The 52,586-nt window shown below is 62.6% G+C and carries 64 protein-coding genes, 1 tRNA gene and 1 pseudogene (1 of these 66 running past the window's edge); 31 read left to right on the top strand and 35 right to left on the bottom strand.

What is annotated here, in order from left to right; genetic code table 11:
• The 4 genes in view from pstB to pstS are tightly spaced (at most 59 nt apart) and all read right to left on the bottom strand, a layout consistent with a single transcriptional unit that may run on beyond the window.
• Positions 1-132: the 5' portion of a phosphate ABC transporter ATP-binding protein PstB gene (gene pstB / locus NKG60_RS22485; protein WP_292655560.1), read on the bottom strand. The gene continues 672 nt to the left of window position 1, outside the view; 132 of the gene's 804 nt are visible here — the first part of the coding sequence; the start codon lies at positions 130-132; its stop codon lies beyond the left edge, outside the window.
• Positions 129-980 carry a phosphate ABC transporter permease PstA gene (gene pstA, locus NKG60_RS22480; protein ID WP_023678532.1) on the bottom strand — a complete coding sequence of 284 codons (852 nt, stop codon included), beginning with the start codon at positions 978-980 and terminating at the stop codon, positions 129-131. Before pstA ends, pstB begins: the two co-directional genes overlap by 4 nt.
• A gap of 3 nt (positions 981-983) precedes the next feature.
• On the bottom strand, positions 984-1,973 hold the full coding sequence (gene pstC / locus NKG60_RS22475; protein WP_352634128.1) for a phosphate ABC transporter permease subunit PstC: 990 nt from the start codon (positions 1,971-1,973) through the stop codon (positions 984-986).
• A 59-nt stretch (positions 1,974-2,032) separates the two neighbouring features.
• On the bottom strand, positions 2,033-3,094 hold the full coding sequence (gene pstS / locus NKG60_RS22470) for a phosphate ABC transporter substrate-binding protein PstS (protein WP_352666352.1): 1,062 nt from the start codon (positions 3,092-3,094) through the stop codon (positions 2,033-2,035).
• A gap of 654 nt (positions 3,095-3,748) precedes the next feature.
• Here pstS and NKG60_RS22465 point away from each other — a divergent pair.
• On the top strand, positions 3,749-4,096 hold the full coding sequence (locus NKG60_RS22465; protein ID WP_352666351.1) for a hypothetical protein: 348 nt from the start codon (positions 3,749-3,751) through the stop codon (positions 4,094-4,096).
• 87 nt (positions 4,097-4,183) lie between these two features.
• On the opposite strand, the gene NKG60_RS22460 is transcribed toward NKG60_RS22465, so the two are convergent.
• Positions 4,184-5,155 (bottom strand): DUF2865 domain-containing protein, encoded by a 972-nt coding sequence (locus NKG60_RS22460; protein WP_352666349.1) that lies wholly within the window; start codon positions 5,153-5,155, stop codon positions 4,184-4,186.
• Positions 5,156-5,490: 335 nt separating this feature from the next.
• Between NKG60_RS22460 and NKG60_RS22455 the strand changes: the two genes are divergently transcribed.
• Positions 5,491-5,706 (top strand): hypothetical protein, encoded by a 216-nt coding sequence (locus NKG60_RS22455; protein WP_352468942.1) that lies wholly within the window; start codon positions 5,491-5,493, stop codon positions 5,704-5,706.
• 131 nt (positions 5,707-5,837) lie between these two features.
• Here the strand turns inward: NKG60_RS22455 and tolA are convergent, their stop codons facing one another.
• The 5 genes from tolA to NKG60_RS22430 all read right to left on the bottom strand — a co-directional run bounded on the left by tolA (position 5,838) and on the right by NKG60_RS22430 (position 8,876).
• Positions 5,838-6,224 (bottom strand): cell envelope integrity protein TolA, encoded by a 387-nt coding sequence (gene tolA / locus NKG60_RS22450; protein ID WP_352714585.1) that lies wholly within the window; start codon positions 6,222-6,224, stop codon positions 5,838-5,840.
• Between the two features lie 58 nt (positions 6,225-6,282).
• Positions 6,283-6,432, bottom strand: a complete 150-nt coding sequence (locus NKG60_RS22445) for a hypothetical protein (RefSeq protein ID WP_352666347.1) — start codon at positions 6,430-6,432, stop codon at positions 6,283-6,285.
• Between the two features lie 173 nt (positions 6,433-6,605).
• Positions 6,606-7,484 (bottom strand): glutathione S-transferase family protein, encoded by an 879-nt coding sequence (locus NKG60_RS22440; RefSeq protein WP_352666345.1) that lies wholly within the window; start codon positions 7,482-7,484, stop codon positions 6,606-6,608.
• 26 nt (positions 7,485-7,510) lie between these two features.
• Positions 7,511-8,092 (bottom strand): VOC family protein, encoded by a 582-nt coding sequence (locus tag NKG60_RS22435; RefSeq protein ID WP_352666343.1) that lies wholly within the window; start codon positions 8,090-8,092, stop codon positions 7,511-7,513.
• Between the two features lie 343 nt (positions 8,093-8,435).
• Complete coding sequence (locus tag NKG60_RS22430) at positions 8,436-8,876, bottom strand: SRPBCC family protein (RefSeq protein ID WP_352666341.1); 441 nt, start codon at positions 8,874-8,876, stop codon at positions 8,436-8,438.
• A gap of 116 nt (positions 8,877-8,992) precedes the next feature.
• On the opposite strand from NKG60_RS22430, the gene NKG60_RS22425 reads away from it, so the two are divergent.
• Entirely contained in the window at positions 8,993-10,057 is a 1,065-nt protein-coding gene (locus NKG60_RS22425) for an adenylate/guanylate cyclase domain-containing protein (RefSeq protein WP_352867097.1), read from the top strand.
• A gap of 460 nt (positions 10,058-10,517) precedes the next feature.
• Here the strand turns inward: NKG60_RS22425 and NKG60_RS22420 are convergent.
• From NKG60_RS22420 to NKG60_RS22410, 3 genes are all read right to left on the bottom strand, one after another.
• A tRNA-Glu gene (locus tag NKG60_RS22420) sits at positions 10,518-10,592 on the bottom strand.
• Positions 10,593-10,682: 90 nt separating this feature from the next.
• Complete coding sequence (locus NKG60_RS22415) at positions 10,683-11,090, bottom strand: VOC family protein (protein WP_352666290.1); 408 nt, start codon at positions 11,088-11,090, stop codon at positions 10,683-10,685.
• Complete coding sequence (locus NKG60_RS22410) at positions 11,087-11,470, bottom strand: fimbrial protein (RefSeq protein ID WP_352666288.1); 384 nt, start codon at positions 11,468-11,470, stop codon at positions 11,087-11,089. Before NKG60_RS22410 ends, NKG60_RS22415 begins: the two co-directional genes overlap by 4 nt.
• 26 nt (positions 11,471-11,496) lie before the next feature.
• Between NKG60_RS22410 and NKG60_RS22405 the strand changes: the two genes are divergently transcribed.
• The 3 genes from NKG60_RS22405 to NKG60_RS22395 all read left to right on the top strand — a co-directional run bounded on the left by NKG60_RS22405 (position 11,497) and on the right by NKG60_RS22395 (position 14,496).
• Positions 11,497-12,537 carry an RluA family pseudouridine synthase gene (locus tag NKG60_RS22405; protein WP_352666286.1) on the top strand — a complete coding sequence of 347 codons (1,041 nt, stop codon included), beginning with the start codon at positions 11,497-11,499 and terminating at the stop codon, positions 12,535-12,537.
• 187 nt (positions 12,538-12,724) lie between these two features.
• Positions 12,725-13,636, top strand: a complete 912-nt coding sequence (gene rpoH / locus NKG60_RS22400; RefSeq protein WP_023720954.1) for an RNA polymerase sigma factor RpoH — start codon at positions 12,725-12,727, stop codon at positions 13,634-13,636.
• 452 nt (positions 13,637-14,088) lie between these two features.
• Positions 14,089-14,496, top strand: coding sequence for a hypothetical protein (locus tag NKG60_RS22395; RefSeq protein WP_352666285.1), 408 nt, complete (start codon positions 14,089-14,091; stop codon positions 14,494-14,496).
• Positions 14,497-14,682: 186 nt separating this feature from the next.
• Here the strand turns inward: NKG60_RS22395 and NKG60_RS22390 are convergent, their stop codons facing one another.
• The 4 genes from NKG60_RS22390 to NKG60_RS22375 all read right to left on the bottom strand — a co-directional run bounded on the left by NKG60_RS22390 (position 14,683) and on the right by NKG60_RS22375 (position 17,182).
• Positions 14,683-15,555: an MBL fold metallo-hydrolase gene (locus NKG60_RS22390; protein WP_352867091.1), complete on the bottom strand. Its 873-nt coding sequence runs from the start codon at positions 15,553-15,555 to the stop codon at positions 14,683-14,685.
• A gap of 150 nt (positions 15,556-15,705) precedes the next feature.
• Complete coding sequence (locus NKG60_RS22385) at positions 15,706-16,365, bottom strand: peroxiredoxin (RefSeq protein ID WP_352666282.1); 660 nt, start codon at positions 16,363-16,365, stop codon at positions 15,706-15,708.
• Between the two features lie 174 nt (positions 16,366-16,539).
• On the bottom strand, positions 16,540-16,905 hold the full coding sequence (locus NKG60_RS22380) for a cell division protein ZapA (protein ID WP_292655609.1): 366 nt from the start codon (positions 16,903-16,905) through the stop codon (positions 16,540-16,542).
• 4 nt (positions 16,906-16,909) lie between these two features.
• Entirely contained in the window at positions 16,910-17,182 is a 273-nt protein-coding gene (locus NKG60_RS22375; RefSeq protein ID WP_006200774.1) for a DUF4164 domain-containing protein, read from the bottom strand.
• Between the two features lie 260 nt (positions 17,183-17,442).
• Here NKG60_RS22375 and tkt point away from each other — a divergent pair, with 260 nt between their 5' ends.
• From tkt to NKG60_RS22360, 3 genes are all read left to right on the top strand, one after another.
• Complete coding sequence (gene tkt / locus NKG60_RS22370) at positions 17,443-19,434, top strand: transketolase (RefSeq protein WP_352666281.1); 1,992 nt, start codon at positions 17,443-17,445, stop codon at positions 19,432-19,434.
• A 158-nt stretch (positions 19,435-19,592) separates the two neighbouring features.
• On the top strand, positions 19,593-20,603 hold the full coding sequence (gene gap, locus NKG60_RS22365) for a type I glyceraldehyde-3-phosphate dehydrogenase (RefSeq protein WP_352465773.1): 1,011 nt from the start codon (positions 19,593-19,595) through the stop codon (positions 20,601-20,603).
• A 216-nt stretch (positions 20,604-20,819) separates the two neighbouring features.
• Positions 20,820-22,709, top strand: coding sequence for a potassium/proton antiporter (locus tag NKG60_RS22360; protein ID WP_352666279.1), 1,890 nt, complete (start codon positions 20,820-20,822; stop codon positions 22,707-22,709).
• A 168-nt stretch (positions 22,710-22,877) separates the two neighbouring features.
• Here NKG60_RS22360 and NKG60_RS22355 read toward each other — a convergent pair whose 3' ends face one another.
• A complete protein-coding gene (locus NKG60_RS22355; protein WP_473600023.1) occupies positions 22,878-23,777 on the bottom strand; it encodes a polyprenyl synthetase family protein in 900 nt (299 codons plus the stop codon).
• A 97-nt stretch (positions 23,778-23,874) separates the two neighbouring features.
• Here NKG60_RS22355 and NKG60_RS22350 point away from each other — a divergent pair, with 97 nt between their 5' ends.
• The 3 genes from NKG60_RS22350 (at position 23,875) to NKG60_RS22340 (ending at position 25,556) form a co-directional block, all read left to right on the top strand.
• Complete coding sequence (locus tag NKG60_RS22350) at positions 23,875-24,633, top strand: biosynthetic peptidoglycan transglycosylase (RefSeq protein ID WP_352540340.1); 759 nt, start codon at positions 23,875-23,877, stop codon at positions 24,631-24,633.
• A 139-nt stretch (positions 24,634-24,772) separates the two neighbouring features.
• Positions 24,773-24,955, top strand: coding sequence for a 50S ribosomal protein L32 (gene rpmF / locus NKG60_RS22345; RefSeq protein ID WP_006203806.1), 183 nt, complete (start codon positions 24,773-24,775; stop codon positions 24,953-24,955).
• Between the two features lie 199 nt (positions 24,956-25,154).
• Positions 25,155-25,556 (top strand): hypothetical protein, encoded by a 402-nt coding sequence (locus NKG60_RS22340; protein ID WP_023720966.1) that lies wholly within the window; start codon positions 25,155-25,157, stop codon positions 25,554-25,556.
• 10 nt (positions 25,557-25,566) lie between these two features.
• Here NKG60_RS22340 and NKG60_RS22335 read toward each other — a convergent pair whose 3' ends face one another.
• The 3 genes from NKG60_RS22335 to NKG60_RS22325 all read right to left on the bottom strand — a co-directional run bounded on the left by NKG60_RS22335 (position 25,567) and on the right by NKG60_RS22325 (position 26,924).
• A complete protein-coding gene (locus tag NKG60_RS22335; protein ID WP_352666278.1) occupies positions 25,567-25,998 on the bottom strand; it encodes a GlcG/HbpS family heme-binding protein in 432 nt (143 codons plus the stop codon).
• Between the two features lie 94 nt (positions 25,999-26,092).
• Positions 26,093-26,323 (bottom strand): hypothetical protein, encoded by a 231-nt coding sequence (locus NKG60_RS22330; protein ID WP_023678501.1) that lies wholly within the window; start codon positions 26,321-26,323, stop codon positions 26,093-26,095.
• A gap of 76 nt (positions 26,324-26,399) precedes the next feature.
• The gene (locus tag NKG60_RS22325; RefSeq protein ID WP_352666276.1) at positions 26,400-26,924 is read right to left on the bottom strand and encodes a winged helix-turn-helix transcriptional regulator; all 525 of its coding nucleotides are present in this window, start codon (positions 26,922-26,924) and stop codon (positions 26,400-26,402) included.
• Between the two features lie 96 nt (positions 26,925-27,020).
• Between NKG60_RS22325 and NKG60_RS22320 the strand changes: the two genes are divergently transcribed.
• Positions 27,021-27,872, top strand: a complete 852-nt coding sequence (locus NKG60_RS22320; protein WP_352975599.1) for an alpha/beta fold hydrolase — start codon at positions 27,021-27,023, stop codon at positions 27,870-27,872.
• Between the two features lie 54 nt (positions 27,873-27,926).
• Positions 27,927-28,582: pseudogene (locus NKG60_RS22315) on the top strand (glutathione S-transferase family protein).
• Positions 28,583-28,724: 142 nt separating this feature from the next.
• On the opposite strand, the gene NKG60_RS22310 reads toward NKG60_RS22315, so the two are convergent.
• The 3 genes from NKG60_RS22310 to NKG60_RS22300 form a co-directional block, all read right to left on the bottom strand.
• Positions 28,725-29,012, bottom strand: a complete 288-nt coding sequence (locus NKG60_RS22310; RefSeq protein ID WP_023678497.1) for an ArsR/SmtB family transcription factor — start codon at positions 29,010-29,012, stop codon at positions 28,725-28,727.
• Between the two features lie 31 nt (positions 29,013-29,043).
• The gene (locus tag NKG60_RS22305; protein WP_352465767.1) at positions 29,044-30,291 is read right to left on the bottom strand and encodes an MFS transporter; all 1,248 of its coding nucleotides are present in this window, start codon (positions 30,289-30,291) and stop codon (positions 29,044-29,046) included.
• 96 nt (positions 30,292-30,387) lie between these two features.
• Positions 30,388-30,582 carry a DUF1192 domain-containing protein gene (locus NKG60_RS22300; protein WP_023678495.1) on the bottom strand — a complete coding sequence of 65 codons (195 nt, stop codon included), beginning with the start codon at positions 30,580-30,582 and terminating at the stop codon, positions 30,388-30,390.
• Between the two features lie 124 nt (positions 30,583-30,706).
• Between NKG60_RS22300 and NKG60_RS22295 the strand changes: the two genes are divergently transcribed.
• From NKG60_RS22295 to NKG60_RS22285, 3 genes are all read left to right on the top strand, one after another.
• Positions 30,707-31,717, top strand: a complete 1,011-nt coding sequence (locus tag NKG60_RS22295) for an NAD(P)H-quinone oxidoreductase (RefSeq protein ID WP_352867083.1) — start codon at positions 30,707-30,709, stop codon at positions 31,715-31,717.
• A 164-nt stretch (positions 31,718-31,881) separates the two neighbouring features.
• Positions 31,882-32,022, top strand: a complete 141-nt coding sequence (locus NKG60_RS22290; protein WP_023678493.1) for a DUF1127 domain-containing protein — start codon at positions 31,882-31,884, stop codon at positions 32,020-32,022.
• Positions 32,023-32,375: 353 nt separating this feature from the next.
• Complete coding sequence (locus NKG60_RS22285; RefSeq protein WP_292655650.1) at positions 32,376-33,071, top strand: DUF1013 domain-containing protein; 696 nt, start codon at positions 32,376-32,378, stop codon at positions 33,069-33,071.
• Positions 33,072-33,132: 61 nt separating this feature from the next.
• On the opposite strand, the gene NKG60_RS22280 is transcribed toward NKG60_RS22285, so the two are convergent.
• The 3 genes from NKG60_RS22280 to NKG60_RS22270 all read right to left on the bottom strand — a co-directional run bounded on the left by NKG60_RS22280 (position 33,133) and on the right by NKG60_RS22270 (position 34,587).
• Complete coding sequence (locus NKG60_RS22280; protein ID WP_023678491.1) at positions 33,133-33,852, bottom strand: helix-turn-helix transcriptional regulator; 720 nt, start codon at positions 33,850-33,852, stop codon at positions 33,133-33,135.
• An 18-nt stretch (positions 33,853-33,870) separates the two neighbouring features.
• Entirely contained in the window at positions 33,871-34,278 is a 408-nt protein-coding gene (locus NKG60_RS22275) for a hypothetical protein (protein ID WP_352666268.1), read from the bottom strand.
• A 141-nt stretch (positions 34,279-34,419) separates the two neighbouring features.
• Entirely contained in the window at positions 34,420-34,587 is a 168-nt protein-coding gene (locus NKG60_RS22270; protein WP_254816537.1) for a hypothetical protein, read from the bottom strand.
• A gap of 203 nt (positions 34,588-34,790) precedes the next feature.
• Here NKG60_RS22270 and NKG60_RS22265 point away from each other — a divergent pair, with 203 nt between their 5' ends.
• Positions 34,791-34,952, top strand: coding sequence for a hypothetical protein (locus tag NKG60_RS22265; RefSeq protein WP_008873884.1), 162 nt, complete (start codon positions 34,791-34,793; stop codon positions 34,950-34,952).
• Between the two features lie 13 nt (positions 34,953-34,965).
• Here the strand turns inward: NKG60_RS22265 and NKG60_RS22260 are convergent, their stop codons facing one another.
• The 7 genes from NKG60_RS22260 to NKG60_RS22230 form a co-directional block, all read right to left on the bottom strand.
• Entirely contained in the window at positions 34,966-35,697 is a 732-nt protein-coding gene (locus NKG60_RS22260; protein WP_352666267.1) for an SGNH/GDSL hydrolase family protein, read from the bottom strand.
• An 86-nt stretch (positions 35,698-35,783) separates the two neighbouring features.
• Positions 35,784-36,521 carry a DUF899 domain-containing protein gene (locus NKG60_RS22255; RefSeq protein ID WP_352666266.1) on the bottom strand — a complete coding sequence of 246 codons (738 nt, stop codon included), beginning with the start codon at positions 36,519-36,521 and terminating at the stop codon, positions 35,784-35,786.
• A 151-nt stretch (positions 36,522-36,672) separates the two neighbouring features.
• On the bottom strand, positions 36,673-37,698 hold the full coding sequence (locus NKG60_RS22250) for a class I fructose-bisphosphate aldolase (RefSeq protein ID WP_352975594.1): 1,026 nt from the start codon (positions 37,696-37,698) through the stop codon (positions 36,673-36,675).
• A 140-nt stretch (positions 37,699-37,838) separates the two neighbouring features.
• The gene (locus NKG60_RS22245) at positions 37,839-39,035 is read right to left on the bottom strand and encodes a phosphoglycerate kinase (RefSeq protein ID WP_352975591.1); all 1,197 of its coding nucleotides are present in this window, start codon (positions 39,033-39,035) and stop codon (positions 37,839-37,841) included.
• 162 nt (positions 39,036-39,197) lie between these two features.
• Positions 39,198-40,052, bottom strand: coding sequence for a transglycosylase SLT domain-containing protein (locus NKG60_RS22240; protein ID WP_352666261.1), 855 nt, complete (start codon positions 40,050-40,052; stop codon positions 39,198-39,200).
• A gap of 4 nt (positions 40,053-40,056) precedes the next feature.
• Positions 40,057-41,310 carry a flavodoxin-dependent (E)-4-hydroxy-3-methylbut-2-enyl-diphosphate synthase gene (gene ispG, locus NKG60_RS22235; protein ID WP_352867074.1) on the bottom strand — a complete coding sequence of 418 codons (1,254 nt, stop codon included), beginning with the start codon at positions 41,308-41,310 and terminating at the stop codon, positions 40,057-40,059.
• A gap of 200 nt (positions 41,311-41,510) precedes the next feature.
• Positions 41,511-41,690: a YdcH family protein gene (locus tag NKG60_RS22230; protein ID WP_023678481.1), complete on the bottom strand. Its 180-nt coding sequence runs from the start codon at positions 41,688-41,690 to the stop codon at positions 41,511-41,513.
• Between the two features lie 239 nt (positions 41,691-41,929).
• Between NKG60_RS22230 and NKG60_RS22225 the strand changes: the two genes are divergently transcribed.
• On the top strand, positions 41,930-42,133 hold the full coding sequence (locus NKG60_RS22225; RefSeq protein ID WP_023678480.1) for a YdcH family protein: 204 nt from the start codon (positions 41,930-41,932) through the stop codon (positions 42,131-42,133).
• A gap of 51 nt (positions 42,134-42,184) precedes the next feature.
• Here NKG60_RS22225 and NKG60_RS22220 read toward each other — a convergent pair whose 3' ends face one another.
• Positions 42,185-42,988 carry an IclR family transcriptional regulator gene (locus NKG60_RS22220; RefSeq protein ID WP_352867071.1) on the bottom strand — a complete coding sequence of 268 codons (804 nt, stop codon included), beginning with the start codon at positions 42,986-42,988 and terminating at the stop codon, positions 42,185-42,187.
• 128 nt (positions 42,989-43,116) lie between these two features.
• On the opposite strand from NKG60_RS22220, the gene NKG60_RS22215 reads away from it, so the two are divergent.
• From NKG60_RS22215 to NKG60_RS22160, 12 genes are all read left to right on the top strand, one after another.
• A complete protein-coding gene (locus tag NKG60_RS22215; protein WP_031212143.1) occupies positions 43,117-43,998 on the top strand; it encodes a transporter substrate-binding protein in 882 nt (293 codons plus the stop codon).
• A gap of 67 nt (positions 43,999-44,065) precedes the next feature.
• Complete coding sequence (locus NKG60_RS22210) at positions 44,066-44,731, top strand: amino acid ABC transporter permease (RefSeq protein WP_352867068.1); 666 nt, start codon at positions 44,066-44,068, stop codon at positions 44,729-44,731.
• Position 44,732: 1 nt separating this feature from the next.
• Complete coding sequence (locus NKG60_RS22205) at positions 44,733-45,383, top strand: amino acid ABC transporter permease (protein ID WP_292655692.1); 651 nt, start codon at positions 44,733-44,735, stop codon at positions 45,381-45,383.
• A 4-nt stretch (positions 45,384-45,387) separates the two neighbouring features.
• Positions 45,388-46,182: an amino acid ABC transporter ATP-binding protein gene (locus NKG60_RS22200; protein ID WP_352867065.1), complete on the top strand. Its 795-nt coding sequence runs from the start codon at positions 45,388-45,390 to the stop codon at positions 46,180-46,182.
• A gap of 34 nt (positions 46,183-46,216) precedes the next feature.
• A complete protein-coding gene (locus tag NKG60_RS22195) occupies positions 46,217-46,678 on the top strand; it encodes a RidA family protein (RefSeq protein WP_352666251.1) in 462 nt (153 codons plus the stop codon).
• Between the two features lie 26 nt (positions 46,679-46,704).
• Positions 46,705-47,910, top strand: coding sequence for an aminotransferase class V-fold PLP-dependent enzyme (locus tag NKG60_RS22190; protein ID WP_352975585.1), 1,206 nt, complete (start codon positions 46,705-46,707; stop codon positions 47,908-47,910).
• A gap of 167 nt (positions 47,911-48,077) precedes the next feature.
• Positions 48,078-49,025: a metallophosphoesterase family protein gene (locus NKG60_RS22185; RefSeq protein ID WP_352867062.1), complete on the top strand. Its 948-nt coding sequence runs from the start codon at positions 48,078-48,080 to the stop codon at positions 49,023-49,025.
• Positions 49,026-49,036: 11 nt separating this feature from the next.
• Entirely contained in the window at positions 49,037-49,384 is a 348-nt protein-coding gene (locus NKG60_RS22180; protein ID WP_352666245.1) for a cupredoxin domain-containing protein, read from the top strand.
• 25 nt (positions 49,385-49,409) lie between these two features.
• Positions 49,410-49,970 carry a sigma-70 family RNA polymerase sigma factor gene (locus NKG60_RS22175; protein WP_502903415.1) on the top strand — a complete coding sequence of 187 codons (561 nt, stop codon included), beginning with the start codon at positions 49,410-49,412 and terminating at the stop codon, positions 49,968-49,970.
• Positions 49,967-50,800, top strand: a complete 834-nt coding sequence (locus NKG60_RS22170) for an anti-sigma factor family protein (protein ID WP_352975581.1) — start codon at positions 49,967-49,969, stop codon at positions 50,798-50,800. The genes NKG60_RS22175 and NKG60_RS22170 overlap by 4 nt, the downstream gene beginning before the upstream one ends.
• A gap of 129 nt (positions 50,801-50,929) precedes the next feature.
• Positions 50,930-51,427 (top strand): 5-(carboxyamino)imidazole ribonucleotide mutase, encoded by a 498-nt coding sequence (gene purE, locus NKG60_RS22165; RefSeq protein ID WP_292655714.1) that lies wholly within the window; start codon positions 50,930-50,932, stop codon positions 51,425-51,427.
• Positions 51,424-52,500 carry a 5-(carboxyamino)imidazole ribonucleotide synthase gene (locus NKG60_RS22160; RefSeq protein WP_352666242.1) on the top strand — a complete coding sequence of 359 codons (1,077 nt, stop codon included), beginning with the start codon at positions 51,424-51,426 and terminating at the stop codon, positions 52,498-52,500. Before purE ends, NKG60_RS22160 begins: the two co-directional genes overlap by 4 nt.
• Positions 52,501-52,586: the final 86 nt, after the last annotated feature.

The raw sequence follows: 52,586 nt of genomic DNA, 5'->3' as shown, positions 1-52,586 counted from the left end.
GGGCAGCGACAGGCTGATGTCCTTTAGCGCCTTGCTCTGGCCGTAGTAGAAGTTGAGGTTCTTGACCTCGATCTTCGTCTTCTCGGCGACCGTTTCGGTCATCGTCATGTCCGGGGACAACATCTGTGTCATCTGTCCTCTCTGCGTCCGGTAAGGCTGCGGGCGAGGATGCTCAAGCCCAGAACCGTCAGGGTGATTATGAGTGCGCCGGTCCACGCCAGTTGCTGCCATTCCTCGTAAGGGCTGAGAGCGAACTGGAAGATGGTCACCGGCAGGCTGGCCATCGGCGCGTTGATATTGCTGCTCCAGAACTGGTTGTTGAGCGCGGTGAAGAGCAGCGGCGCCGTCTCGCCGGAAATGCGCGCTATCGCCAGCAATATGCCGGTGACGATGCCGGATAATGCGGCGCGGTAGGCGACCGAACGGATCACCACCCAGCGCGGCGCGCCGATCGCGGCACCGGCTTCACGTAATGCGTTCGGCACCAGGTTGAGCATGTCTTCGGTGGTGCGCACGACCACCGGAATGACCAGGATGGCAAGCGCAACGGCGCCGGCAATGGCCGAGAAATGCCCCATTGGCCGCACCATCAACTCATAGACGAACAAGCCGATGATGATCGACGGCGCCGACAACAGGATGTCGTTGATGAAGCGGACGACGGTGGTGATGCGCGAGAAACGTCCATATTCGGCCATGTAGGTTCCCGCCAGCACGCCGATCGGCGTGCCGACGACAACAGCGATGATCGTCATCAGCAGGCTTCCCGCAATGGCATTGAGCAGGCCGCCGGCCTCGCCCGGTGGTGGCGTCATCTCGGTGAAGACCGCAAGCGAAAGCCCGGCCGTGCCCTTATAGACCAGCGCGCCGAGGATGAGCGCCAGCCAGGCAAGCCCGATGCCGGCGGCGACGACGCAAAGCGCCATCATCACCGAATTCCTGGCTTTGCGGCGGCTGTGGAGCGATGAGGATGTCGACATCGGTCAGGCTCCCGTACGGGCGTCGATCCGCATCAGCATATAGCGGGCGGCGGCAAGGATCAGGAAGGTGATGACGAACAGGATCAGGCCGAGCGAAACCAGCGAGGAGGTGTAGAGATCGCCGTCGGCTTCGGTGAATTCATTGGCGATGGTGGCCGAGATGGTCGTGCCCGGCGCGAACAGAGAGGCGCTGATGCGGTGGGCGTTGCCGATGACGAAGGTCACCGCCATGGTCTCGCCGAGCGCCCGGCCGAGGCCAAGCATGACGCCGCCCATGATGCCGATGCGGGTATAGGGAATGACCACGCGCCGGGTCACTTCCCATGTCGTGCAGCCGATGCCGTAGGCCGATTCCTTCAGCACCGCCGGCACCGTATCGAAGACGTCCTTGGTGATCGAGGTGATGAAGGGCAGCACCATGATGGCGAGGATCAGCGCCGAGGTCAGAAGGCCGATGCCGTAAGGAGGGCCGGCGAAAAGGCTGGATAGTCCCGGCACGCCGTGGAAGATGTTGATTATGAAGGGCTGTATCGTCGTCTGCAGGAACGGCGCGAACACGAACAGGCCCCAGATGCCGTAGATGATCGAGGGAATGCCGGCCAATAGCTCGACCGCTATGCCGATCGGGCGCCTGAGCGGGCGCGGGCAGAGCTCGGTGAGAAAGATTGCAATGCCGATGCCGATCGGGACCGCGATCAGGATGGCGATGGCCGCCGTTACCAGGGTGCCGTAGATCGGCGCCAGTGCGCCAAATTTTTCCGTGACCGGATTCCAGCTCTCAGTCGTCAGGAAAGAAAAACCGAAGGAGGACAGCGCCTGCCATGAGCCGGCAAACAGCGAGATCGCGACACCGCCGAGGATGACCAGCACAAGAATTGCGGAAGCGCGGGTGAGACCGCGGAATATGGCATCTGTGAGCGCGAAGCGCCGCACCGTAGCTTCCCTGGCCCGGGCTGCTGCGGATGATGGCATGGCATCGGAAGCGATGGTCATTGGGTCCTCGCGATTAAAGGCAACAGGGAGGGCGCCGTCGACGCCCTCCCTGGAGGAGATTACATAGCCGAGTAGAGCGGCTTGCCGTCGCTGCCGACGACTTCCTTGGCCCACATCGCCTTGACGCTCTCGACCACCTTGTCGGGCATCGGAACGTAGTCCAGCTCGCCCGCCATCTCGTCGCCCTTGTCATACGCCCAGGCGAAGAATTTGAGCGCCTCGCCGGTGGTCGCGGCGTCGTCCGGCTTCTTGTACAGGAGGATCCACGTCGCCGCCGTCATCGGCCAGGACTCGGCGCCCGGCTCGTTGGCGAGGATCACCCCATAGCCCGGCTGCGAGCTCCAGTCGGCATTGGCCGCTGCCGCCGAAAACGCCGCCGCGGCAGGCTCGACCTTCTTGCCGTCCTTGTTGATCATGTCGGTGTGGGTGAGCTTGTTCTGCTTGGCATAGGCGTATTCGACATAGCCGATCGCGCCGCCAGTCTGGGAGACGTTGTTGGCAACGCCCTCATTGCCCTTGGCGCCGATGCCAACGGGCCATTCCACGGCCTTGTCGACGCCGACCTTTTCTTTCCAGTCCGCGCTGACGTCGCCGAGGTAATAGGTGAAGTTGAACGTCGTGCCCGAACCATCGGAACGGTGAACGACCGCGATCGCCTGCGAAGGCAGCTTGACGTCTGGATTGAGCTTCTTGATCGCTGCGTCATCCCAGCTCGTGATCTTGCCGAGGAAGATGTCGGCCAGCGTCGGGCCGTCGAGAACCAACTCGCCAGGCTTGATGCCTTCGAGATTGACGACGGGAACGATGCCACCCATCACCATCGGGAACTGAGCCAGTCCGGACGCTTCAAGCTCTTCGCCTTTCAGCGGCGCATCCGAAGCGCCGAAGGTAACGGTCTTGGCCTTGATCTGCTTGATGCCGCCGCCGGAACCGATCGACTGGTAGTTAAGGCCAACGCCGGTGTCTTTCTTGTAGGTGTCGGCCCACTTCGCATAGATCGGGTAGGGGAAGGTGGCGCCGGCGCCGGAGATGTCCGCGGCGAGCGCGGCGGACAGGGTGAGGGTGGTCGTCGCCGCAGCCATTGCAATCGCAACGGCCGCCGAGCGGATGAAATGTCTCATGTGGCCTGCTCCTTGTCGGAATATGGTCTCTCGGCGCCATACCTCCGGCGCCCGCTGAGGCCAATAGCCCCCGATTATTACAGTCGCATGACAGTTTCATGTCGCTCCGGTAACGTCGTCCAGCCGGGGTTAAGAAGGAGCGGCTGCGGCCTTTGTCGGAGTGGGCCGCGCTTTGCCGTTGGAATCAGCAGCTTGCGTGAATTCCGGCCCGGCATCGTCTGCTCGGCGATCGCAGCCACCGGCCTTGAAAAGAAAAAAGCCGGACGGGAGCGCGTTGCATGCAGCCAGAGCGTGTCATGGCCGCGCCATCGCCTAAACAGGTCCGTTGGGGTAAATCTGACCCTGTTTCTTGCCGGCGGTCGCTGCTCCCGCCCGTAACTGGAGGAGCGGAACTTCGAATCCCATTGTCGCGATTGAGCGCGGCTTTGGTATGGTGCGATCGCACCATGGCCTTACGCTGGAAGCGTTGACGAATCGCACGTTTCTAACTCGCGCTGGACCTCCATCCGCGCCCGACCCGGCGCTCGATCTTCGAGCAAGGCCTTCGACTGGAAGTGCGAAGACTTCTACTTCACCGTATCTACTCCCTCCGCCCTATTCCGCCGGTTGTCGGTCAGGCCGAAGCAGCGTTATAAGCTTGCAGGGGTGTTGCTGATGTTTCGACGGATTCTGCCTGTCTTCCTGTGCCTGGCGCTGCCTCTGGGAAGCGGCTGCGCGCGCAGCTATGACGGCACCGTCATCATTCCCAAGCCGCTCGATGTTCGCCGGTTCTGGGACCGGCCTTCGCCGCAGGCGCAAGCCGAACAGTCGCAACTGGAGACCGACGTCTTTCCAGTGGCGCCGCAAACGCCGAAAAGGCTGGCGGTGCGCAGGAGCGCAGCTTCGGTTGCAGCGCCACGGAGGAGGGTTGCCGTCAACCCGCCGTCGCCGGAGCCGACGAAGCCGCTAACTTGCAGGAACGTCAGCGAGCCCGGCAAACGGGCCCGCATGGTCTGCGAATAACCAGCGACGTCGGTCGACGCGCGCCTCCAGGCCTTGAAGAGGCTATCTGGCCAGCCGTTCGCCGTCTCGGACCGCCGCCTGCCTTGGTCAGTCCGCCGGGAAAAAGGCCGGCCCGACCACTCTCACCGGCCGCGCTCCGACCGCTTTTTCGATCGACTGATGCTGGGCAGCCCCTTGCACCTCGGTAGCCTGCGTTTTTGCCTCTGCGGGAGCGGCACCGGCGGTTTCGATCCCGGATTCAGGAATTTCCGCGACGATGCCAAAATCCGGCTTTGCCGTCGGCAACGGAATGATGGCGTTGGTCATGTTGGCCGGTGTCACGGTTCGTGCCCTGAGTTCGGCGACGCGCCGGTAGTAGCGCTTGACGTCGCAGGCCTTGAAATTCGCGTCGTCGCGGTACCGGAACGCGGCAGGTAGCTCCACATAGGGTTTTCCCGACTCGAGTGCGACCATCTCTTCGGTCTCGCGGGTGGCGTCGCTCAGCGTATAGAGGTCGACGCCGGCATCGTCGCAGATGTAGCGGCACTGATCGACCGTTTCCTTCAGATCGTCGCTCTTGGCGAACTGCGATTTTGGCGCGGGGAAGAAGTATCCGTCCGACAAGCGAACGCAAAACAGCATCCGATTGCCGCCAATTGTTGTGCCTGCGGACTGGGCTTTGGGTGCTGTGCGTTGCTGCGCCTGCTGTTTCTTGGCAGCCGGGGCGGCGCAGCCCAGCGCGACAAACCTGGCCTTCAATCCGGACGTGTCCCTGCCCGAATTCGCCAGTCTCGCGATTTGCCGTTGCACCTCCGCCTTGCTACTGACCAGGTCTGCGCAGGGATTGAAGAAGAAGCCGGCCGTTTTCACCGTGCATCGGCGTTGTCTCTCCAGCTTTTGAAGCGCGGCGAGTTGCCGGTGCAGTTGGGCAAGCTCGGGGCTGGTCCCGCCGCCGCGCCCCGCCGAAACCAATTGGCTCCTGATAGCACCGCAGCTATCCGCGTAGGAGAAGGATGTGCCGAGCGCAACGGCTATTGCCGACACTAGCATCAGAATCGTGAAGGGCCAGAAGCGTGTCATTGGAACGACCATTATCCTTGTTGCGCCGAGAACAGGATTTCTTCTTTGTCGACTATGGATAAGTACTGGCTAAATCAGTTTCACCTAATTGAAGTAGATCGAACTGCCGACAGAGACTTTAGCTCTAGTGTATTAGATCAACTCGTGTAAATTCAATATTACATTTTTATTTCAAGATTGAGACGAACCGGCAGCAACGCCGGCGGACGCCCGCCACGGCGACGTTTGATGCGCGCGGCGGGTTCCGCATCGCGATCAATCCGGCGTTACCGGCCGGCCGTTGCTGAAACCTTAGCCCTGGGTTCGGCGTTGAGCGGCCAAGGAGGAGACCGCAAATGTCGATCCACTTCACTGTCGCGGACCTGACCAGGAATCTGTTCCATTCACTTGGGTTGGACCATGAACGCGCACCGAGGCCACTTGACCACGAGCAGAGGCTGTTGCTGGAGTGCTATCTCGCCGGCCAGATACCGGAATCGGCCTGGAGCGACTATGTCTTCGAAATGCCGGAACTGGCGCGACATGTCGAGGCGAGACGAAGCCGCCACTAAAGCGCATCGCGGTCGACCGGGCCTCATGTGACGCGCTTAGGTTCTTGTCTAATGCATGTCGTTGTCGCAAAACCGCTGCACACTTTGCGCGACATGCATTAGGAAAAGTGGAATCCGGATGTCGGAAAAGATCAAGGCGAAGCCTGCACTCGCGTTGCAGGCTGTTTTTGTTTAGGCGAGTTGAATTGCAGAGTGAACACCTTGCCCGGGATGCCTTCAGCCAGCGCCGGTGAAAGGCTCAACGGCAGGCAGTGGTCCACGGCCGCAATCGCCGCATCGACAAAAGCTTGCCGCGCCTTCTCGTCGCCGGCCACGCGGATGGCGGTCGGCTTGGGCCGGCCGATCAGCGTGCCATTGCGCCTGAAGCTGAAGCTCAGGGTGACGGTGGAATTCCCGGCATTCGCTGGCGGGGTCCAGCACGCCTGGATGGCAGCCCCGACCTCGGGCATGGTGTTGAGCGTCGCTGCATTCGATTGACCGGCTGCACCCGCCAGCATGGCGCCTGCAATCACCACCATTCCAGCAATGCTTTTCATGACAGGGCCTCTGTCCTTGAACCGCCCTCGAGGACGGGGACTACTTCGATGGTAGGGCCGACATCGGCGATGACAAGATGCCGGCGACGCGCTTCATCAGCCATGCAGGGCGTCGAAGCGCCGTCAGCCGCAACTTCGGCAGCGCCGCAACAAGCAAAAGGCCGGCGAGCAGCCGACCTTTGCTTTCCATCCGCGCCAGTACATCCGTGGTCGCGGGCTGGAGGTGGATACCAGTAGAAAGGGTTTCGGTTAACGAAACCTTACTCTCCCCACATCGTGCAAACAGGGGAGAGTAAAAAAGAATTACCCCAGATCATTGCAGGCTCCTGCGGGAATGCGGACGGTCGCCGGCCTGCCCGTGCCTCAGGCGTTGGCCTGCGACCGCACATAGGCGATGTAGCCGCGCACATCGCCGGCCGGCTCGGCATAGGCCTTGCCGAGCTTCTTCTCGATCGCCGCCATATAGTCTTTTGCCCATTGGGGCAGCGCATAGTCGATGACGGCGAGGAATTCGAGCGTCGCCGCCAGGCGGATGTCGGCGATCGACGGGTTCTTGCCGCCGATGAACGGCTTGCCGTTCCTGAAGAAGCTGTGAAACACCTCCAGCGGCTCGGCTATCGCTTCCATAGCGGCCTTCTGGGCTTCCGACTTCCTGTCGGGATCAGCGTCGCTGTGACCAACCTCGCCGGCATATTGCGGGAAATTCAGTGCAGGATAGGTGGCGCGCGCCACATAGGGGTAGAGCGTCCCGATCAGGTAGAACATGGCACTGTCGATCATTGCCCGCTTGGCCGGCGCCTTGGGATATAGGTTATCCAGCCCGTGCTTGTTGGCGAGGTATTGCATGATGGCGCAGCTTTCCCACAAGACACCTCTCGGCAGGCCCTTGTCCTCGATCATCGGCGTCAAATGGGCCGGGTTTCGCGCCATATATTCGGGCGAGCGCGTATGGCCCCATACGTCGGTCTCGGAATGGTCGAGCCCGGCGGCGCGTGCAAACACCCGAACGCTCATATTGTTGACGCTCGGCTTCAGCATGCTGAGCGTGAGCGCCGGCTTTTTCGCCGGTTTCGCCTTGGCCTTCGCGAGCTTTTTGGCGGAGACCTTCGCCGCCGGCTTTGCCACTTTCGCCGCTGACCTAGCGGCGGCTTTGGCCGCCGGCTTCGCTCCTGGCTTGGCTGTCATCGGTGCCGAAGTCTTGGCCGCGGGCCTTTTCGCACTCTTCGTTGCTGTCTTTGCCATTATGTCCTCCCATTGTTGGCGTGTCGTCAGTATGGATTTTTCGGTGCGCGATCCTCCGACAAGGTTGCGCGCGAGCGCTCGACAAGCGTCTGGATCGCATCGGCAAGGTGCACTTCGGCGATGTTGTAGTCGCCGCGCGCAACGCGGATCTTGTGCGCCTGCATCAGCACGTCGGCATGGGTGAAGCCCGCCGGCGGCTCGAAACGGTAGGAGGCGAGCTCGATCAGCAGGCCGAGCGGATCCTCGAAGTAGATCGAGTCCATGAAACCGCGATCCTTGACGCCGCTGTGCTTGATTTCACGCTCGTTGAGCCGGGCGACCGCCTGCAAAAAGGTGACGCGCGACACCGCAAAAGCGATGTGATGGACGCAGCCCGTATCGGTCGGCGTGCGCCGCTTGACTGGTGTGCGGCTCTCGTCGGTGAAGACCGTGATCAGCCGCCCATCGCCTGGGTCGAAATAGAGGTGGCTTTCGCTTGCCTTGTCGAGGTTGGGCTGCTCGAAGATGAAGGGCATGCCGAGCACGCCCTCCCAAAAATCGATCGAGGTCTGGCGCCCGGCCCCGACCAGCGTGATGTGATGGACGCCTTGTGATTGCAGTTTTTGCATTGGTCTCCTCCCGGCCACGCCGTCTTGCCGCCGAACGGAAGTTCGGATGCCCAGTCGCGCTTGGATCAGCGCCCGGCATGTGACCGCGCCCGGCCTCGCTCGCCTGCGCTCCGCATTCCGCATCCTGCAGGAGTGCGGCCGGAGCTTTGATGAACGGATGCTAATTCAATCCGAGGCGTTGCGCCAGAAGCGCTGAGTTTCAAGAACTCCACGCAGGCGCCAAGAGCGGCACCGGGATCGCGTCGCTGGGTTTCCCGAGCGGTCGGTTTGGCGAGGCAGGTCAAAGGGGCCCGGTTGACGCATGCCGCGCCTGGTTCGGATTACGGGCGCCCTTAGATGAAAATCACATATTCTTCATCGGCACGTCGGGATCGACATGTCCCCCATCGGCAGTGATCTTCAGCCTTGAGAGGTAGTGCTCCCATCCCATTCGGTGGCTGTCACGCTCCTTTGCGTTCGGCAGTCCGCTGTGCGTGAAGCGGATCAGTGTCCCCGCATCCCTCGCGATCAGGTCGATCTCGACATGGCTGGAGCCGGGCGGCACGGTCTCGTTGTCTTCCCAGCCAAAACTGTAGGCAAGACGGTGGACCGGGATCACCTCGGTGAACTCACCGCGCGCCATATGGCGACCACCGACATTGACGAGAAACAGACCGCCCGGCGTTGCATCCAAATTCGCTTCGGTCCCGATCCATCGCACGATCTGGTCCGGATCCGTCAAAAGCGCGAACACGGTCGCTTGTGGCGCGGCGACCTCAATCTCTGTGTAAACCGATTCCGCCATCGCTCACTCCAGGTCACATCCGCATCGAATGCCGTACATGATTGAAGCGAATTTGGGGAGTTGCAAGAAGATGTTCGAGGCGTAAGCATAAGCCGGTGCCGAGTGACCTTCTACCGATGCTTCTCGCAAACTCGCTTTCATTCCTTCTGGACGACGCCGCGCATATTGGCGACGGTGGGCGACTTCTATTGCAGCTCTCAACGCATTTGATGGAAGACGGCTTGCCGATCATCGCCGGCGCGCTGGCGCAGGATGCTCCCGACCCGATCATTTCACGCCGCATCTGGCTCTGGCGAGCGCCTGGGGGTGAAGTGGTCGAGGCTTTGGGGATAGGCGCCGACGGCCAGAATGCCGATCCCCGGTTCGTGCTGCGGGAGTGGCTTGGCACGACGCGGGCGATCGTGTTCGACGAGCGAGCGGGCGGTGTCGCACCGACTTTGGTGTGGGCGTTCGATTATACTCCGGATGAGGCGCAGTCAGAGCTGCTGCGGCAAGTCTCCCGGTTTGCTGCGGCTCCGATGACCGCACTCGCAGAACGGTCCGCGAAACGCGCATTGCTCGAAGCATATTTGGGAAAGCGCAGCGCAGCACATGTGCTCAACGGTCATTCTCGTCGAGTAAAGGGAGAGACGATACGGGCTGCGCTTCTGTGCGCGGACCTTCGAGGTTTCACCGATCTATCCGAGGTTCATGATGCAGAGATCGTGTTGGTACTTGATGCCTGGTTCGATTGCGTCGCCGGCGCGGTGCACGCATTTGGTGGCGAGGTTCTCAAGTTTATAGGTGATGGCGTCCTCGCGATTTTCCCGATTGGCGAGCGCGATTCAAGGGCCGCATGTGACGCGGCGGTACGCGCCGTGAAGGCCACGCGCGCCGGGATAGATCATCTCAACCAAACTCGGCGCCGCAATGGCGGCCCTGAGCTCGGATATGGCATTGGCCTGCATGTCGGCGAGATACTCTGGGGGAATATCGGCACTGCCGGCAGGTTGGACTTCACCGCGATCGGCAAGGCTGTAAATCTTGTCAGCCGCATCGAAGGGCTGTGCAAGCCGTTGGGACGGATGGTGCTCGCGTCGACAGTGTTCGAGGCAGAAACTACCGAGCCGATGATCACCATGGGCAGTCATCCGCTCGGAGGAATAGCAGGCGCGCAAACACTATTCGGCTTGCCGGAATAGATCGAATGGTTGAGCGCGCCGTGGATGTGTCGTTCGCAGCATATCTTGGTATCGTGCGAAGCCATGACTGAGAGAAATTCGAACGGCAAAGAAGCTACGACACTGCAACTGGAGTATGGCGTCTAGAGCCCAGCCATGCGCGTTGCGCGCAGCTTCGCTGGCCAGTGCTAAGGGCCGAGTATTCCCGGCATCCACCTTCGAGGGAGAGGCGCCCTTCGCCGAGCTCGCCAAAACGATCGGTCGCCGGCAGCTGTAGCTCAGGTCGGCTCCAGGCAGTGCCGACCAGCGTGGTAGACGCCTTCAGCGCGACGTTCTGCGCGCCGCTAAAGCTGCGCCTCAAGACCCATGATGCAATGCTAATGCAATCGGCTCCGCTGCGCCAGAAGCGGCAATGAGCCAAACCCGCCGCGACCCGAGGCGATGGATCGGATTGATGGTTTGCCGAGAGCTTGGAGAGACTTGGTACGCCCAAGGGGAATCGAACCCCTGTTCCCGCCGTGAGAGGGCGGTGTCCTGACCGCTAGACGATGGGCGCGTTCAAGAACCGGCGATATAGGCTGACGGCCGGCAAAAAGCAACTAGGCTTAGGTCTGCCTGTCGCACCGGTGGAATATCCGCTGCAAGCCTAGCGTTTTGGCTCGATCAGGTCCCAGAGATTGCCATAGAGATCGGCGAAAACCGCCACAGTGCCATAGACCTCGTGGCGGGGCGCCTCACGGAATTCGACGCCCTTTTCGAGCATCAGCGCATGGTCACGGGCAAAATCGTCGGTTTCGAGGAACAAAAAGACGCGTCCGCCGGTCTGGTTGCCGATCGCCTCCCTTTGCGCATCGCCGGATGCCTCGGCGAGAAGCAGCCGCGCGCCCTGCCCTTTGCCCGGCATGATGGTGACCCAGCGTTTGCCGCCGCCGAGATCTACATCTTCGGTGAGGACAAAACCCAGCCGGTCGACATACCACGAGATCGCTTCGTCATAGTTTGCGACGAGAAGCGCGACCGTGGCAATGCTGCGGCGTTCGGCAAAACCGGTCATTTGTTCCTGATCGAAAAACGGCCGACGATGCGGCGCTCAGTGATGTCATACAAGAAAATAGCGCGGCTGCCGTCGGGCAGCTCGGCGTCGATCGACAGGTGATTGCCGGAGAGCGATTGGCTGATCACCCTGGCGCCGACCGGCAGCACGATGTCGCCGTTGACCGTCTCGCCAATCGGCACCTGGATGTCGCTGGTCAACGGCGGGGCGGCAGGCGGCGCGTTGCGCGCTTTGTAGACAAGCGCCGCGATCACCACCATAAGGGCGAGGAACAGCAGGCCGAGATTGATGGCGACGAAGCGCACGAGCTTCCTCCGCACCTTTTCGACCTCGGGGTCGAGCGGCTTTTCCTCGTCTTCGTCGGCAAGCGGCCGGGCCATGGCAGCAGATTCCGGAACTGTTCTCGATGAGCGCTCATAACGAAGAGGCCAGACAATTAATAGGGGCCGGACAGATCGTGCTGGAGGCGGGCGCCGATGCGGCCGGCCAGCGGCTCGACCAATGGCTGGCGGCCAGGCTCGGTCCCGACATGTCGCGCAGCCGCGTACAGATGCTGATAAAGCAGGGCGCGGTCAGGATCGGCGGCAGGCAGGTCGACGAGACGAAGCGCAAGATGGCACAAGGTGACAGCGTGTCGGTTGATATGCCGGAGCCGGAACCAGCGGAGCCGCAAGGCGAAGATATTGCGCTGGACGTCCTCTACGAGGACAGCGAGCTGATCGTCATCAACAAGCCGGCCGGGCTGGTCGTGCATCCCGGCGCCGGCAACTGGACCGGCACGCTGGTCAACGCGCTGATCCATCATTGCGGCGACAGCCTGTCGGGCATCGGCGGGGTGAGGCGGCCGGGCATCGTCCATCGCCTCGATAAGGAGACCAGCGGCGTCATGGTCGTCGCCAAGACCGATCGCGCCCACAAGGCGTTGTCGGAGGCCTTTGCCGACCACGGCCTGACCGGCGATCTTGAGCGGGCGTATCTGGCGTTGGTCTGGGGCATACCGGCAAGGCCGACCGGGACGGTCGACGCGCCGCTCGGCCGCGCCGCCGACCGGGTACGCCGCGCCGTAGTACCGCAAGGCCGCGACGATGCCCGCCATGCCATAACGCATTTCACCGTCGTCGAGCGCTTTGGCGAGCAGCAGCAGGAATTCGCCACGGCGAGCCTGGTCGAATGCCGGCTGGAAACCGGTCGCACCCACCAGATACGCGTCCACATGGCCCATATCGGCCATCCGGTGATTGGCGACCCCGAATACGGCCAGGCTTTCCGCACCAAGGCCAATCGGTTGCCCGAGCCGCTAAGAAGCAAGGTAAAGGCGTTTCCGCGACAAGCTTTGCACGCCCGCCTCCTTGCATTTCGGCATCCGGATACCCATTTAACGATGAGGTTCGAAGCACCGATACCGTGGGACATGGAGGAACTCGTCGACGGCTTCCGCAAGCTCTGAACCAACCACCTGAAAACCTGACCGGCGTTGTTCACTTCAACGTGACACACTGTTTCGTGTTGAACAAATGCCTGTCTTTCTGGTTTTGTTCCTATATATGTCGGTTGGCGCGAATGTGCCTTTGGCATTCGCGCCACATGCCCGCCGCGTTTCGGGGGCATCACTCCAATAGAGAGGGGGCGCTATCATGGCCCAGTCATTACCCAGTATCGTTTCCGGCGAAGGCGGTCTCAGCCGCTACCTGGAAGAAATCCGCCGCTTTCCGATGCTTCAGCCGCAGGAAGAGTACATGCTCGCCAAGCGCTACGCCGAGCATGAGGACACCACGGCTGCGCATAAGCTCGTCACCAGCCACCTTCGGCTCGTCGCCAAGATCGCCATGGGCTATCGCGGCTATGGCCTGCCGATCGGCGAGGTGATCTCGGAAGGCAATGTCGGCCTGATGCAGGCCGTCAAGAAATTCGAACCGGAGCGCGGCTTCCGTCTTGCCACCTATGCGATGTGGTGGATCAAGGCCTCGATCCAGGAGTACATCCTGCGCTCGTGGAGCCTGGTCAAGATGGGCACCACCGCCAACCAGAAGCGCCTGTTCTTCAACCTGCGCAAGGTGAAGGGCAAGATCCAGGCGCTCGACGAAGGCGATTTGAAGCCCGATCAGATCACCGAGATCGCCACCCGGCTGAACGTCTCGGAAGCGGAAGTTGTGTCGATGAACCGCCGTCTGTCGGGCGACGCCTCGCTCAATGCGCCCATCCGGGCCAGCGAAGGCGAATCCGGCGAATGGCAGGACTGGCTGGTCGACGACCACGAAAGCCAGGAAGAGATGCTGATCGAGCAGGACGAGCTGGAAAACCGGCGCGGCATGCTGTCGGGCGCTCTTGCCGTGCTCAACGACCGCGAACGCCGCATCTTCGAGGCGCGCCGCCTCGCCGATGAGCCGTTGACGCTTGAAGAGCTGTCGGCCGAGTTCGATATCAGCCGCGAGCGCGTGCGCCAGATCGAGGTGCGCGCCTTCGAGAAGGTGCAGGACGCGGTCAAGGCCGCAGCCAAGCGCCAGATGCAGGCGCTGCGCACCATCGAGGCGCAGCCGGCAGCGTAAAGCCTTCAGATAGAAACGAATAACGGCGGCGCCACATACCTGGCGCCGCCGTTTTTTTAGAGGGTTGCCAGTTCCGCGGCGCCTTCGCGGATGTCCGATCCGCTGCCATAAACTGCTCAGTAGCCTCGCCATCGTGTCTGCAGGCGATCTCATTGATAGCGGCATTATCGCAATTTTCCCCAAGCCCTGGAAACCGCAACGCTGCAAGCTGTGGCGACAATGTTCCGGCGCCGACACGGGCTTCCGTCGCAAAATTTCACGGCGGCGCTTGCTCAGACGGTCGACAACGGGCCCGCCGGGCCGCGCCGGGCAGTTGAACTCATCTGTTCGGAAACAAAGGCAGTGTGACGATGACCATTTCTCCGTTTCTGGCCGCTCTCGTATCCGAAGGTCCGCCAGCCGACCGAGCAAAAGACATGGCCCTGTATGGATGGCTAATTGGAAGCTGGGACATGGACACGGTCCACTATCTCGACGACGGCACAATCCAGAAATGGGATGGCGAATGCCATTTTGGCTGGGTGCTCGAAGGCCGCGCGATTCAGGACGTTTGGATCAGGCCCAAGCGCCCTGCACAGTCGACGATGTATGGCACGACCTTGCGCATCTTCGATCCTGGGATCGATGGCTGGCATATCATATGGAGCGACCCGCTCAACCGGGATCACTCGCGCCAGATCGGCCGGGCCGAGGGTAAGGACATTGTCCAGCTCGGCAATGACTCGCGCGGTCTGCAAACTCGATGGCGTTTCACTGAGATCACTGCCAACAGCTTCCATTGGATCGGCGAGGAAAGGTCTTCCGAGAGCGACCCTTGGCAAATCACGTATGAACATTTAGCCCGCCGAACAAAACCCTGACGCTGGACTAAACACTTAGCCGGCGTCTGCGCCGCTCCTCACCCGGCTGCCCCCACCTTCTCCCCTATGGTGACCGACCGGATTCACACATCGCAAAAATCGAATCAGGATCAATAACTTGGATGACCTTGAACGATGAGCGGGCGCCGAGTTTGAATAGCACTGTAGTGCCAGCGACCCATCCCCTCACAGGCAATCGAGCGGAAACTTCAGGTAGCGCCGCCCGTTGGGTTCCGGTTCCGGCAGGCGTCCGCCATTCATATTGACCTGCAGCGCGTGCAGGATCAGCCGCGGCATCGGCAACGTCCTGTCGCGGGCTTGGCGGAGCGCGACGAAGTCGGCTTCCGTCTTGCAGCTGGCAACATGGGTGTTGCCGGCTTTCTGCTCCGCGACCGTGCTTTCCCAGCGCGCTTCGCGGTCACCCGGCTGGTAGTCGTGACCGACGAACAGACGTGTCTCGTCCGGCAGTGCCAGGATGTCCTGGATCGAGTGCCAGAGCCGCTCGGCGCTGCCGCCGGGAAAGTCTGCCCTTGCGGTGCCGCTGTCCGGCATGAACAGCGTGTCGTGGATGAAGGCGGCGTCGCCGATGACGTAAGTGATCGAGGCCAGTGTGTGGCCCGGCGAAAACAGCACTCTTGCCGGAAGGCCGCCGACCGAAAAAGTCGCGCCGTCGGCGAACAGCCTGTCCCACTGCGAACCGTCGGCGGGGAATTCCGGCCAGTTGTAGATCACCTTCCACAATTTCTGGACGTCGACGATCCTCTCGCCGATTGCCGTCGGCGCTCCGGTTCTCCCCCTCAGATAATGGGCGGCGGAGAAATGATCGGCATGCGGATGCGTGTCGAGGATCCACTCGACCTCCAGCCCGCTTTCCCTGACGAAATCGAGCAGGGCGTCGGCGTTTTTCGTCGCCGTTGCACCGGACCTTTCGTCGAAGTCGAGCACCGGATCGATGATGGCGCATTTGCGGGTCGCCATGTCGGCGACCACATACTGGACGGACCCGCTCGGCTTGTCATAGAAGCCGGTGACCTGCGACCTGGCCGATAATGCGTCCAATCCAGCCTCCTTCGCCCCCCACCACGGCAGGAAGGATTTTCTCTGCCACGGCAAATTAAAGGCATGGTTGTCCGTCAACCAGGCATCGTCAAGCACCTCATGCTCACACGGCCAGGAAAACCAAAAATTCTCTGTGCCGCCTCTGCCGGCTTAGGCAGAAGGCTGCTTGGTTTTCCTGAGATATGGCAGGATTGTCTCATAGGCACCGAAGCGCTTGATGGCATCCTCATTCGAGACGGCAGCGGTGATGATGACGTCCTCGCCCTGCTTCCAGTTCGCCGGTGTCGCCACCTGGTGCTTGGCTGTCAGCTGCATGGAATCGATGGCGCGCAGGATTTCGTCGAAGTTGCGGCCCGTCGTCATCGGGTAGGTGAGAACCAGCTTGATCTTCTTGTCGGGCCCGATGACGTAGACCGAACGCACCGTGGCATTGTCGGCGGGCGTGCGGCCTTCCGAGCTGTCGCCGGCACCCGCCGGCAGCATCTCGTAAAGCTTGGCGACCTTGAGATCCTTGTCGCCGATCAGCGGATAGTTCACCGAATGGCCGGTCGCGGTCTTGATGTCGTTCTGCCACTTCTCATGGCTTTCGACGGGATCGACCGAGATGCCGATGATCTTGACGTTGCGCTTCCTGAACTCGCCTTCGAGCCCGGCCATCGTGCCGAGTTCGGTCGTGCAAACCGGCGTAAAGTTCTTCGGATGGCTGAACAATACCGCCCAGCCGTCGCCGATCCATTCATGGAAGCTGATCGGCCCTTGCGTGGTCTCGGCGGTGAAGTCCGGTGCGATGTCGTTGATACGAAGGCTCATGGCGTGTCCCTACCTTGTGAGTGCAGATCGCAGCCGGCGTTGACCGGCGCTGCTTTTGCCTTTCTACCACTCCGGCGTCATCCTTCAAACGGCTGTTGCGCCGGCATCAAGGCCGGCGGCGAAATATTTTCATTGCTTCTCGGCAAATGCAGCAGGAATCTTCGCTGCGCTGGCTCAGGCCTTGCTCACTGCCAGCGTCGTCGCCAGGTCTTCCATGCGCTGGGCCAACGCGCCAAGCGCCCCGGTCAGCACGGAATCGTTCTTGTCGGCCTTGGTCAGTGCGTCGTCGCGCGTCTTGCGCAGCGTCAGCACTTCGCTTTCCATGCCCTTGACCCGCTTTTGCAGTTCTGAAAGCTCATCCATGACCATGATGCCGGCCATCACGGTCAGCCGCTGGTCGCCGATCTCGCCAAAAGAATCCTTCAGATGCGAGACATAGCGGTCGAAGCGCTCGGCAAGATCGATCAGATGCTCTTCCTGGCCCTCGTCGCAGGCCATACGATACTGCTTGCCGTCGATGGAAACCGTGACTTGTGCCATTGGCCTACCTGTCCAGTACCGCGCGGATGGTTTCCATGGCTGTCACCAGCCTTCGCGATACTTCCTTGTTGGCATCTTCCAGCCGTTCGGCGCGGGCCTCGGAGTTGTCGAGTTCCTGCGCCAGCCGCGAACGGTCGGCGTTCATCCGCTGCACTTCGGCCTCGGCTTCCGAATAGTCCCGCTCGTGCTCGAGCTTGGCCGCGACGGCGTTTTCCAGCCCTTCGATGGCCTTACCCAGCCTGGCAATGACTTCCTTGAGGGTCGTTTCCCCGGTCATGGCTTTCGTCCTGCGCCCTGCCCATCACCGAATCATCCACGTTCAGAACGCGTTATCCCTGAAACATTACGCGCCGTGTGAACCGCCCGTCAATAAAGCTGTCGCGACTGTCCCCTGCTAACGCTAATGTAAGTCGCGCATGGCCATCACAAGACCGGCAAAAGCACACCGATTTGTTGACTAAAAGGCCGCGCCTGCTATGTGTCGCGCACCCTTTTCAAGGGCTTTCCCAAGGCCCAAACCCCCATTTTGGAGGAAGCATGACCTCGCGCGAACAACATGACCGGATGGCCAATGCGATCCGTTTTCTCGCCATGGACGCCGTCGAGAAGGCAAATTCCGGCCACCCCGGACTGCCCATGGGCTGCGCCGACATCGCCACGGTGCTGTTCACCCGCTTTCTCAAATACGATCCGAAGAACCCGCATTGGCCGGACCGCGACCGCTTTATCCTTTCGGCAGGTCACGGCTCGATGCTGCTTTACTCACTGCTCTATCTGACCGGCTACGAAGACATCACCATCGACCAGATCAAGCAGTTCCGCCAATTGGGGTCGAGGACGGCGGGCCACCCGGAATACGGCCATGCCGCGGGCATCGAGACGACGACAGGCCCACTCGGCCAGGGCCTTGCCAATTCGGTCGGCTTCGCGCTCGGCGAGCGCATCATGAATGCCGCTTTCGGCAACGATCTCGTCGACCACTACACCTATGTCCTGGCCGGTGACGGCTGCCTGATGGAAGGCGTATCCCAGGAAGCCATTGCGCTTGCCGGACATCTGAAGCTGAACAAGCTGATCGTCTTCTGGGACAACAACAACATCTCGATCGATGGCCCGGTGTCGCTGGCCGACAACACCGATCAGGTTGCCCGCTTCCAGGCGTCCGGCTGGAATGCCAGCCATATCGACGGCCAGGACCCGGAAGCGATCGCCTATGCCATCGAGGCGGCCCGCCACTCCGACAAGCCGACGATGATTGCCTGCAAGACGACGATCGGCTTCGGCGCGCCGACCAAGGCCGGCACCAACAAGGCGCATGGCTCGCCGCTCGGCGCCGAGGAAATCGCCGGCGCCAGAAAATTCTTCGGCTGGGATTATCCGCCGTTCGAGGTTCCGGCCGACATCCTCGATGCGTGGCGTACCGCCGGCCGGACCGGCGTCAAGGCACGCACCGACTGGGAAGGCCGCCTTGCCAAGGCCGACGGCAAATTGCGCGCAGAGTTCGAACGCCGCATCAGTGGCACGCTGCCGGCCAACTTCGATGCCGTCATTGGCGATTACAAGAAGAAGCTCGCCGCCGACAAGCCGAAGGTTGCCACACGTAAGTCATCGGAAATGGCGCTCGAGGTCATCAACGGCGCCGTGCCCGAAACCATCGGCGGCTCGGCCGATTTGACCGGCTCCAACAACACCAAGACCAGCCAAACCAAGAACATCACCGCCGACGATTACGGCCAGCGCTACGTCCACTACGGCGTTCGCGAGCACGGCATGGCGGCCGCACTCAACGGGCTGACATTGCATGGCGGCATTATCGCCTATGGCGGCACTTTCATGTGCTTTTCCGATTATGCCCGTCCGGCGATGCGGCTTGCTTCGCTGATGGGCATCCGCTCGATCTTCGTCATGACCCATGATTCCATCGGCCTTGGCGAAGACGGCCCGACCCATCAGCCGGTCGAGCATCTGGCAGCACTTCGCGCCATTCCGAACCACAATGTCTTCCGCCCGGCCGACGCGGTGGAAACCGCTGAATGCTGGCAGTTGGCCATTGAGTCGGAAAAGACGCCTTCGACATTGGCGTTGACCCGGCAGAACCTGCCGACGGTACGCAACGACTTCGTTGCGGAAAACCTCTCCAGCCGCGGCGCCTATGAACTTGTCGCCGCCAGTGGCGAGGCGGCGGTGACGATCTTCGCTTCGGGCTCGGAGGTGGAGATCGCGCTGGCCGCCCGCGAGGCCTTGGAAAAGCACGGCCACGCGACCCGCGTCGTCTCGGTGCCGTGCTTCGAATTGTTCGACAAGCAGAGCGCCGACTATCGCAGCAGGACGATCGGCAATGCGCCGCTCAAGATTGCCATCGAAGCCGGCATCCGTCAGGGCTGGGATCACTTCATCGGAACCGACGGCATCTTTGTCGGCATGACCGGCTTCGGCGCCTCCGGCACCATCGAACAGCTCTACCCGCATTTCGGCATCACCGCCGAGGTAACGGTGAAGGCGGCGGAAGCCCGTCTGCACGGCAAATGAAAGTGAGCCCCGCCCGGCAAAGGCTGGCATAGCGGTTTTGCCGGGCGGTGGAGCACTAATCGATTTAAATCCGTGCCTCGGCGGCTGGATTCTTTGCCCGTCCGCCGTTATGAAGCTGCGGACTTGATCTTCGGCCTCCAACTCCCAGGGAGAGAACAATGACCGTCAGAGTTGCCATCAACGGATTCGGCCGCATCGGCCGCAACATCCTGCGCGCCATCCATGAATCAGGCCGCAAGGATATCGACGTCGTCGCGGTCAACGATCTCGGCCCGGTCGAGACCAACGCGCATCTGCTGCGCTTCGACAGCGTGCATGGCCGCTTTCCGCATGAGGTGACGGTTGACGGCGACCAGATCATCGTCGGCAAGGAAAAATTCAAAGTCACCGCGATCAAGGATCCGACGCAACTGCCCTGGAAGGAGCTTGGCATCGACATCGCACTCGAATGCACCGGCATCTTCACCGCCCGCGACAAGGCCGTCGCCCATCTGACCGCCGGTGCCAAGCGCGTTCTCGTCTCCGCTCCGGCAGAGGGCGCCGATCTCACCGTCGTCTATGGCATCAACCATGACAAGCTGACCAAGGACCACATCGTCATCTCGAACGCCTCCTGCACCACCAACTGCCTGGCGCCGCTGGCGGCCGTACTGAATGAGGCGGTCGGCATCGAGAAGGGCATGATGACGACGATCCATTCCTACACCGGCGACCAGCCGACGCTGGACACCATGCACAAGGACCTCTACCGCGCCCGCGCCGCCGCGCTGTCGCAGATTCCGACCTCGACCGGTGCCGCCAAGGCCATCGGCCTGGTACTGCCCGAGCTCAAGGGCAAGCTCGACGGCATCTCCATCCGCGTGCCGACCCCGAACGTCTCGCTCGTCGATTTCAAGTTCATCGCCAAGCGGCCGACCACCGTCCAGGAAATCAACGACGCGGTGATCACTGCCTCGAACGGCAAGCTGAAGGGCATCCTCGCCGTTACCCGTCACCCCAATGTTTCGATCGACTTCAACCACGATCCGCATTCCTCGATCGTGGCGCTCGACCAGACCAAGGTCATGGACGGCAACTTCGTTTCGGTGCTGTCGTGGTACGACAACGAGTGGGGCTTTTCCAACCGCATGGGCGATACCGCCGTCGCCTTCGGCAAGACCATCGCCTGATCGCAGAACCATCTTTTCGACGTGGAAGACGCCCGGCTCAGTCCGGGCGTTTTTCGTTGCAGCACGAACCGCCGAGGCACGCTCCGCTGCTCGGGTGCCAAAACTTTCGACGATCGGCAGCGTGGGGCAAAAAGCCACGCTGCTGCCTTGCAGCGGCCATGTCTTCGCCCCACTCTCCCGTGATGCCTGAGCATATCGACTAGGGGCGACCAACGAATGGAGCATGGTATCTATCTGGTGACGCTCGTTGGGGCAGCACTTGTCGTTGCCGCCGCGTTTTCGAGCCTGATCGCCTTCCGCTTCGGCGCCCCTCTCCTGCTGCTGTTTCTCTGCATCGGCCTCGCCACCGGAACCGACGGTCTCGGCATCCATTTCGACAATGCCCGAGTTGCTTATTTTGCCGGCTCATTGGCGCTGGCGGTCATCCTTTTCGATTCCGGCTTCGGCACGCCGCTCAACGCCTTGCGGCAGGCGGCCGGGCCGGCGCTGTCGCTGGCCACATTCGGCGTCCTTTTGACCACCGGCCTGTTCGGCGCCGCCGCCTATTATCTGCTCGACCTGACCTGGCTGGAATCCTTCCTGCTCGGTGCCGCTGTCGCCTCGACCGACGCCGCGGCGGTGTTCTTCCTGCTGCGCGCCGGCGAGATCAATTTGCGCGAGCGCGTGCGGTCCACGCTCGAGGTGGAATCCGGCACCAATGACCCGATCGCCATCTTCCTGACCATCACGCTGGTCGAGGTCATCGCCGCCAACACCCACCCCGAGGCCAAGGTGCTGGTCGCCGATCTTGCCGTCGGCTTCCTTGTCAACATGGGGCTCGGCGCGGTCATCGGCATTCTCGGCGGCATGGCCATCGTGCGCCTTGTCGATCGCCTCAATCTCGATCACGGCCTGCTGCCGATCTTCGTGCTGACGCTGTCGCTGATGGTGTTTGCTGCCGCCGGCGCCGTCGGCGGATCCGGCTTCCTGGCGGTCTATCTCGCAGGCTTGATCGCCGGCAATTCCGATATCCGGGCCGTCACCATCCTCAAGCGCTTCCAGGACGGCATGTCGTGGCTGGCGCAGATCATCATGTTCCTGATCCTCGGCCTGTTCGCGACGCCTTCGCAATTTCCGGCGATCCTGGTGCCGGCAGTTCTGCTCGGCCTGTTCCTGATATTTGTGGCACGGCCAATCGCGGTCTGGCTCTGCCTGGTGCCATTTCGTCTGCCACGCCCGGAAGTCGCCTTCGTCTCATGGGTCGGCCTGCGTGGCGCCGTGTCGATCCTGCTTGCCATCACGCCGCTGCTCGGCGGCCTTGAGAACGGTCGCCTCATCTTCAACACCGCCTTTATCATCGTGCTGGTCTCGCTGATCATCCAGGGATGGACCGTCGGGCCGCTGGCACGCCGCCTCGGCCTTATCGTGCCGGCTCGGCTGGGACCGCTCGACAAGGTCGAATTGGAACTGCCGGGCTCCGCCCATCATGAGCTTCTCGCCTATCGCGTGGCACCTGGTAGCCCGGTCGCGCGCGGCGAACGCATTCCGCGCTGGGCGCGGCCGTCGCTGGTGTTGCGCGACGGACGCTCGATGCGCTTCCAGGACATGGGCCGGCTGGCGGCCGGCGACCATGTCTACATCTTCGTGCCGGACCGCTATCCGCGCCTGCTCGACAAGCTGTTCGCCAGCCGTGCCGTGGTCGATCCCGAGGACGCGGATTTCTTCGGGGCCTTCGCCGTCGATCCGTCACGCTCCGCCGAGGAACTGGAGACCGCCTATGCGCCGGGCCTGACCGAAGCGGAGCGCAAGCTCAGCATTGGCGACCTGGTTACTACGCGGCTCGGCGGCCACGCCGAATACGCCGACCGCGTGCTGCTCGGTCCGATCGAGCTGATCGTTCGCGACGTCGACGACAAGGGCAGGATCACCGGCCTTGGCCTGTCCTTTGAGCCGACCGCCCCGGTGGCGCGCGTTCCGGTATTCCTCAGCGCCGGTGAAATCCGCGACCGCATTGCCGCGTTCATCCGCAACCGGCGCAAGCCAGCCGAGGCGCAGGCGGCCGAGGCGGCGGCCGAGCTGGAACCGGTTCGGCCGCCCGTGGTGGAAAAGACAACTGGCGAAGGCTGACCGCTGTCCACCCGAGCCGCGGAACCCGGCCGCGAGGCTGAAGAATGGCTCGGCAACTGGCGTGGCGGGCCGATGTGGTCCGACATCGCCGGAAATGATCCCGATCGGTCGGCTGCGAGGGCATCCGGCCGATCAGTCGCCAATTCTCCGGCGCGCCATAGGGGCGCTTTAATTGTTGCGGGCCGCGACGAACTCCGCCGCCTGTTTCAGAAGCGCGGCTTGTTCGCCATAGGGCTCGAGCAGCGCATGAGCCTGATCGACGAGGCCATGGAGCTGGTCCCGCGCCCAGCCCGGTCCGTGCAGCGCGACCAGCGTCGCCTTGCCGGCCGCGGCATCCTTGCCGGTCGCCTTGCCCATCTGATGCGCGTCGGCGGTCAGGTCGAGCAGATCGTCGGCAAGTTGAAAAGCAAGCCCGATCGCGGAACCAAATTCGGCCAACCTTTCGCGGTCGCCCGACGGCGCACCGGCAAGGATAGCGCCCGCTTCGCAGGCAAAGCGGATCAGCGCACCGGTTTTCATCGCCTGCAGCCGGATGATGCCGGCCTCGTCCGGCCGGCCTTGTTCGGCCTCGAGATCGAGCATCTGGCCGCCGACCATGCTTCCCGCCCCGGCGGCGCGGGCCAGAGCCAGCACCAACCCTGCCCTACGCTCGGCCGGCAGCATTGTCGCATCGTCGGCAAGGATGTCGAAAGCAAGCGTCAATAAGGCGTCGCCCGCAAGAATGGCGGTCGCCTCATCGAAAGCCCTGTGTACAGTCGGCTGGCCGCGGCGCAGATCGTCGTCGTCCATGGCCGGCAGATCGTCATGGATGAGCGAATAGCAGTGCACGCATTCGAGCGCCGCCGCGACGCGCAGCGCCGCCTCGCCGTCGGCTGAAAATAGTGCAGCACTTTCCATGACCAAGAAGGGACGCAGTCGTTTGCCGCCGTTCAGCACGCCATGTCGCATGGCCGCCATCAGGCGTTCGGGCCGCGCGACCTCGCCTGAAAGCGTCCGTCCGTCGAGCAATCGCCTCAGCAGCGCCTCGAGCGGAACTGCCCGGGCAATAAGTGCAGCTTCGAATGCCATTTGGTCGTCTTTCGTCATGGTCGGGAGCGGTAGCCGACACTCAGACGTTGCGCAAGAAGCCAAGCGCCATTATGCCGGGGGCAGGGAGCAGCGCGGATTGGGTGGCTTGGCGGAACCGATCGTCGATCACGAAACCGAAGGGTTGGACATGGCGAGACCGAGACGCGGCAGCCGCATCGGTCTTCAACGCTGGGTCCGGCGCGGCATCGCCGTCGCCGTCGTGCTGGCGCTGGTGCCGGTGGTGCTGACCTTCCTGTACCTGCCGTCATTCGTGCATCCGGTGTCGACATTGATGCTGAAGGACCTGGCGACGTTTTCCGGCTACGATCGGCGCTGGGTTTCCATCGACGATGTCGCGCCGGTGCTGGCATATTCGGTCATCATGTCGGAGGACGGGCAGTTCTGTTTCCATCGCGGCGTCGATCTGGGCGAGTTGCGCGGCGTCGTTGACGATGCGCTTGCCGGCGAGATGACGCGTGGCGCCTCGACCATCACCATGCAGACGGTAAAGAACCTTTATCTATGGTCGCGGCCGTTGGGCTCGGTCCGTAAGGTCGTCGAACTGCCGCTGGCCGTCTATTTCGATGCGGTGCTGTCGAAACGGCGGATCATGGAGATCTACCTCAACATCGCCGAATGGGGACCGGGCATCTACGGCATCGAGGCCGCCGCCCAGCATCATTTCGGCGTCTCGGCAAAACAGCTGTCGCGCCGGCAGGCAGCGCTGCTTGCCGTCACCTTGCCGAATCCGATCGTGCGCAATCCGGCAAAGCCTGGGCCGGGACTGAGGCGGCTTGCCGCATTGATCGAACGGCGCGCAGGCCGCGCAGGCGCCTACGTCGGTTGCCTGCGATAGTGTCAAAAAAAAACACGGCGACGCTGGCCAAAACGCCGTCGGGCGTGTATAGGCACCCGACTTTCTCAGATTCCGGCCCCTGATGTGGCCCTTTCACGAGGGCCGCCGGGGCGTTTTGACCATGTAGTGGAGCATATCCATGGCCGTTCCGAAACGAAAAACCTCTCCGTCGAAGCGCGGCATGCGCCGTTCTGCCGACGCACTGAAGGCCCCGACCTATGTCGAGGACAAGAACTCCGGCGAGATGCGCCGTCCGCACCATATCGACCTGAAGACCGGCATGTATCGCGGTCGCCAGGTTCTGGAGCCGAAGGAAAGCTGAGAGAGCTTTCGACGGTTTATGGGTTGCGAAACGACCGGCCATTGGCCGGTCTTTTTGCGTTTGCGACAACCGATCATATCAGTCGGGCCTGACATTGTTGTTTCACGCCGTCTTTGTCCGTGTTTATCGGCCGCACGAAAATTCTTGACGACGAACGCCGGGCGCACTCTACAAAGATCAGTCCAACCGGAGCCGCCACATGTTCGGTGCCATCCCGCTGCTGATCGTGCCTTTCATCCTCTACAATCTCGGGCTTCTGGGAATATTCGGCAGCGGCGACGATCCGTGGGCGACCGAAATGTTTTCGGTCCGGATGATGTCGGGTGGCGTGTTCTCTATGACCCTCGGCGATCTCATCGTGCTGATCGCACTGATCTTCTTGTTCGTCGAAGTGGTGAAATCGACGCGCACGACAAATGCCTCGATCATGGACCACCTTTTGTCGACCTTCGTCTTTGTGGCCTATCTGGTCGAGTTCCTGCTGGTGAAGGGCGCCGCCCATTCCGTTTTCTTCACACTGATGGTCATAGCGCTGATCGATGTGCTGGCCGGCTTTTCGGTGTCGATGCGGTCGGCCAGCCGCGACATCAACATGAATTAAGGATCCCGGCTCAGCCCGGGTCGGCGCTAAAGCCAGCCGCCTCGATGCCGGCGATGGCTGCCGTTTCGTCATTGTCGGACGTATCGCCGGAAATACCGACCGCGCCGATGATCGTACCAGCCTCGTCGCGGATCAGCACGCCGCCGACGACCGCCAGGATGCGCCCGCCCGACACGTCGGAGATGCCGGCGATCAGATGCGGGCGCTCCCTGGCGAAAGCTTCCACCCGGCGCGAGCCCATGCCGATACCGAGTGCGCCATAGGCCTTACCGGCCGACATTTGCGGACGCAGGAACGAGGCGCCGTCCTGACGCTGGAACGCGACCAGATGGGCGCCGGCGTCGAGCACCGAGACGCCAAGCGGCCTGAGCTTGAGCTCGGCACCCTTGGCAAAGGCGGCGGCGATGATTTCAAGGGCTTTGTCGAGCGTCAGTGCGGTCATGCCGGTCTCCTAAACGCGCCAGTTATCAACCGGCAGAAACATCCCGGTGAACTGTTTCGTGTGCGAAATGAAGCATGCGTCTGGGAGCGCCGGTTTATTTTTTCTTGGCGCGAGGCTTCTTCACCGGGGCGGGAGGCGCATTGGCTAGGTCTTCCGCTTCCTTGGCGAGGCGCAGCGCCCGCAGCTTGTTGGTCTTGGCTTGGCGAGCGTCGCTCTCGGCGACATATTCCGCCATCGCCTTCTGGCGGACCGTGGCTGCCTCTTCCTGTTTCTTGAACCGCAAATCGGCCCGCGCACGGGCAGTGTCCTTAGAGTTCTCGACCAAGAGCGTTATCCAATCCCGTGAATTATCTTCAGCCCCTTGATAGCAGAGCCAGCCCGCAATTGGGAAAATATGTTGGTCATGGCGCCAGATCGCAGCCGATGCCCCGCGCGTTGCGGGCGATCACCGCATCGTATCCGGCCTGCAAAGTCGCGCGGACGGTGGGCTCGGATGGCGCAGGAGACGCACCCAGATGCTCGTGGCGCAACTCGTTCATGAACTTATCCCACATCGGCGGGCCGCCTTTTTCCAGAAGCTCGGCACGGATAGAGAGCTCTTCGCTGACCGGCAGCCAGACCCGGCCCCAGGCGCCGAGATGCGCCAGGATCGGCACCAGCGTGATCGCCATTTCGGTCAGACTGTAGATCACCTTCTGCTTGTGGGAGGGATCATCCGCCTTGGTCAGCATGCCGAGCTCCATCAGCCGCTTCAGCCGGTCGGCGAGGATGTTGGAGGCGATGCCCTCCATCGAGCCGTTGAGCAGTTCGCGAAAGTGGCGTCTGCCGCCGAAGATGATGTCGCGAAGGATGATCAGGCTCCACCGGTCGCCGAACACTTCGAGCGACAGGTTGATGGGGCATCCGGACCGACGATCGATGTTCATGCGAATCTCCAAAACCGGTTGCATTATCGTATCGGTTTTACTATCGTGCAACTGATTGCGAAATGCAATCGGATTGGAAGCCGAAGGAGGAAAGCCATGAAAAACGCCGAACACCCCGAAATCGTATCCCAGACCCTCGGCGATCCGGCCCATCCGGCGGTATTGTTGATCATGGGCGCCATGGCTTCCATGCTCTGGTGGCCCGAAGCGTTTTGCCGGAAGCTGGCCGGCGAAGGTCGCTTCGTGATCCGCTATGACAATCGCGATACCGGCCGTTCGACCAAATACGCGCCGAGCGAGCCGCCTTATACATTCGACGACATGGCGGACGATGCCATCCGCGTCCTTGACGACCATGGAATCCGAAAGGCGCATGTGGTCGGCATGTCGATGGGCGGCATGATCGCGCAGCTCGTTGCGTTGAAATACCCGTCGCGCGTCACTTCGCTGACGGTGATCAGCAGCTCGCCCCTGGGCATCGATACTTCGCATCTGCCCGGAACCACCGAGGCCTATAGGAAACACTCGGCCGAAGGCGCCAAGGTCGACTGGTCGGACCGTGGCCAAGTGGTCGATTTCATCGTCAAGGACGCACATGCGCTCACCGGTGCCGCGCACTCTTTCGACGAGCAGCGAACGCGAGCTTTCGTCGAACAGGATTATGACCGGTCCGGCGGTTTTCTAAGTGCGACCAATCATTTCATGCTCAAGAGTGGCGAAGATGGGAGCGGCGAGGACTGGACGGGTCGGCTGCGCGACATGAAAATCCCGCTCCTCGTTATCCACGGCACCGACGATCCCATCTTTCCAGTCGAGCATGGCGCCGCTCTTGCCGACGCGGTCGCCGGTGCAAGGCTGCTCCGGATCGAGAGCGGCGGCCACGAGCTGCATCCCGACGACTGGGCCGCGATCATCGATGCCATCGTGACCCACAGCCAGGCCAAATAGTACCCGACCCGACACCGAATTTCCGCGAGACGAGCCACCCAAGGAACGACAAACATGTCCCTGACTATGCATCTTCATCCACTGGCCTCCTTCTGCTGGAAGCCGCTGATCGCGCTCTATGAAAACGGCACGCCATTCACATCCGTCGTTGTCGATCTCGGCAATGAACAGTCGCGCGCGGCGTTCCTGAATTGTGGCCGCTCGGCAAGATGCCGGTACTGCGTGATGAAGCGCTGGATCGGACCGTGCCGGAATCGACGATCGTCATCGAATATCTCAACGCGTATTATCCTGGGCCGGTCGAACTGATCCCCGCCGATCTCGATCTCGCTCGCCAGACCCGGCTCGCCGACCGCTTCTATGACTTCTACGTCCAGGAACCGATGCAGAAGATCGTCGGCGACCGGCTGCGGCCGGAGGGCAAGACCGATCCGTTCGGCGTCGAGCAGGCGCGCACCCAGCTGCGCAGCTCCTACGCCGTCATTGAACAGGACATGCCGTCGAGGACATGGGCGGTGGGTGCGAGCTTCACCATGGCCGACTGCGCTGCCGCCCCCGCGCTGTTCTACGCCAACAAGGTCGAGCCGTTCGGAGACGAATATCCTGCGGTCAGGCGCTATCACGACCGGTTGCTGCAACGCCCGTCGATTGCCCGTGTGATCGAGGAAGCGCAGCCTTATTTCAAGCTCTTCCCCTACAACAATGGCTAGAGTGGTTCATCGTTTCACGGAAACGCCGAACCGCTCTATCTCTTTGTTTTTGCGCAATTCCGGACGGAAAGCCGTTTCACACTTTCCTGGAATTGCTCTAGGCCCGATGCTGCATAGTTGCTCGACGCGCTGACGACGCCCCTCAGCTTCCGGGTGAACCGAGCTGCTCCGCATCCCAGAACTGGTCGAGCCAGATGTTGAGCTTCAGGAAGCCGGCATTGCTGACCGTATAGACGCGCCTGGTGCCTTCCGGCTTGGCGTTGACCAGCCCGGCATCAAGCAGGACCTTCAGGTGCTGCGAAACGGCCGGGCGGGACACCGGCAAGCCGGATGCCAATTCGTTGACGGTCTTCGGTCCGCGCCGGAGCTCTTCCAAGAGATGGCGCCGGTTGGGATCGGCAATCGCCATGAAGGCGTCGGAAAGCATCATGCCTTATTTGTGGGGCAAAGCGCCCCGAATCTCAACCGTCGGTTTCAGCTTTTCTGCGCGGGTCGAGCCGCAACGCTTCCGGCGTCACCGAACGATCGGCCGGCTGGGTCTTGAAGGCATCGCGGCCTTCGATCGGCACCGGCGCGCGACGGCTGATGCGCAGCAGCGTATAGCCGGCCAGGCTGAGATGTGCGAGCGCAGTGGCCAGGAACAGCCCCTCGGGACGCATCCAGCCCATCAGGCCGGCGGCCACCAGTGGACCGATCATCGTGCCGAAGCCATAAAGCAGCAGCAGGCCGCCCGACACTTTGACGAAGTCCTCCGAGCGCGCATGGTCATTGGCATGCGCCACCGCGATCGAATAGAGCGTGTAGGCGAAGGCGCCGTAGGCGGCGGTGCAGACGATGACGAAGACGCCGGAGCGCGGTTCGAACAGGAAGATGGCGATGGCGAACAGCGCAGCGCCGAAAGCCGCGCCCGCCAGCACAAAACGACGGTCCGTCGTGTCGGAGAGCCGCCCGGCCGGAAGCTGCATGGCGGCGCCGGCAATGACCACCAGGCTCATCATCAGCGCGATCTCGGCTGTCGAGATGCCGATGCGCGCTCCATAGACGGCACCAAGCGTACCCCAGGCGCCGTTGGCGATGCCGATCAGCACGCAGGCGATCGCCGATACCGGCGAATTGATGTAGAGCCCTTTGACGTCGAGCGACACGTCCTGCAGCGGCTTGGGGTGCGACGCCGTCGAGACCGCCGTCGGGATCAGCGACAGGCAGAACAGAATGCCAGTGATCATGAACAGCGACGCCGATTTCACATCGCCGCCGGCAACGATCATCTGACCGCCCATGATCGAGGCATAGGTGACCATCATATAGAGACCGAAGACGGTGCCGCGGTTTTCGTTGGTGGCTTTCTCGTTGAGCCAGCTTTCGATGACCATGAAGGCGCCCGCCATGGTGAAGCCGGTGAAGGCGCGCAGCAGGATCCAGGTATATTCGTCGATGATCAGGCCGGTGAGCAATGCGACGATCGCTCCCGATGCGGCAAAGGCACCGAAAGCCCTGACATGACCGGCGCGGCGCACGATGCGTGGCGCAAAGAAGCAGCCGGTGACGAAGCCGCCAGCCCAAGCCGTGCCCATCAGGCCGAGCGATGCCGTCGAGAAGCCCTCCACCTGACCGCGCAGCGGCAACAGCAGCCCATGCAGCCCAGATGCCGCCAGCAGGAACGCGGTGCCGCGCAGCAGCGAGAGGATCGGTCTGTAGCTTGCGAACATTTTTCAATCCGGCTGGGGGTTTGGGGCACAAGTCTGGAGACAGCGGCATTCGGGCTTTTCGGCGGCGTGCCCGAGCTTTTGGAATTACCCGCAGTACTATCCGCGGCGAAACAGCGCCTCTGCCGCCGACTTGGTGGAGCCCTTGGTCTTGAGCTCGGCTTCCAGCCGGGCAATCTCGTCACGCAGGATGCCGATCCGCTCGGACAATTCATCGACGGAAAGCAGCGACAGATCCTGCCCGATCTCGTGCGGGCGCGCTTTCTTCTTGGGTTCGTCGTCGAAGATCGCCATCGTCGCTCCTCCGTGATTGCCCATTTGCCTGATTTGCCAATGAGCATACATAGGGCAAGGGTATGGATGCAAATGGCCGGCAAGAGCTGGCACAAGAAACCGGCGAAGCACGACGGGAAAATTCATGGCGAACGCACAGAAAATTCCGGCGAAGATGATGGCGATCGCCATATCGGAACCGGGCGGGCCGCGGGTGCTGAAACCGGAAACCCGCGACGTACCGGTTCCCGGTCCCGGCGAGATCCTGATCCGGGTGCGGGCCGCCGGCGTCAACCGGCCGGACGTGCAGCAGCGCAAGGGCGCCTATCCGCCACCGCCGGGAGCGTCGGATCTGCCGGGCCTGGAAGCGGCAGGCGAAGTCGCTGCCCTTGGTGACGAGATATCGCGCTGGCGCGTCGGCGACCGGGTCTGCGCGCTGACGGCGGGCGGCGGCTATGCCGAATATGTCAAGGTTCATGCCGGCAGCGTGCTGCCGCTGCCCCCCGGCTTTACCTACACCGAAGCGGCGGCGCTGCCGGAAAACTACTTCACTATTTGGCACAATGTCTTCGAGCGCGGCGGCCTGAAGAGCGGCGAGACGCTGCTCGTGCATGGCGGCTCGTCGGGTATCGGCACCACGGCGATCCAGCTTGCTGCCGCTTTCGGCGCCTATGTCATCACCACCGCCGGCAGCAAGGAGAAATGCGAAGCCTGCCTCAAGCTCGGCGCCGACCGGGCGATCAACTACCGCGAGGAGGACTTCGTCGCCGCGGTAAAGGAGGCGACCGGCGGCAAGGGCGCCAATGTCATCCTCGACATGGTCGGCGGCGATTATGTCGCGCGAAACTACGAGGCTGCGGCGCTGGAAGGCCGCATCGTTCAGATCGCCACGCAGGGCGGGGCGGTTGCCAGCGCCGATTTCTCGAAACTCATGGTCAAGCGGCTCGTCCACACCGGCTCGACGCTCAGGCCGCGCACCGTCGAATTCAAGGCGGCAATCGCCGCAGCACTCGAGGCGCAGGTGTGGCCGTTGCTCGGCAGCCGCAAGGTGGCGCCCGTCATGGATATGATCTTCCCGCTCAAGGAGGCCTGGCGGGCGCATGAGCGGATGGAAGACGGCGAACATATCGGCAAGATCGTGCTCGACGTCGGCTAGGAACGTATCGTCCGAGACGCACGCCCCAACAGGCTGAACGAAAGCTTAATGCTGCAATGCAACAAACGCATTGCGGCCATGCAAAAGCGTCTGTTCAATTCCTGAGCAGCGATGCCTATTTACGCGTCATCGAAACGAATGATCCAACGAAATGGAGGACTACCATGAACCCGATCCGCGCTTTCCGTAACTGGCGCATGTACAACGAAACCGTGCGCGAACTGAACCGGCTGAACGCTCGTCAGCTCAACGACCTCGGCATCAACCGCGGCGATATCGAAAGAATCGCCCGCAAAGGGCTTTGATCTCGAGGACGATCCCGCCCAAAGACCGGGCGCTGCTTTTCCGCAACGCCGAGCCGCGGTTCGGGATCAAGCCTTAGAAGCCAGAGCCGCAGCAGACGGATTTCCGTCGCCGGTTCCGAGCCCGCCCGACCTTGGTCTGGCGGGCTTTGTCTTTTTGAAGCTCCGATTGCATGGCGTCATCTGCCGACCCTTCGCGGTCTGCCGGTCGCGGTGCCGTGCCGTCCTTGGCGCGCGCCTGCCAAAATCATTGCGAAACGGCGAGCGAGCGGTTATATAGACCGCGATTTTCCCATTTTGGTGGCTCTAAACCACCGCCCGCGCGGGAACGCGGGCGAACGAGAAGGATTTTTGTAATGGCCAATACGCTGCTGATGCCAAAGGCGACCGCCGTCTGGCTGGTTGACAACACAGCGCTTTCCTTCGAGCAGATCGCGCAGTTCTGCGGACTGCATCCGCTTGAAGTCAAGGCGATCGCCGACGGCGAGTCGGCGCAAGGCATCAAGGGCATGGACCCGATCATGACCGGCCAGCTCACTCGCGACGAGATCGCGCGCGCCGAGAAGGACCCGAACCACCGGCTGAAGCTCTCCGATCCCAAGGTGCGGGTGCCGGAATCCAAGCGCAAGGGTCCGCGCTATACGCCGCTGTCGAAGCGCCAGGACCGGCCCAACGCCATCCTCTGGCTGGTGCGCAACCATCCCGAGCTCAAGGATGCGCAGATTGCCCGCCTTGTCGGCACGACGAAGTCGACAATCGACCAGATCCGCGACAGAAAGCACTGGAACTCCGCCAATCTCCAGCCGATGGATCCGGTGACACTCGGCCTGACGTCGCAGATCGACCTCGACATGGAAATCAACCGCGCCTCGCGCGGCCGCGAGCAGGCGCAGCCGGTCGGCGATACGCTGCTGCCGGCCGCCTTGACCGAACGGCTGGTGCCGGCGCCGGAAAAGCCGAAGGACGAGGACCGCGAACTCGACGCCAACGCCGTCTTCGCCAAGCTTTCGGCGCTGAAGTCGAAGGACAAGGACGCCGACGAAGAGGAGTAGGTCTCGCATCCACAACAAAAAAGCCCGCTTTCAAGCGGGCTTTTTTTTGTGATCTTCCGTGTCAGCTTCGCGCCGCCCGGTCCGGCGCCATGCCGTAGTCCTCGCTGCGTTCCACCGCGCGGTAGAAATCGGCGAGCTGCTTGCCGCGCTCCGGCTTGAAGGTGCGGCCGGCGATGACCACCGAGGCGATGCGGTCGATGCGGAAGGCGCGGAAATCGCCGCGCATCTCGCACCAGGCGACCAAGGTCCACACCTTGCCCCAGAACCACAGGCCGAGCGGGCGGATGTCGCGCGCGGTGCTGCGGCCGGCCTCATCCGAATAGTCGATGGTCAGCACCTGACGTTTCTCGATGGACCGCTCGATCAGGTCGATGGCTTCGCGGGCGGCATCGCTTACCACCCACATCGGCGTGTGGATCTCGGTACGGGCGATGCGGTCCTTTTCGGCGTCGGGCAACACGGCGCCGATCTTGACCAGCGCCTCGTCGGCGGCTCGCGCCATGGCCGCGCCGCCAAAGGCGCGCACCATGCGGGCGCCGGCGACCAGCGCGACGATCTCGTCACGCGTGAACATCAGCGGCGGAAGGTCGAAACCCTCCCTCATCATGTAGCCGACACCAGCCTCGCCGTCGATCGGCACGCCGGTCGACTGCAGGTCGGCGATGTCGCGATAGATCGTCCGCTCGGAAACCTCGAGCCACGTGCCCAGCTTCTGGGCGGTGACCAGACGGCCACCACGCAGATGCTGCACGATCTGGAAGAGCCTGTCGGCGCGGCGCATCGTATGGTCCCTCGGCGTCTATCGTTTCAGCCCTTCGCTCTTGCGCTGCGCGGCAACGAAGGCCGCGCCGAAGGACAGTTTTCTCGTTATCGGCGTGCTTGCGTCGAGCACTCGCCAGAACGGCGCAATGTCGCTCAGCGCCATGCCGCGCTCAAGATCCTCGTTGGCGGCCTCGTCGACGGTGCTCAGATGATAGCCGATGGTGACCGGACATGTCACCTCGGCACCGTGCTCGATGGCGAGAGCGGTGCGCAAAGCGCGGATATCCATTTCCATGCCTTCGGGGATGGGGCGGATGAATGCATCGACCTGGCGAGCTGTAGGAACGAGCATCGGCTGGCCTTCGACGACGTCGCCGATGGTGCGTGGCGACGGTTTTATGCCGTTGATGCCAGGCGTGTTCAGCCTGTCGTTCCAGCTTTTCATCGATCGTCCTCTCGGCCATCCGTCTCCGGCAGCCATCGCACTATGGCACGAGCCTCCTGACACCATACTGTCAGGAGGCTTCAGCATGCCCATTTCAGCTCGTTGCTAGGTCGCATCCAAACGCCACGCAGAAAGCTTGCCTCAATTGCCGCCATTGCGGCGGTCGCCATACATGTCCGGCCAACCAATATCCTTGCGGATGTCTGCCGGCAGGGTATTCATGAAACGCTGGGTGCGGATCTCGTTGCGCATCGTCCGGATCTTGCCGACATAGTGCTGCACGCTACGCAGAATGGTAAAACCGTTCATCGCTGGTCTCCTCTCTTTCGATGCAGGCACTATCGCACACCCCTGCTGACAGCAGTCTGTCAGGAGGGTGCAGCTCTCGTGACCGGCATTCCGATTTGTCCACCGAGGTGACCAGCCAGCGCTGAAAAGAGGCGGGCCGCAGTGGAAAGACGGCGATCGCGGAGCCGCTTTGACAGCCAGCCGCGATGCTGATCAAAGGCGGCATGTCGAAACTTCTCGCGCTCGTCATCATCGCCATGATGGTCATCCAGCTGATCAAGCCGCTCGGCTGGCCCGGACTGAAGCGGCGCAGCGATTTCTGGAAGCTGGCGCTGCTGGCGATGGCGGCGATTTCGATCACGGCGGTGCTCGGGCACTGGACGTAGTGCCGGCGGCCCGCTACGCGACGCCCGGTTCGTTGGCGAGCACCAGGCTGACCAGATGTTCCGCCCAGGCCCGGTAGCCGGCTTCCGAAGCATGAAATCCATCCGACGCAAAGCCGGCCTCGGCATCGGTGATCGGCAGGCGGGGCGCCGGTATGGCGCCGCGCTCGAGGCAAAGGCGCTCGCCCATCCGGTTCATTTCGACGGCGCGGATTTCGAGGATCTTCCCGAGCAGCGGCGGCATTGCCGGCGCCCGGGTGAACTCCAGCACCGGCGACCACACGACGCGCGCCTCCGGCCATTTGGCGCGCAGCGCGTAGAGCAGGCCGCCAAACTCGCGCTTGAAGCGCGGTACCGAATGAAAATTCTTGGTGTCGTTGGTGCCGATGGCCAGCACGATATGCGTCCACGGATCGGCCGATAGATTGGGCAGCACATGATCGCGGATCTGGCCAGAGGTTGCCGAGCTGAAGCCAGCCGCCCGCCAGCGCACGGTGCGGCCGGTGCGTTGCGCAATCAGAACGGCGAGTTGCGCGGCCAATCCGTTTTCGGAATTGCCAATGCCTACCGAGGCGGCGGAGGAATCGCCAAGCACCAGAACCGAGATTGCTGGCGCCAGGCCAGATATCTCGTGCATGACCGGACCTTGTGCCGGCAGCATGCGGGTGGTGCGGCGACGCACGCCAAGTCCTTGCCAGACATAGACCGGAAAGGCGAACCAGGTGAGAAGGGTCGGAAAGCGCCGCATGGCAAGTCCCTTTTAGGGCATAGCGAACAGCACTTAGCGCATGTTGTACTGAAGGTGAACGACCTTGCAGCGACGCCCTTGTCGCCTCAATGGCAGCCGTCATGCGTCCCGGATCGGTCTTCGTACTCGTCATGCAGCCGCACCCAGTCGACGAGGCTATGATGCGGGCCAGTTTCGTTGCGGCCTTTCGGCGTCAGGTCGAGATAGTGATAGGCGCCGATCAGCGGATCGCCGCCTCTGGAGCGCGAGACGAAGGTCAGGAAGATGTCGCCTTTCTCGTCGCGATAGAACACGCTGGTGCCGGGAAGGTCCTTCGAGTTTCGCGCACGCCGCTCGAAATTGTATGTCGTGTCGCCGGTCGCGATCTGCTTGTCGGTGAATGACACCTGCATGTCGAAGTTGAAATCCGAGGCGTAGGACGACACCCAGTCGAATTTCCAGCCCATGCGCTGCTTGTAGGGCAGCAATTCGGCCAAGGGCGCCCGCGCTACCACGACAAGTGAGACATCATGGTGCCTGAGGTGCTGGTTGGCGCCGTCGATATGATCGGCAAGGAATGAGCAGCCTTCGCAGCGATAATCGGCGCCCGGCGCGAACATGAAATGGTAGACGATCAGCTGGCTGTTGCCGCCAAACAGGTCGGGCAGTTTCCTTGGCCCTTGCTCGGTCTCGAAGACGTAGTCCTTGCGGATCTTCAGCCATGGCAGTTCGCGGCGTTCGGCGGCGACACGATCGCGAAAGCGCGTCAATTCCTTTTCGCGCGCCAGATGCGCCTTGTGCGCCTGAAACCAGTCTTCCTGCGAAACGGTCTTGTTGTTTGGCATCGGTCTGCTCCTCTTTTCACGGAGGACGTTCGGCAGCGAGGAATGCCGACAACGAGCTGCATTTCAGTTGCAAGAAATTGCAGCCCTTGCTGCTTTTCAAACAAAACCCGGGCACGTGGCCCTGGTCGGGAGAAACGCAAGATGTTTTCGGTCAGGCGGCTTGCTCAAGCGTCGGCTGCCATTGTCCAAGCGCTGCCAGATGGTTCATGTGGGCGCGATGGGCGAAGGCCGCCTGCGCGGCGGCGACATTTGCCGCCTTGCCGCCCCAGGCCTTCTGCGGGGCGGCCTGCAAGGCGCGGCCGTAGGAGAAGGTCAGCTTCCACGGATGCGGGCCGATAGCGTTGATGGCATTGAGGTTGGCGGTCGCCTCCTCGTCCGATTGTCCGCCTGACAGGAAGGCGATGCCTCCGATCGCGGCCGGCACCGTCTCGCGGAATAGCTTTATGGTCTTTTCGGCGACTTCCTCGGGGCTGCTGACCTTGCCTGACTTCTTGCCGGCAATGACCATGTTCGGTTTCAGGATGGTGCCTTCGAGCACGACGCGGGCCGCATAGAGCTCGGTGTACAGCTTCGTCAGTGTCGCCTTGCTGATCTCGTAGCAAGTGTCGATGTCATGAGCGCCGTCCATCAGCACCTCCGGCTCGACGATCGGCACGATGCCGGCTTCCTGGCAAAGCGCGGCGTAACGGGCGAGCGCATGGGCGTTCGAGCTGATCGAGGTGGCGGAAGGCACGCCCTTGGCAACATCGATGTCGATTACCGCGCGCCATTTGGCAAAGCGGGCGCCAAGTTTGTAATAGTCGGCGAGGCGTTCGCGCAGGCCGTCCAGGCCTTCGGTGATGGTGTCGCCGGGAAAGCCGGCCAGCGGCTTGGCGCCGGCGTCGACCTTGATGCCGGGGATAGCACCTGATGCCTTGATGATGTCGACCAGCGGTGTGCCGTCGGCGGCCTTCTGGTGAATGGTCTCGTCATAGAGGATGACGCCGGAAATGTACTTGGTCATTGCATCGCTGGCACGGAACATCATCTCGCGATAGTCGCGCCGGCTGTCGGCGGTCGACTCGACGCCGATGACGTCGAAGCGCTTCTTGATGGTGCCGGAGCTCTCGTCGGCAGCCAGCAGGCCCTTGCCATTGGCCACCATCGCGGCGGCAATGTCCTCGAGACGTTCGCTCATCATGCTTCTCCTGAAAGAATTGATCCGCGCCCAGCAGACCACCAGAGCAACGCAGGTTCAAGTCGAACCATTTCGTCAAACAAGCGCGAATCGATTGAAAGTCGCGGGCGCACTCCTTCGCACTGCTCTTGCGGCTCCGCTCAGCGCTTCAAGACGTCGACGCCGGGCAAGGGCTTGCCTTCCATCCATTCGAGGAAAGCGCCGCCGGCCGTCGAGACATAAGTGAAATCATCGCTGACGCCGGCATGGTTGAGCGCCGCCACCGTGTCGCCGCCGCCAGCGACCGAGACCAGTGTGCCGGCCTTGGTGCGCGCTGCCGCGTGCCTGGCCGTCGCCACCGTCGCATGGTCGAATGGCTCGATCTCGAAGGCGCCGAGCGGCCCGTTCCAGACCAGCGTCGCGGCGCGGTCGATCCATTCGGCAATGGTTTTCACGGTTTTCGCACCGACATCCAGGATCATGCCGTCGGCCGGCACGTCTGCTATGGCGACGGTCTCGCTAGCGGCGCCGGCCTTGAACTCTCTGGCGACAACGCCGTCGGCGGGCAGGATGATGGCGCAGCCGGCCTCGGCCGCCTCGATCATGATCTGCTTGGCGGTGGTCGCGAGATCATGCTCGCACAAGGATTTCCCGACGTCGGTGCCGCGTGCCGCGAGAAACGTGTTGGCCATGCCGCCGCCGATGACCAGCGCGTCGACCTTCTTCACCAGGTTCATCAACAGATCGATCTTGGTCGAGACCTTGGCCCCGCCGACGATGGCGACAACCGGACGGACGGGATTGCCAAGACCCTTTTCCAACGCGTCGAGCTCGGCCTGCATGGTACGGCCGGCGAAGGCCGGCAGCACATGCGCCAGCCCTTCAGTCGACGAATGGGCGCGGTGCGCAGCGGAGAAGGCGTCGTTGACGAAAATGTCGCCGTTGGCGGCGAGCTTTTCGGTGAAGGCCGGGTCGTTCTTCTCCTCCGCTTTGTAGAAGCGGGTGTTCTCGAGCAGTAGCACGTCGCCGCTGTCCATGGCGGCGACGGCGCTCGCCGCCATGTCGCCGATGCAATCGGCGGCAAAGCCAACCGGACGGCCGAGCACGTCAGCCGTCGCCTTGGCGATCGGTTCGAGTGAGAATTCCGGCGTCGGTCCATCCTTGGGCCGGCCGAAATGGGCAAGCAGGATGACCTTGGCGCCCTTGCCGGAGAGCTCGGCGATGGTCGGGCCAATGCGCTCGATGCGGGTGGCGTCGGTGACCTTGCCCTCGGTGACGGGAACGTTGAGGTCGACACGCACCAGCACACGCTTGCCGCTGATATTGCCGACGTCGTCCAGTGTCTTGAAGCCGGCCATGCTGATCCCTTTCGCGAAAAATCGCGGGGACCTTACCCCGCATCGACGACGATGCAAGACCTGCCTAACGGTTCACCGAAAATATGATTCACGTGTCGAGGACGAAGTGCCCACGGGGAGCGAGATGGGCAGCAATGGCGTAAAACGCGCCGACATATGGCTTTACCGGTTGCGTACCACGATGCAGGCGCCGCCGACGCTTTGCAGCTTGTCGCAGATCGTGTCGGCCTTGGCTCTGCTATCGGCGCCGATCCGCACGGCATAGATGCCGCGCCTGCCGATCGGGGTACGTACCCGGCTGACCACCGGATCGTGGCCGGCAAGCAGTGCCGGGAACCGGCTTTTCACTCTCAGCCACTGATTGAGCGCCGCGGCGCGGCGGAAATTGCCGGCCACCTGCACACCCCACGGCTTGATGTTGATCGACGACATCGGCACGGTTCTGGACATGATCACCGGCAGTTCGCGGCAAGCGGCAGCGAAACTCGCCTTCTTGTCGAGCGGCCGGATGACGCCGGCGTAGGCGGTATTGGTGAAGTTGTCGGCCGGCTCGCCCATGACGTCCAGAACGTAGCTTTCGGTCTCCATCGGCAAGAAGCCGCCGGAATTCAGCCAGCGCGTCACCCGGCTCTCGCCGGCATTGTAGGCTGCGGCGGCGAGGCCGAGATTGCCGAAACCGGATTTCATTTCGGCGAGGTATTTTGCCGAGGCCGGGATCGCCTGTTCGATGTCGAAGGAATTGGCGAGCCCGCGCATCTTGGCGGTGCCCGGCATGAATTGGGCGATACCCTCCGCACCGACGGGGCTGACCGCATTGGGATCGAAACGGCTCTCCTTCCAGATCAGCCGGGCAAAGAAATCCCGGGGCAGGCCGTTCTGGTCGGCATGCGTCTCGATAAGATCGCAAACTCGATCGATCAGCTTCTGCTTGCCGGGCCGCGGCGGATCGGCCTGGACGGCTGTCGCCCAGCCCAGCCCGGAAATGACAACCAGCGTCGCCCCAAGCAAACGCCGCATCGAACTACTCCGCCGCGGCTTTGCCGTGTTGCCCAAACCGCCGTTCGATGTAGTCGGAAACCATTTTCTCGAAATCGGCGGCGATCGACGGGCCGCGCAGCGTCGCCGCCTTCTTGCCGTCGACGAACACTGGGGCGGTCGGCGTCTCACCGGTGCCGGGCAACGAAATGCCGATATCGGCATGTTTGGATTCGCCCGGACCGTTGACGATGCAACCCATCACCGCGACCTTGAGGTTCTCGACGCCGGGATATTGTTCGCGCCACACCGGCATGTTCTTGCGCAGGTCGGCCTGGATGTTCTGGGCAAGCTCCTGGAACACGGTCGAGGTCGTGCGGCCGCAGCCAGGGCAGGCGGCGACGATCGGCACGAACTGCCGGAAGCCCATGGTTTGTAGCAGTTCTTGCGACACCTGCACCTCGCGCGTGCGGTCGCCGTTCGGCTCCGGCGTCAGCGAGATGCGGATGGTGTCGCCAATGCCTTGCTGGAGCAGGATGCCCATGGCCGCGGACGAGGCGACGATGCCTTTCGAGCCCATGCCCGCCTCCGTCAGGCCGAGGTGCAGCGCATGGTCGGAACGGGTGGCAAGCTCGGTGTAGACGGCGATCAGGTCCTGCACGCCGCTGACCTTGGCCGACAGGATGATTTTCTCACGGGCAAGGCCGATCTCTTCAGCCATTTCGGCCGACAGGATCGCCGACTGCACGATTGCCTCGCGCGTCACTTCCTGGGCGGTCAGCGGAAAGCCCTGGGCCTGGTTGTCGTCCATCAGCCGGGTCAGCAGCTCCTGGTCGAGCGAGCCCCAGTTTACGCCGATGCGCACCGGTTTGTCGTATCGGATCGCCATCTCGACGATCGCCGCGAACTGCCGGTCTTTCTTGTCCTTGAATCCGACATTGCCGGGGTTGATACGGTATTTGGCCAGTGCTTCGGCGCAGGCCGGATGATCGGCCAGCAGCTTGTGGCCGATATAATGGAAATCGCCGACCAGCGGCACGTCGATGCCGAGCCGTTCCAGCCGCTCGCGGATGGCCGGCACGGCGGCAGCGCTTTCGTCGCGATCGACGGTTATGCGCACGATCTCGGAGCCGGCGCGATGCAGCGCCGCCACCTGTGCGACCGTCTGATCGACATCGGCCGTGTCGGTGTTGGTCATCGACTGAACGACGACCGGCGCGCTGCCGCCGACCATCACGCCGCCGACATCGACACCGACCGACCTGCGGCGTGGGAAGGGTGAGGAAAAATATCCGGTCATGCCGGCTGCCTTTAATCTTGAAGGTCCGGGCATGAGGTGGAGGAGCAAAGATGGCTTGTCAATGGCGACTGGCGCGCAGGCCCAGCAAATCGGAAATGACAAGACGGCAGCTTGCCGCAAATCCACGAGTGTTTCCGGCAGCATAGCGATGCCACCGGAAAGATCGCGCGCCGGGCGGCGCTGCTAGTCCTGGAAGGGCTTCAGTGCGTCGTCGGTTTCGCCTTCAGTTTTTCAATCTCGTCCTTGAGCGCCAGCTTGCGCCGCTTGAGATTCACGATTTCGAGGTCGTCTACCGATGGATGGGTCATCGCATCGTCGATTTCCCGTTCGATGTCGCCGTGTTTCCGCTGCAGCTCATCAAGATGGGATGCAAGAGACATGATTGGTTCTCCCTTTCATGGTTTCCTCGATTGCAGCCGCCAAGGCACGTCCACCGCAGGCTCGCTTCTATGACGGCATAATGACAGTGTGCCACCATCGAGCACCGATGTCGAATGCTGCGTGGTAGCATTCCACGACAATATGAAATGTGGTATGGGCTGCGCGCCGGTGCAAGAAGAGCCCGGTCCCGCCCAATCAGGCCCATAGTTTGGGCGCCGCAGACGTGCAGACGGTAAAAATGTCCGATCAGGAACAGGCAGATATCCGCCTCGAATATTCCCGGCTGAAGCAGGAACACGCCGATTTCGACGCGGCCATCAATGCGATGATCGCCATGAATTGCGACCCGCTGCAGATCCAGCGCATGAAGAAAAAGAAGCTTTTCCTGAAGGACAGGCTGATGGCGCTGGAAGACAAGATCATTCCAGACATTATTGCTTGAACGAACGCCATTGCTTGAACGAACGCCGGCGCCGGCCTGCTGGAAAAGCGGCTATGCCGCGATCGAAAGCCGTGCGGCGCGCTCGCGCAACAATGCTATCAGATCGTCGGTCTTTTCGCTCGAAGTATCGATCGGAACCACCAGGCACATCGTCGCCTCGACCCTGCCCGGCGCTGAAAAAACCGGCGCGGCCAGGCATTTCGTATAGGCATCGACAAGGCCGGAGGTGACGCAGTAGCCGGCCGACTTGGCGACGGCGATGTCGGCTATGAAATCGTCGAGCCTCAACCTGCGGCCGTCCGGCAGTACGAGATCGTCTTCCGAAACCATATCCTCGATCGCCGCCCTGTCGAACCCGGCGAGGAGCAGCCGGCCGGACGCTGTCCAGGGAAGCGGTATTTGCAGACCCGTCGCCGAGCTGATCCGGAATGGCCTCGTTCCCGGGCTTGAATGGACGATGGTGTAACGGCCGCTTTGCAGCATGCACAGCTCCGAGGTCTCGCCGGTCTCGCGCGACAGATGGTCGACTTCCTGGCGCCCTCGCCTGAGCAGGTCGTTGCCCCGCACATAGTCCATTCCGTAGAGATAAAGCTTCTTTCCGAAATAGACCCGATTGCCGTCTCCGGCCATCTCCAGCAGGCCTGCGTCGACCAGCGAGCGCACCAGCGTATAAGTCGTCGAACGCGGCGCGTTTACCCCCTTGGCAAGGTCGCCAATGCCGATCGCACGCTGGGTCGTGTGGAGAAACTCCAGGATCTGGAGGACCCGGTTGAGACCCTTCTCCCGAGAGCCCGAGTTCTTGTCTTCGTCCAGACCGACGTCCGGTCGAGCGGCCAAGGCATTGCCATCTTGCATTATCGATCCCTGATGTTAATCTGTCTTGTACAGAGTACAGGCGTCTCTTGTAAGGGACAATGACGTCAGTTGCAACCGATGCCTGTACTGCTGGTCCAAAGGGGAACACAACACGAAAGGAGGTCGCCGTGAACGACACATCCAAAAGGCGTGAATTTCTGAAACTGGGAATGGCCGGGCTTGCAACGGCCGGAGTGATGAGCGCCGCCACCGCGGTCGACGTTCAGAAAGCGGCGGCCCAGGCAGCGCCCGACAGCCTGCTGCGCACCGTCCTCGAACGCGGCAAGGTGATCGTCGGCACCGGCAGTACCAATGCGCCCTGGCATTTCGAGAACGACGCCGGCGAACTGGTGGGCATGGACATCACCATGGGTCGCATTCTCGCCAAGGGGCTTTTCGACGACCCGACCAAAGTCGAATTCGTCATGCAGGATCCGGCTCAGCGCATTCCGAACGTGACCACCAACAAGGTCGACATCACCATCCAGTTCATGACCATGACCGCCCAGCGCTCGCAGCTGATCCACTTCTCCAGGCCCTACTACGTCGAAGGCATCGCCCTGCTGACCCTTCCGAACGCCGAAAACAAGACCTTCGACAAGCTGCTCGCCGGCGGTTCGGCGACCCGGATTTCCATCCTGCAAAACGTCGATGCCGAGGCTAACGTGCATATCGTCCTGCCGGAGTCGCAGGTGATGCAGATAGACACGCAGGCCAATGTGCTGCAGGCACTGGAATCGAAGCGCGTCGACGCCGCCGCGGTCGATCTGTCGACGGTGCGCTGGCTCGCCTCGCGCAATCCGGATAAGTACTTCGATGCCGGCAAGAGCTGGTTCTCGATGCTTTATGGTGCCGCGCTGCGGCAGGGCGACCTCGACTGGCTGACCTTCGTCAACCAGACCTTCACTATCGCCATGTTCGGCCATGAAACGGCACTCTATGACGCTGCGTTCAAGGATTATTTCGGACAGGAGCCGCCGGCGCGCCATCCCGGTTTCCCGGTCATCTGATGCAAGCAGGCGGAAGGACAAACGTCCTTCCGCCTTCTCTCATCACAGCCCTCCATGACGAGGACGCATGGGTTATATCCTCAACTTCAACCTGATCTGGCGGCATTTCGACAAGCTCTGGGGCGGACTGCTGCTAAGCCTCGAACTGGCCGTCATCTCGATCGCGATCGGCATCGTCATCGGGCTCGTTCTGGCGGTCTGGTACGTGTCGGCCGGACGTGCTGTGCGGACCATCATCGCGGGCTATGTCGAGTTCATCCGCAACGTGCCGCTGATCCTGCTCGTCTATCTTGTCTTCTACGGTCTGCCGACCGTGGTCGACATTGCCTACAGCGCGCAAACTTCATTCATTGCCACGCTGTCGCTCTACAGCGGCGCCTACCTGGTCGAGGTGTTTCGCTCGGGGCTCGAGGCGGTGCCGCGCGGGCAGCTCGACGCCGGCAAGGCAATCGGCCTGACACCATGGCAAAGGCTGCTCCATGTGCGCCAGCCGACGATGCTGCGCATAACCCTGCCGGCGCTTTCCAACACATTCATATCGCTCTTCAAGGACACGTCCGTGGCGTCGGTCATCTCGGTGCCCGAGCTCACCTACGGCGCCCAGTGGATCAACTTCAATACGTTCCGCATTGTCGAAGTCTATCTGGTGGTGACTGCGATGTACCTGTTGACCGGCTACGCCCTGCTTTTCGCGCTGCGGCTGGTCGAGCGCCGGTTCAAGGCGGCGCGCTGACATGCTGAGCCAGATCATCTACGCCTTGCCGTTCCTCGCCGAAGGCTTTGCCGTAACCTTGTGGGTGTCGCTGCTGGTCGTGGTGTTATCGCTTATCGCCGGCGTGTTGATGGGCGTCGGCCTTGTCTATGGTCCTGCTCCGCTGCGCTGGGCAGTGCGCATCTTCAGCGACACCATACGCGGCATTCCGATCCTGGTGCTGATCTTCTTCGTCTACTACGGCCTACCGGCGGTGGGGCTGCATCTGGAATCCTTTTGGGCGGCCGTACTCGCCCTCACCCTGTTCAAGACCGCCCAAGTCGTCGAATATCTCAGGGGCGCCGTCGGCTCGATTCCCAAGGGTCAGTCGGAGGCGGCGATGGCGATCGGACTGACCTTTCGCCAGCGGCTGGCCTACGTGATTTTTCCGCAGGCGTTTAGGCGCTTCCTGCCACCGTGGATCAATGGCGTCACCGACGCGGTGAAGGGTAGCGCGCTGGTCTCGCTGCTCGGCATCACCGACCTCATGCAGGCGATCAACCAGGTCATCGGCCGCACCTATGAGGCAATGCCGCTCTACATCCTCGGCGCGCTCGTCTACTTCGCCGTCAACTACGCCCTCTCCTTGGCCAGCCGGCGCCTGGAGCGGCGTTTCTCCTTCATCCGGGAATAGCAAGATGTCCAACGCCTCGCCCGCAAATCCGGCGCTTCTCGATGTCTCCGAGGTTTCCAAAGCCTTCGGATCGGTCGAGGTCCTGCGCTCCGTCAGCCTCAAGGTGACACGCGGCGAGGTGGTGACTGTCATCGGCCCCTCCGGCAGCGGCAAGACCACGCTGCTGCGCTGCGTCAACTTCCTGGAGAGCTACGACAGCGGCTCGATCCGCATCGATGGCAAGGAGGTCGGCTATCGCGAGACGGGAGCACGCCAGCGACGCAGCGAGCGCGACCTGGCGGCGATGCGAGCCGAGACCGGAATGGTGTTCCAGAGCTTCAATCTGTTTCCGCATCTGACTGCGGCCGGCAACATCATGCTTGGCCTGCGCAAGGTGCGCGGCAAGACCAATGCCGAGGCCCGAACCATTGCCGAGCACTGGCTCGGCCGCGTCGGCCTCGCCCACAAGGCCGACAGCCTGCCGGCCGAGCTTTCCGGCGGCCAGCAGCAGCGCGTCGGCATCGCCCGCGCCGTGGCGATGGAGCCGAAGATATTGCTTCTCGACGAGATCACCTCGGCGCTCGACCCCGAACTGGTTGGCGAGGTGCTCGAGGTCGTGCGCAGCCTCGCCGAAGACGGCATGACCATGCTGATGGTCACGCATGAAATGGCTTTTGCGCGCGATGCATCGAGCCGCATCGTTTTCATGGCGGACGGCGGCGTCAGCGCCGTCGGACCACCCGCCGAGATTCTGGCGGCGGGGTTCGACAATGAACGCCTTCGCAGCTTCCTGGCGCGGTTTCGCGCCTCGCATTTTTGACATCGGACGGCGAAAGCTGTCGCAAGGAGCTTTTATGACGCCTTACATCCGGCTCGCGGAATTGGGCCTGACATTGCCCGAGCCGCCGAAGCCCATCGCCAACTTCGTCACCTATGCCGAGAGCGGGCGGCTGATCTTCCTCTCCGGCCAGGGGCCGTTGCGCGCCGATGGCGCGCTCTGCACCGGCAAGGTCGGCGAGGATGTCAGCGTTGAAGAGGCCTATGATCATGCCCGTCTGACCGGCCTGAACCTGCTCGCTGTCATGCATGCGGCGGCCGGCGACCTCGGCCGCATCGTGCGCGTCGTCAAGCTGCTTGGCTTTGTCAATGCGACGCCGACATTCAGCGAGCACCCCAAGGTGGTGAATGGCTGTTCCGATCTTTTCGCCGCCGTCTTTGATAAGATCGGCGGACATGCCCGCTCGGCGATCGGTGTCGGCTCGCTGCCAGGCAACATCACAGTTGAAATCGAGGCGGTCGTCGAGATCGCCGCCTGAAAGCATTCGAAACAGGATCTGCAGAGATGACGACCTATGCCGCTGACCGTTCCAACACGACAATTCGCGAACGGCTTGGCCTTCGCCCGATCATCAATGTTTCCGGCACGATGACGGCGCTCGGCGCTTCGATCATCGTACCGGAAGCGGTTGCCGCAATGTCGGAAATCGCCTCGCAATGGGTCGAGATGGACGATCTGCAGCGCGCCGCAAGTACGGTGATTGCACGCCTCACCGGCGGCGAGGCCGGCTTTATCACCGCATGCTGTGCCAGCGGCATAACGATGGCAATTGCAGGCGCGATGACCGGAACCAGCCTTCTTGCGATCGAGCGGCTGCCGGACGATGCCGAGGGCCTCAAATCGGAGGTCATCGTCCAGCTTGGCCATATCGTCAATTATGGCGCGCCGATCGACCAGTCGATCCGGCTTGCCGGAGCCAAGGCAGTGCCTGCCGGCACGGTCAGCGTCACCCAGGATTATCATGTTGCCGAGGCGATCCGGGATCGGACGGCGGCAGCCCTCTACGTCGTTGCGCACCACACCGTGCAATACGGCATGCTCTCACTCGAGGAGTTCTGCGAGATTTGCCACGCCAAGGGCGTGCCGGTGATCGTCGACGCCGCCTCGGAATATGATTTGCGCGGCTTTCTGGCGCGCGGTGCCGACATTGTCGTCTACAGCGGGCACAAATTTCTCTCAGGGCCGACAAGCGGCATTGTGGCCGGCCGCAAGGATCTGGTGCGGGCCGCCTATCTCCAGAACCGGGGCGTTGCGCGCGCCATGAAGGTGGGCAAGGAGAGCATTGCCGGCACCATGGCGGCGTTGGAAGCCTGGGAGCGGCGCGACCATGCCGGCATTCGCCAGCGGGAAGAAGCCGCACTGCATCTGTGGCAAACCGCATTGCAGGGCCTGCCTGGCATCGAGGCACGTATCATTCCAGATCCGACCGGAAATCCTCTCGACCGCCTGCAGGTGTTTGTTGCGCCGGAAAGTCGCTTCACCGCCGCCGGGCTGGCGTCAGCGCTTGCCGCGGGTTCGCCGCCCGTGATCGTGCGCAACCACGAGGTCGAGCGCGGTCACTTCTTCCTTGATCCCTGCAATCTCCATCCCGGCGAGGCGGAGATCGTTGCCGAACGCCTGCGGGCGGTGTTGAGTACTGCCGATCGGCCCGCGGATGCGATGAAACCCGCTCGCAAACAGTCCGCCGGGGCGTTGCGCTGGCCTGACTAGACATCGGCAGAGCGTGGTCGAGCCAGTGCCTTCCAGCGCCGGCTTCGCATCGGGCCAGTGCGCCATCACGGCACTGTGAATGACCTTTTTGGTCGTCGGGCGGAATAAACCACCCCGCCCATTGGTCTCCCAAGCAGACGCCATTTCCGGCGTTGCAGGAGACCGGTATGACCCACAACCACGACAATGAAGCTGACGGCATCAGCCGCCGTCATGCACTGGAATGCATGATCTGGGCCGGCACGGGAGTGCTGTGGACGATTTCGGCCGGCGTGCCGGTTTCGCTCAGCCTGCTCGGCGCGGCGCAAGCCGCAGAGGCCTTGGCCACCGGCTTCACTTTCCTCCAGATCTCCGACAGCCACATCGGCTTCGACAAGGCTGCCAACCCGCACGCCATCGACACGCTGAAGGAGGCCATCGGCAAGATCCAGGCGCTGCCGCAAAAGCCCGCTTTCATGATCCACACCGGCGACATCACCCATTTGTCGAAAGCCGCGCAGTTCGACAACGCTGCCCAGATCATCGGCGGTGCAGGCTTCGACGTGCATTATGTGCCCGGTGAGCACGACCTGATTGATGACGGCAACGGGCAGGCCTATCTCGACCGCTACGGCAAGGGCACCAAGGGCGCCGGCTGGTATTCGTTCGACCAGAACGGCGTCCATTTCATCGGGCTGGTCAACGTCGTCAACCTGAGGGCTGGCGGGCTCGGCAATCTCGGCACCGACCAGTTGGCATGGTTAGCTGATGACCTGAAGGCGGTCAGCGCCTCGACGCCAATCGTCGTCTTTGCCCACATCCCGCTCTGGGCTGTTTATCCCGAATGGGGCTGGGGCACCGACGACGCGGCGCAGGCCTTGGCCCTGCTCAAGCGCTTCGGCTCGGTCACCGTACTCAACGGCCATATCCACCAGATCATGCAGAAAGTCGAAGGCAACGTTACCTTCCATACCGCGCGCTCGACCGCTTTCCCGCAACCGGCGCCGGGCACCGCAGCCTCGCCCGGGCCGATGACGGTTCCTGCCGGCCAGTTGCGCAGCCTGCTCGGCACAAGCAGCGTGACGGTCAAGCAAGGCGGGCAGGACCTCGCCATCATCGACAGCACGCTGGCCTGAGGGGAAATGCGATGATCCGCTTTCCATCCCGCCTCTTGGTCGTATCGCCTGTCATGTTCGGTTTGGCGGCAATCCTGACAATGATTTCCATGCCACTGAACGCGGCAGACCAGCCAATGGTCAAGGTCGAGAACTTTGCCTTCACACCGGCGGTGCTGACGGTCAAGCCGGGCACTACCGTGACCTTCGAGAATGACGACGATATCCCGCATCTGGTGGTCGCCAACGATGCCTCATTTCGCTCCAAGGCGCTTGACACCGGTGACACATATGCCTTCACCTTCAACAAAGTGGGCGACTATGCCTATTTCTGCGGGCTTCACCCGCACATGCAGGGCAGGATCACCGTCGCTCCGTGAGGATGTTCGGAAGGTTCTGCCCGGGATGCCGGGCGATGCGACGGTGTTGAACCAAGAGGCCGCGGCCGAGCGCTTTCGCGAGGTGGTTCTGCCCCATCTCGCGGATGCGCTTGCGCTTGCCCGCTGGCTGACCGGCAACGCCGCCGACGCCGAGGATGTGGTGCAGGAGGCCTGTTTGAAGGCGCATGCGGGCATCGCCGGCTATGCCGGCGGCAATGCCCGCGCCTGGTTGCTGGCGATCGTGCGCAACGCCTCTTACTCCTGGCTGGCGCGCAACCGGCCGCGCAGTATCGTCGCCGTCGGCGACCTGACCGACCTCGATGACATGACGGCTGCATATGGCGCCGGCCTGCCGGACACGGATAGTCCTGAGGCAAGCCTGATCGCCCGGGCCGACACGGCGGCACTCGAGGCGGCGATCGCCGCGCTGCCGCACCAATTTCGCGAGACCGTGGTGCTGCGCGACATCAACGGCCTCAGCTATCGCGAGATCGCGACGCTGCTTGGCGTCCCGCTAGGCACGGTGATGTCGCGGCTGGCGAGGGCGCGCGGCCTGCTGATATCCCAACTTGGGAGGGCGCCATGAGCGCGCACAACGATGGACTGCCGGATGATCCGGCGGGCATGGAGCTGATGATCCATGCCTTGGTCGATGGCGAGCTCGACGCAGCAGCAGCATTGGCCGTCGAGCGACGCATTGCCGCCGATCCGGCGCTCGCCGCCAAGCATGCCCGCATCATTGCGCTGCAGACCGTTGTCGGCGGGCTGCCGAGGCCCGATGTCCGCGAGGATTTCAAGGCTCGCATCGCTGCAATCGGGACAGCCGGTACGGCGAAAGTGCTGTCGGCGCCGGCGCCCGCCGCTCGACGGTCACCGGCGCACAGGTCGGTGCACCGATTTGGCGCGTTCGACTGGCGCGCGCTGGCGGCGTCGATCATCGTTACCGCCGTGCTGGCCAGCGGCGCGACGCAATGGATGATGCTGGGCAGGGCGCCCGACAGCTTTGCCGCCGCGGTCGCCAGCGGCCACCGTCGCAGCCTGCTGGCCGCGAGCCCGGTGGACGTCATCTCGTCGGACCGGCACACGGTCAAACCCTGGCTGGATGGCAGGGTCGGCCTGTCGCCGCCGGCACCTGACCTTGCCAATGACGGCTTCGCATTGCTCGGCGGCCGGGTCGAGGTGATCGCCGACCAGCCAGTGCCGGCACTGGTCTACCGGCACCGCGAGCACCTGATCACCCTCGTCGCCGCGCCTGAGGAAACCGGTTCGACAACCGGACCGGTCGATCTTTCTGCCGGTGGCTTCTCGCTGGTCCATTGGACCGACAGTGCCTTTTCGTACTGGGCGATTTCCGATACCGAACGGCCTGAACTTGACGACTTCGTCAACCGCTTCCGAGCAGCGGCCGCCCGATGACCACCGCCGCCGCCCGTTAGCCATTTGCGTAGCGACCGAAACGGCACAAGCGGCTTTCCCTTTCTGGCCATCCTTGCGGCTCCCGACGAATTCCGCTAATGCGCGCCTTTGTCGCCGGGGAGCAGAAGCTTGAACGATCAACGCGCCGACGTCGCCATCATCATGGGCAGCCAGTCCGACTGGGCGACGATGCGCCACGCCGCCGAAACGCTTGAGGCGCTTGGAATTCCGCACAAGCGGCTGATCGTCTCGGCCCACCGCACGCCCGACCGGCTCTATGACTTCGCCAAGGGCGCCAAGGCGGCCGGCTACAAGGTGATCATCGCCGGCGCCGGCGGTGCGGCGCATCTGCCCGGCATGACGGCGGCGATGACGCCGCTGCCGGTGTTCGGCGTGCCGGTGGAATCCAAGACGCTGTCCGGCCAGGACTCGCTGCTTTCCATCGTGCAGATGCCGGCCGGCATTCCGGTCGGCACTTTGGCCATCGGCAAGGCCGGCGCTGCCAACGCCGCCCTTCTGGCCGCCGCGGTGCTGGCGCTGAGCGACGAAAAGCTTGCCGCCCGGCTGGATAGCTGGCGTGCCGCACAGACCGCCAAGGTGGCGGCCGAGCCCACGGACGCGCCGTGAGCCTGCCGGCGGGATCGAGCATCGGCATCATCGGCGGCGGCCAGCTTGGCCGCATGCTGGCGATGGCCGCCGCCCGCCTCGGCTACCGCATCGTCGTGCTGGAGCCGCAGCCGGATTGTCCGGCGGCACAGGTCGCCAACCGGCAGATCGTCGCCGCCTATGACGACGCGGCCGCGCTCGGCGAGTTGGCTGCGGCCAGTGCGGTCGTTACTTATGAATTCGAGAACGTACCGGTCGCGGCCGCCGCGGCACTTGCCTCTACGGTGCCGGTCTACCCGCCGGCACGCGCACTGGAAGTAGCGCAGGACCGGCTGGCGGAAAAGAAATTCCTCAACGGCATCGGCATACCGACCGCGGATTTCAGCCCCGTCGACAATGACGAGGAACTGACGGCTGCGCTGAAAAAGTTCAACGGCAGCGGCATATTGAAGACGCGCCGCATGGGCTATGACGGCAAGGGCCAGCGTGTCTTCCGCAACATGGAAACAGGCGGCTTTGCCGGCACCTGCGAGGCGATGGGCAACGTGCCGCTGATCCTGGAATCCTTCGTCACCTTCGAGCGCGAGATTTCAGTGATCGCCGCGCGCGGCATCGACGGCTCGCTCGCCGCCTACGATCCGGCCTGGAATGTCCATCGCAACGGTATTCTCCACAGCTCGACGCTGCCGGCCGGAGTAAAATCCGAGACGGCGGCTGCGGCTCAAACGGCGGCGGCAGAGATTCTTGCCGCGCTCGACTATGTCGGCGTCATCGGCGTCGAATTCTTTGTCCTTGCCGACGGTTCGCTGCTGGCCAACGAGATAGCGCCGCGCGTCCACAATTCCGGCCACTGGACGGAGGGCGCCTGCACCATCTCGCAATTCGAGCAGCACATCCGCGCCGTCGCCGGCCTGCCGCTGGGAAATCCCGCCCGGCAGTTCGACTGCGTCATGGAAAACCTGATCGGCGACGATGTCCAGCGCGTTCCTGAGCTGCTCGCCGAGCCCGATCTTATGCTGCACCTCTATGGCAAGGCCGAGGCGCGGCCCGGCCGCAAGATGGGCCATTTTACGCGCGTGAGCCGCCGCAGCTAGATGTTTAGTCCCGGCATTTGCTGGAGCGGATTGAGAGTGAAGCGCTCGGGCTGGGAAGCCCATGCCTTGCAGATGAACTCGTAGGG

Origin of the sequence: Mesorhizobium sp. M1428, assembly GCF_040317515.1 — a bacterium.
Classification (GTDB): domain Bacteria; phylum Pseudomonadota; class Alphaproteobacteria; order Rhizobiales; family Rhizobiaceae; genus Mesorhizobium.
This window is presented reverse-complemented; position numbering and strand designations above follow the sequence as displayed.

What these genes read in the sequence shown, in the direction of transcription:
- NKG60_RS22185 (WP_352867062.1), top strand. Translation starts at nt 48,078, where the DNA reads ATGACCCACAACCACGACAATGAAGCTGACGGCATCAGCCGCCGTCAT.
- NKG60_RS22260 (WP_352666267.1), bottom strand. Translation starts at nt 35,697, where the DNA reads ATGCGGCGCTTTCCGACCCTTCTCACCTGGTTCGCCTTTCCGGTCTAT.
- NKG60_RS22240 (WP_352666261.1), bottom strand. Translation starts at nt 40,052, where the DNA reads ATGCGGCGTTTGCTTGGGGCGACGCTGGTTGTCATTTCCGGGCTGGGC.
- NKG60_RS22385 (WP_352666282.1), bottom strand. Translation starts at nt 16,365, where the DNA reads ATGAGCCTTCGTATCAACGACATCGCACCGGACTTCACCGCCGAGACC.
- NKG60_RS22220 (WP_352867071.1), bottom strand. Translation starts at nt 42,988, where the DNA reads ATGCAAGATGGCAATGCCTTGGCCGCTCGACCGGACGTCGGTCTGGAC.
- NKG60_RS22190 (WP_352975585.1), top strand. Translation starts at nt 46,705, where the DNA reads ATGACGACCTATGCCGCTGACCGTTCCAACACGACAATTCGCGAACGG.
- gap (WP_352465773.1), top strand. Translation starts at nt 19,593, where the DNA reads ATGACCGTCAGAGTTGCCATCAACGGATTCGGCCGCATCGGCCGCAAC.
- NKG60_RS22230 (WP_023678481.1), bottom strand. Translation starts at nt 41,690, where the DNA reads ATGTCTCTTGCATCCCATCTTGATGAGCTGCAGCGGAAACACGGCGAC.
- NKG60_RS22415 (WP_352666290.1), bottom strand. Translation starts at nt 11,090, where the DNA reads ATGACCGGTTTTGCCGAACGCCGCAGCATTGCCACGGTCGCGCTTCTC.
- NKG60_RS22375 (WP_006200774.1), bottom strand. Translation starts at nt 17,182, where the DNA reads ATGACCGGGGAAACGACCCTCAAGGAAGTCATTGCCAGGCTGGGTAAG.
- pstA (WP_023678532.1), bottom strand. Translation starts at nt 980, where the DNA reads ATGTCGACATCCTCATCGCTCCACAGCCGCCGCAAAGCCAGGAATTCG.
- NKG60_RS22395 (WP_352666285.1), top strand. Translation starts at nt 14,089, where the DNA reads ATGGACACGGTCCACTATCTCGACGACGGCACAATCCAGAAATGGGAT.
- NKG60_RS22355 (WP_473600023.1), bottom strand. Translation starts at nt 23,777, where the DNA reads ATGGCATTCGAAGCTGCACTTATTGCCCGGGCAGTTCCGCTCGAGGCG.
- NKG60_RS22265 (WP_008873884.1), top strand. Translation starts at nt 34,791, where the DNA reads ATGTCGAAACTTCTCGCGCTCGTCATCATCGCCATGATGGTCATCCAG.
- NKG60_RS22380 (WP_292655609.1), bottom strand. Translation starts at nt 16,905, where the DNA reads ATGGCACAAGTCACGGTTTCCATCGACGGCAAGCAGTATCGTATGGCC.
- ispG (WP_352867074.1), bottom strand. Translation starts at nt 41,310, where the DNA reads ATGACCGGATATTTTTCCTCACCCTTCCCACGCCGCAGGTCGGTCGGT.
- NKG60_RS22405 (WP_352666286.1), top strand. Translation starts at nt 11,497, where the DNA reads ATGAGCGCTCATAACGAAGAGGCCAGACAATTAATAGGGGCCGGACAG.
- NKG60_RS22300 (WP_023678495.1), bottom strand. Translation starts at nt 30,582, where the DNA reads ATGGCGATCTTCGACGACGAACCCAAGAAGAAAGCGCGCCCGCACGAG.
- NKG60_RS22360 (WP_352666279.1), top strand. Translation starts at nt 20,820, where the DNA reads ATGGAGCATGGTATCTATCTGGTGACGCTCGTTGGGGCAGCACTTGTC.
- NKG60_RS22455 (WP_352468942.1), top strand. Translation starts at nt 5,491, where the DNA reads ATGTCGATCCACTTCACTGTCGCGGACCTGACCAGGAATCTGTTCCAT.
- NKG60_RS22200 (WP_352867065.1), top strand. Translation starts at nt 45,388, where the DNA reads ATGTCCAACGCCTCGCCCGCAAATCCGGCGCTTCTCGATGTCTCCGAG.
- rpmF (WP_006203806.1), top strand. Translation starts at nt 24,773, where the DNA reads ATGGCCGTTCCGAAACGAAAAACCTCTCCGTCGAAGCGCGGCATGCGC.
- NKG60_RS22460 (WP_352666349.1), bottom strand. Translation starts at nt 5,155, where the DNA reads ATGACACGCTTCTGGCCCTTCACGATTCTGATGCTAGTGTCGGCAATA.
- NKG60_RS22250 (WP_352975594.1), bottom strand. Translation starts at nt 37,698, where the DNA reads ATGAGCGAACGTCTCGAGGACATTGCCGCCGCGATGGTGGCCAATGGC.
- NKG60_RS22245 (WP_352975591.1), bottom strand. Translation starts at nt 39,035, where the DNA reads ATGGCCGGCTTCAAGACACTGGACGACGTCGGCAATATCAGCGGCAAG.
- NKG60_RS22425 (WP_352867097.1), top strand. Translation starts at nt 8,993, where the DNA reads ATGCTTCTCGCAAACTCGCTTTCATTCCTTCTGGACGACGCCGCGCAT.
- NKG60_RS22440 (WP_352666345.1), bottom strand. Translation starts at nt 7,484, where the DNA reads ATGGCAAAGACAGCAACGAAGAGTGCGAAAAGGCCCGCGGCCAAGACT.
- NKG60_RS22435 (WP_352666343.1), bottom strand. Translation starts at nt 8,092, where the DNA reads ATGCAAAAACTGCAATCACAAGGCGTCCATCACATCACGCTGGTCGGG.
- NKG60_RS22430 (WP_352666341.1), bottom strand. Translation starts at nt 8,876, where the DNA reads ATGGCGGAATCGGTTTACACAGAGATTGAGGTCGCCGCGCCACAAGCG.
- NKG60_RS22255 (WP_352666266.1), bottom strand. Translation starts at nt 36,521, where the DNA reads ATGCCAAACAACAAGACCGTTTCGCAGGAAGACTGGTTTCAGGCGCAC.
- NKG60_RS22335 (WP_352666278.1), bottom strand. Translation starts at nt 25,998, where the DNA reads ATGACCGCACTGACGCTCGACAAAGCCCTTGAAATCATCGCCGCCGCC.
- NKG60_RS22325 (WP_352666276.1), bottom strand. Translation starts at nt 26,924, where the DNA reads ATGAACATCGATCGTCGGTCCGGATGCCCCATCAACCTGTCGCTCGAA.
- NKG60_RS22310 (WP_023678497.1), bottom strand. Translation starts at nt 29,012, where the DNA reads ATGATGCTTTCCGACGCCTTCATGGCGATTGCCGATCCCAACCGGCGC.
- NKG60_RS22225 (WP_023678480.1), top strand. Translation starts at nt 41,930, where the DNA reads ATGTCCGATCAGGAACAGGCAGATATCCGCCTCGAATATTCCCGGCTG.
- tkt (WP_352666281.1), top strand. Translation starts at nt 17,443, where the DNA reads ATGACCTCGCGCGAACAACATGACCGGATGGCCAATGCGATCCGTTTT.
- pstS (WP_352666352.1), bottom strand. Translation starts at nt 3,094, where the DNA reads ATGAGACATTTCATCCGCTCGGCGGCCGTTGCGATTGCAATGGCTGCG.
- NKG60_RS22445 (WP_352666347.1), bottom strand. Translation starts at nt 6,432, where the DNA reads ATGGAAAGCAAAGGTCGGCTGCTCGCCGGCCTTTTGCTTGTTGCGGCG.
- NKG60_RS22320 (WP_352975599.1), top strand. Translation starts at nt 27,021, where the DNA reads ATGAAAAACGCCGAACACCCCGAAATCGTATCCCAGACCCTCGGCGAT.
- pstC (WP_352634128.1), bottom strand. Translation starts at nt 1,973, where the DNA reads ATGACCATCGCTTCCGATGCCATGCCATCATCCGCAGCAGCCCGGGCC.
- NKG60_RS22210 (WP_352867068.1), top strand. Translation starts at nt 44,066, where the DNA reads ATGGGTTATATCCTCAACTTCAACCTGATCTGGCGGCATTTCGACAAG.
- NKG60_RS22275 (WP_352666268.1), bottom strand. Translation starts at nt 34,278, where the DNA reads ATGAAAAGCTGGAACGACAGGCTGAACACGCCTGGCATCAACGGCATA.
- NKG60_RS22290 (WP_023678493.1), top strand. Translation starts at nt 31,882, where the DNA reads ATGAACCCGATCCGCGCTTTCCGTAACTGGCGCATGTACAACGAAACC.
- NKG60_RS22340 (WP_023720966.1), top strand. Translation starts at nt 25,155, where the DNA reads ATGTTCGGTGCCATCCCGCTGCTGATCGTGCCTTTCATCCTCTACAAT.
- tolA (WP_352714585.1), bottom strand. Translation starts at nt 6,224, where the DNA reads ATGGTGGTGATTGCAGGCGCCATGCTGGCGGGTGCAGCCGGTCAATCG.
- NKG60_RS22205 (WP_292655692.1), top strand. Translation starts at nt 44,733, where the DNA reads ATGCTGAGCCAGATCATCTACGCCTTGCCGTTCCTCGCCGAAGGCTTT.
- NKG60_RS22305 (WP_352465767.1), bottom strand. Translation starts at nt 30,291, where the DNA reads ATGTTCGCAAGCTACAGACCGATCCTCTCGCTGCTGCGCGGCACCGCG.
- NKG60_RS22195 (WP_352666251.1), top strand. Translation starts at nt 46,217, where the DNA reads ATGACGCCTTACATCCGGCTCGCGGAATTGGGCCTGACATTGCCCGAG.
- rpoH (WP_023720954.1), top strand. Translation starts at nt 12,725, where the DNA reads ATGGCCCAGTCATTACCCAGTATCGTTTCCGGCGAAGGCGGTCTCAGC.
- NKG60_RS22285 (WP_292655650.1), top strand. Translation starts at nt 32,376, where the DNA reads ATGGCCAATACGCTGCTGATGCCAAAGGCGACCGCCGTCTGGCTGGTT.
- NKG60_RS22170 (WP_352975581.1), top strand. Translation starts at nt 49,967, where the DNA reads ATGAGCGCGCACAACGATGGACTGCCGGATGATCCGGCGGGCATGGAG.
- NKG60_RS22180 (WP_352666245.1), top strand. Translation starts at nt 49,037, where the DNA reads ATGATCCGCTTTCCATCCCGCCTCTTGGTCGTATCGCCTGTCATGTTC.
- NKG60_RS22280 (WP_023678491.1), bottom strand. Translation starts at nt 33,852, where the DNA reads ATGCGCCGCGCCGACAGGCTCTTCCAGATCGTGCAGCATCTGCGTGGT.
- NKG60_RS22175 (WP_502903415.1), top strand. Translation starts at nt 49,410, where the DNA reads ATGCCGGGCGATGCGACGGTGTTGAACCAAGAGGCCGCGGCCGAGCGC.
- NKG60_RS22410 (WP_352666288.1), bottom strand. Translation starts at nt 11,470, where the DNA reads ATGGCCCGGCCGCTTGCCGACGAAGACGAGGAAAAGCCGCTCGACCCC.
- NKG60_RS22465 (WP_352666351.1), top strand. Translation starts at nt 3,749, where the DNA reads ATGTTTCGACGGATTCTGCCTGTCTTCCTGTGCCTGGCGCTGCCTCTG.
- NKG60_RS22295 (WP_352867083.1), top strand. Translation starts at nt 30,707, where the DNA reads ATGGCGAACGCACAGAAAATTCCGGCGAAGATGATGGCGATCGCCATA.
- NKG60_RS22270 (WP_254816537.1), bottom strand. Translation starts at nt 34,587, where the DNA reads ATGAACGGTTTTACCATTCTGCGTAGCGTGCAGCACTATGTCGGCAAG.